Consider the following 57,671-nt stretch of genomic DNA (forward strand, 5'->3'; position numbering starts at 1 on the left):
CCCTGAGCAGGGTGGACGACGAAAATGGGGACAACAACCAGGCAGTTTCTCAGGGAGAGTATAGCTTCACCAACTGATCCGGATTCTATCCGCTTTCGGTTTTTCCGATCCTTTAGGTTCCGAAACCCGGGCAGGCAAGCTGCACCGGTAAGGATCCAGCGCGGTGAAACAGTCCTCCGCCTCGGTTGAAGAGATGGTGGCCTCCATCAAAAACATCTCCAGAATCAGTCAAGAGCGAACCCATCAAATTCGCGGCCTTTCACATTCGGCACCTGAAGGCTACACAGAAATGCAGCAGACCATGCAGGATATCAGACCGAGTCTGATTCTGAAATCAAAAAAAAACCGGGATAATTCTTCTGAATTCTCCCGGTAGTCTTATTTTGTTTATGTATATGTGGGGAAAGCTTAACTATCAGGTGATGGCGGGAGCTTCTGCAACCATTCGTTTTACTTCCTTGGCCAGTTCTTTTCCCCGCTCCTTGATCAGATCGATATCTTCTTTTCCCGGTGCACCCTTGAACTCAACAGTTTCCAGGAAATCCCATCCGGTTTTGTGCTTGGCCATCAACTCATCGAGTTCCTTCTGAGCACCCCCGGACCAGCCGTAACTGCCGAAACGGAATGCTTTGCGGTTTTTCACTTTCTTCTTTGCAAGTTCATCCAGGGCGGCAAACATGGGAGGGAACATCTTGTACTCATATGTGGGCATGCCCATCACAATACCTGTAGAGGTCCAGGCAGAGGTAAGTACATCCCCCAGGGGAGATTCGGGCAGTCTGTGTACATGCACCTTTACACCCTCGGATTCAATGGCTTCAACCAGAGGTTTCACCGCCTTTTCCGTCATACCATACATGGAACCCCAGAGCACCGTCACTTCTTCTTTAGCAGGATTCTTATCATAGCTGGCGTAGCGTTTGTAGTCGTTTACGATCTTCCAGGGATCCTTCCGCCACACAATTCCATGCCCCGGTGCAATAATCTTCACCGGAAGTTCCTCCACTGCCTTAATGGCCTTCTTCACAGGCAGACAAAACGCCGCTACGATATTGGAATAGTAACGAACGGCTTCATGTTCGAAAAAATCTATGTCTTCCTGGGAAAGCTGATCATCGTAAGGTGCATCGCTGATTGCTCCGAAGGAACCAAAGGCATCGCAGGGCATGAGCGTTCCGCTCTTTGTATCAAATGTTGCCATGGTTTCCGGCCAGTGAACGTTAGGAATATCCGCGAAGGCCAAGACCCGGCCGTTTCCCAGATCCAGACTGTCTCCGGTCTTTACAGTACGCACATCATTGCTTATCTCATAAAATGCCTCAAGAAGAGGCTCACCCTTTACACTGGTAATAATCTGGAAATCGTCCCGGATTTTTTTAAAGTCCTCCAGCCAGCCGCTGTGATCCGGCTCATGGTGATTCACAATCACATAATCGATATCTTCAGCTTTAATCCCCATCTGATCAAATTGCTCAAAGAGCGTTTCAGGGACACCGTCCCAACCGCAGACACCGTCCACAATGGCCACTTTCTCGCCCTTGACAATGTAGCTGTTCATGCTCACCCCGTTGGGGATCGGCCAAATTCCTTCAAAAAGAAGGGAGTTGGGTTCTGCATTGGCTGACAGCCGGTAAATTCCATCGGTAACTTCTGTAACATTCATTCCCATACGTAACTCCTCAGATTTTTACACAAAATCCCTCAACAGGCCGGTTCAAAAGGAAAATTTTAAACTGCCTCTCAGTATTTCGATAAATTTATAACCATACGCCATATTTTGCAAGGAAAATATGACTGTTTTTATGATATTTACCCATACCCCCCCGCAGACGAAGCGGTCAGGTATCTGAGGCAATTTCAAAAATAAGCGATTTTGGAAATTGCCAAGACCTTTAGAAATCATAGCTCCTTTCTTGTACGGAGATTTTGATTAAGGCCCGCTATTCAGCATCTTTCCAAATCTAATTTTGAAAGATGCTCAGCTTTTCAGCAGCCGGGTGAGCTCCCGGTCGAAGGCGGAAGCAAAGGCCTGAATTTCCCTGGCGGAAAAACTCCGGTCTTTCATGCTTTCAAGCCCCATTGCCCGAAGTTCTGCCATGAAATTCCGCTCGCTCAAGCGTGTGCGGATATTTTCCGGGGTGAACTGCGTCCCCCTGTCGTTGAGAACCGTGAGCCCCTGTTCCACCAGTTCGGCAGCCAGGGGAATATCCCGGGTAATCACCATATCTCCGGGCTCGGCCATGTTCTGAATCTCTATGTCCGCCGCATCCTGTCCCGGTTCAACCACGATCAGCTCAATCCATGGTGACGATTTAATGGGGATGCTTCGTGCAGCCACAAATCTCGCCTTCACCCGGCGGTTGCCCGCCGCCTTGGAGATGATTTCCCTGATCCTCACAGGACATGAGTCAGCATCCACATAAATGATCATGCCTCTTCCCCGGAATTGACACTTGCCAATGCAAATGCGGCTGAATCTCCCTCCGCTTTCACAGCAATAGGAGTAATATCACCATCAGACTGCCGTTCAGCGGGAATAAACACCGCCTCACCCCTGCTTAGGGTGAGAATCTCTTCCCCGTGCTCCACACGCAGCGGGCTCTCTTCCGCAAGCAAAATAGCCGGAGCCGTTCCAAGATCCATCTCCCTGCGCAGCTCTGCTTCCCCCTCTCCGCTGTGAATACGTACCCTGGCTATACGGAATTCGGGAACCGGAGATTTGTACCATCCGTGACTGTCGGGGGTGAGAGTATCGGGGTAAAAAGGTGTAAAATTCAGAACAGAGATCAGTTCGGGTACGTCAACATGTTTGGAGGTGCAACCACCCCGAAGTACATTATCGGAATTGGCCATCAGCTCGATTCCCGTGCCCCGCAGATACGCGTGAAGGATTCCGGCATGCATAAACAGTCCCTCACCGGGGTTCAGTTTGATAATATTCAGATAAAGGGGAGCCAAAGTCCCCGGATCTCCGGGAAACTGTGACTCAAGTTCCAGCACCCAGTACCAAATCCGCTGATCCTGCTGGTCCAGGTTATTCCGGTCAGTGCCGGAAATGTAATGCCGTGCAGCCTTCTGACTTTGTTCCAGGAGCGTCTTCACATCCTCCCGATCGGCGTTCATTAAGGCGGTATAAAAGTCCCGGAGAGTATTTTCCCCCGTAGCATCCTCCAAAATGGCTGCCAGTTTGGAAATCAGTTCCGCCTGGCACCCCGCCGCCTCAAGCCGCCGGAGATTGGTCAGAATCTCTTCCGGGGGGCGAAATCCGCTGAGCGCCCAGAATTCGCTTACCGCAACAATACATTCCGGCTTATGGTTATCGTCGCGGTAATTCCGTTCAGGAGCGTCAATATCTATGCCCTGCTCTTCCTCACGGGAAAACCCTTCCTCCGCTTGAACCTTGCTTGGGTGAGCCTGAATGGACAATCCTTTCCCGGCAGATAGTATCTTCAATAGAAAGGGAAACTCACCCCCAAAGCGTCGGTACAGCTCCTTTCCCAGAATATCCTCACCATGGGATACCAGCAGATCTCTAAGACTGAACTCTCCCTCGTCAGCAATTCTGGCAGGGGCTTTTCTATGAGCTCCAAACCAAAGCTCAGCAAGAGCTTTCCCCGGGGGATTGGGAATTCCAAAATATTTTTCAACTTCCCCGTGGCTTCCCCAATCGTAGCTCATCACCGCCGGAATAATTCTATACATAGACTCCCCTCTTCAGATATTTCTGTGAATAATTCGCACTTCAATGGCATTTATTTTATAGTAAGTATAAGAATATTGGCCATGCTTTGTCGATAATGGAGAATTCCATGCGTTTCAGCGAATGTAAACAGATAACCTCCTCCGCAGGGTTTCCCAACCGTATACTTACCGGACTGGGGATTCACAAGGAGCTACTCTCGAACGACGAACTTTCAAAGCTCCCTCTTCCCTACCGGGAACTTTGCACGGAAGGTGAGCAATTTCTCGCCCTCAGGGACGATGACCAGGTATATGTATACAGCTGCCCCGGAAGAATAACCTATGCCGGCAGCCACGCGGAATCCTGGAATGGGAGAACCCTTGCCGCTGCAGTTAATCCTGACATTAGGGCAATCGTACGCCCCCGCAGCGACAGACAGGTGGTAATGTACTCCCAGGGCTATGAACACCCCTTCCATGTTGATATTGATAATCACCAGGCCCTTGATGAGGAACGGGGCACTTCCTCGGCTCTGATTCGGGGAGCAGCAGCGATACTTGCCGCAGCCGGTATCAAAACCGGCGGTTTCGATGCCTATCTCAATGCATCGCTCCTTCCCGGCAGCGGCCTGAACGCGTCGGCATCCTTCACGGTTCTCTGCCTTTCCATTCTGGCGGACGGAGGCAACGGATTTCGAACTGACAGCGGAAAACAGCTGGAACAGATAAACCTGAGCCAAAACGTAAAGGCAATAGAGGAACGCTATTTCTCCGAAACCGGGGATTTAGGAAGTGCGGCAGTGATTTTTGCCGGAGGCCTTCACTACATAGACCTCAGTCCGGAATTCTCCATCCAGAGAATCAATCAGAATCAGGCGCTATTTGAAAAAAGGCAATATATCGTTGACAGCCTCTCGGCAAATGCCGGATCGGAGACCGCATACGCCCATCTCCATGAAGAGCTGGAAAAAATTATTGCCTTAAAAGGGGAAAGCATTCTGGACGCGGAGGTTTTCACCGGGTACAGCCAGGAAGATATCGTACTTCTTCACTTTTTCTACAGCGAAAATTTCCGAATTCAGCAGCTAATTCATTGTTTGCGCAACGGTAATCACTCCCGCCTGTATCATCTATTTCAGGAATATCTTCATGAATACCGCCATATTTTAAACCTCATAAACAAAAAAAGTGCCAACTACAACGACCAGCTGGAACTTCTTCACAGCATTCTTTCGATTTTCCGAATTGAGGAAGATGTGGAAATTGTGCACGGCCCTTTCGGACCGGGGCTGGACTCCAAAGCTTTTTTTCTTCTGCCCCCGGCCTATGGCGCTGAATTTGAGATCCTGATCCGGAAATTTTTTACAAGAATCGATATACAGCCCCTGTATCCCAGAGAAAAGGGCTGCGTCAGGCTACTCTAGACCGCACTTGCAGTCCATGCTGCAGCTGAGGATTTTTCCACACTCTTTGGGGCATTCTCTAATGGTTGTATACATCTTTAGATTTATCTGAAACTGTCGCCAGCTTCTCCAACAAACCCTTCTGGGCTTCACAAAGCCGGTTCAGATTATACAGAATCACCAGGCTTTTTTCCGGATAACTCAGGGTTGAAGGAAGGTGAGCCCCGGCTTCAGAAATAATATTATCAAGATCACACATGTAGCTTTCCCGAAGATCATCCATGAACCGCTTCATTTCCTGCTGCAGCTCGAAAATTTCATGAAAGGTGAAATTCCGGTCTTCCACAAATTGTTTCAGATCGCCGGTATTCCAGGGATCCAGTATAAGAGGATAAAACACCTCCCTCACGTGATTCCGCTTCAGAGCCTGGGTGAGCCGTTCCCGATATACGCCCCCGAATGCATGGTGCAGTTCTTCCAGCCCCGGAGCCTTCTTTTCCAATTCATTAATTGTCGCCAACAGCTGTTCCACATTTTCCTCCAGTTGGTTTGGGTGTAACTCTGCCTTCCGGTCTTATACTACCGCCCCATAGTGCAGAATATTTTCATTGTTTCCCTACAGCGTTTATTCTTTCCAGTTTACTTCAATCGTTTCTTCGGGAATCTTCTCTGCAACAATACTCATCAGCCTGAGAATTTCTTCCTTGCAGCAATTAATATCCTTGTTCACTTCCAGCCGCTCTGTCAGTTCCCGGGCAAAGTCCTCCACACTGATCACTTTCTTCCACATTGAATCCTCCTCAAACATCTCTTCACGGTATGGCCACTTGAAAAACAAAGAGTTTAAAGTGCCTCCGGAATACCATTATAAAACCAGAAGCTTCTGTCTGCGAGGGAAAACCGGAAAGATGGGTGGATTAACCCGTTTTTAAACTCAATCCTATCCGTTTCCGGGCCGGATCTACAGAGAGAACCCTGACCGTTATCTGCTGTCCCAACGACAGAATCTCACCCGGGTCCCGGACAAAGCGGTCGGCCATTTCACTGATGTGAATAAGGCCGTCCTGATGAACACCGATATCTACAAATGCTCCGAATTTGGTAATGTTGGTCACCACACCGGGCAGTTTCATTCCTTCATTCAAATCATGAATGTTCTCAACACCTTCGGCAAACTGAAAGGCCTGAAAACCCTCCCGGGGATCCCGGCCCGGCTTCTGCAGTTCGGCCATAATATCTGTAAAACTGGCCATATTCAGATCCGGCCCAAGATATTTTTCCGGATCTATTGTGGAAATCAGTCCCCCATTTCCCGGTAATTGCTCCAGGGAAACGCCCAGGTCACGGGCCATTTGCTCTACCAGGGGGTAGCGTTCCGGATGAACGGCGGTTTTATCCAGCGGATGTTCCCCGTCATGAATCCGTAAAAAACCTGCTGCCTGTTCAAAGATTTTCGGCCCCAAGCCGCTTACCTTCTGTAATTCCTTCCGGCTCCGGAATTTCCCCATTGCGCTGCGCTGTTCCACCACAGCCCTTCCCATGCCCGGACTCAGGCCGGAAACATAGGAAAGCAGTCTTGCGCTTGCGGTGTTCAGCTCAACACCTACGGCATTCACGCAGCTGATGACTGTATCGTCCAACCCCTGCTGAAGACGCTTCTGATCCACATCATGCTGATACTGGCCCACGCCGATTGAACGGGGATCGATTTTAATGAGCTCCGCCAGGGGATCCATCAGACGGCGGCCGATGGACACCGCTCCCCGGACCGTCAGGTCAAGATCGGGAAATTCCTCCCTGGCCAGGGAGGATGCGGAGTACACGGAGGCACCGCTTTCATTCACCATAGTCACGGTCACCTTTCTGTCCAGGTCAAGGGAATTAATGAAACTGAGAGTTTCCCGACCTCCTGTTCCGTTGCCTACGGCAATTGCCTGAATATCGTGTTCGTTCACAAGCTTGCGCAAAAGACTCCCGGCTCCCTGACTGTCCTGCCTGGGCGGAAGGGGATACATTACATAATGAGAGAGTAAATTTCCGCTGGAATCCAGAACCGCCAGTTTGCATCCGGTGCGCAGTCCGGGGTCCACACCCAAAACCCGGGCCTCCCCCAAAGGAGGGGCAAGGAGGAGCTGACGAAGATTTTCAGTAAACACGTCAATGGCTTCCCCATCCGCCTGCTCCTTGCGGGCTTTCCGCATTTCATTTTCCAGCGAAGGCTGGATAAGACGCTGATAGGCGTCGGATCCTGCCGATGAGATCAGCTCACGTTCTCCCGGTGAGGCCCCCGATTTGAGGTAGCGGCGGTGAATCAGATCCACCCCCGTCTGCTGTGGCAGTTCAATTTTCATCCGCACAAATCCCGCATCCACCGCTCTGAGCATGGCGAGAAATCGGTGTCCAGGAATTCGCTTCAGCTGTTCCTGATGATCAAAATAATCCCGGTATACCTGGGCTTCCTCGCTGGTTGCGTGTTTTTTCACCGCCTGTGAACTGACCACCCCGGTATTAATAAAAAGCTGCCGAAGTTCCCCCCGGACAGGAGGATCATCGCTGATAATTTCCGCGATAATATCGCAGGCGCCGTCCAACGCCCCTTTCACATCCGCCACCTGGTTTTCTCCGCCCACAAACTGTCTGGCGGCCTCATCTGGTCGGCCCCCTTTTTGAGCAAGAATTCTGAGAGCAAGTTCTTCCAGATCCTTTTCCCGGGCTATTTGACCGCGGGTTCTCCGTTTCGGTTTGAAGGGCAAATAGATATCTTCAAGTTCGGTAAGCCGATCGACGGCCCGGATTTTTGTCTCAAGCTCCGGGCTGAGCTTCTCCTGCTTGCGAATTACCGAGATGATGTATTCCCTGCGCTTTTCCAGCTCACGAAGCCTGGCTGCGGTATCCCGCACAGCGGTAATCTGGGTTTCATCCAAATTCCCGGTGGCCTCTTTCCGGTAGCGGGCGATAAACGGAACGGTGGCACCGTCTTCCAAAAGTTCCAATGTTTTCTGTATTGATACAGACGGCAGCCCCAACTGGGATGCGATCTGGGCTATAGATATGTTCATAACAGGGCAAGTATGACTTCCCCCGCCGGATTATGCAATCGGATTATGCTATTGGATTATGCTAATGGATTACCGGCCTTTCGGCATCCAGACAACTCGGGCGGGAGAACCTGCAGCAATATTTAGAATGGGCCGGATATCCTCTTCCGAATTCCCTCCGGGAATTCCGGCACTTCCTCCAGCCGGGTCGAAGGGGAATATGCTGATTTCATGGGAATCCTGGTTCCCCACCGCCAGGAACTCTCCCCCGGGGGAAAAGCTCATATCCCTGGGCGTACGTCCCCCGCAGGAAAATGTCCGCTGAATACGGGGCCTCAGGACATCCCCGCCGGCTTCCCGCTCCAAAGACAGAACAATAATCTCGTCGGCAAAGCGGTTGGACAATGCCAGCGTACGCCCCGAGGGGTGCAGCTGGATGGCCGAGGGTGCCTGGAGATCCGCCGAAGAGGAAATATCAATATCATGAATCAGTGTAAGCCCCCCCTGCTCCCTCCGGAATACCAGACACCTGGGTTTGAGTTCACACAGGGCATAGATATGAACCCCGTCGGAGTCAAATTCCAGATGACGGGGTCCATAACCCCAGGGCAGCTGGGTGTAGCCCAGATTCGGTGTTTCCCCGGCTCCATAGTTCCTGATAATCCAAATTCGGTCGCTTCCAAGATCGGCGCAGTAGATCTTCCCGTCCTGGGGATGAACTGCGGCAAAATGGATATGAGGGGACTCCTGCCGCTCGTGGTTCCGTCCGTCTGGGGGCGTCTGGGCGGAAGGGAGGTGCATCTGTACACGATGTATCTCTTTGGGGTGCGCCGGGTTGCCCACATCCACCACATGAAGAATGCCGGATCCATAGGAAGACGCCAGAATTAGGGGCCCGCCATAGGAACCGCCATAGGAACCACCAGATTCACCGACGGCGGAATATGCCTGAGAAGGATCGTGCTGCCCGGTGGCGGGATCTATGAGACTCAAATGACAGAGCCCGTCGGAGAGCTGAACTGCGCCCAGGGGTTCCTGCTCCCGGGATGCATTCAATGATTCCATGGAATACACATAGAGACCGCTCTGGCTTCCGGATACCTCAGTGGCCACGTAGATCAGTCCCCGGTTTTTATCGGGATTAATCCAGCTGGGGTTGGGAATCCGGCTGATGCTCCTGGAGTGAACCGCGGGAAGCCCGGCCCCTGGAACGGCATTCTGCGCCCCGGTCCGATGTATGAGTTCGTCATCCATTTCAACAGAGTGATACACCACAGATTCACCCCTGGGGTCGGGAACATGGCCCTCCCTGAGAGTATACGATCCGCTGAGAAGAGAAAAACGGATCATGCGAAAGCTCCCAGATGATGAATGATCGAGCGGTATTGCATGGCAAAGTGCACTCCCGCACCGGCGAGTATGAAAAGATGAAATATCTCATGAAACCCCAGCTTGCTTCCGGGAATATTCGGCCGTTTCAGGGCATAGATCAAGGCACCGACGGTGTACAACACCCCTCCCAGGATCATTTCCAGAAATACCGGTCCGGTCATGGCATTGTAGAGGGGAACGATGGCGCCCAGGGCAACCCATCCCATGGCAACATAGATGGCGGGGGCGATCCAACGAGGAGGATGGGGAACAAATATTTTGTAGACCAGACCGACGAGGGTAAGACCCCACTGGAGACTGATTATGAGCCAGCTCCAGGGCTCCTCGTACCACATATATGCAATGGGGGTGTAAGATCCGGCGATCATCACGAAAATGGCGATATGATCTAATTTCCGCCGGATGGACTGTTCGTTTTCGGCGGATTTATGAAAATGGTAGTTGGCGCTGGAAAAGAAAAGAAACATTGCGGAAAGACCGTACACCAACGATACGATCATCAGATCGGCTGCTCCCCGCGCGGTAAAGACCAGCCAAAGGGTAAGGGGAATCCAGATAATGAATCCTGCGGCATGGGTAAAAAAATTCACCCGCTCTGAAGCTAAGGTAATTCTGGGCATAGGGCATCCTTCCTGTAATCGTTTAATGAACCCTGAATTTCTCCAGGCTCCGGATACGAGAAAACGGTACTGACGATTTCAAAATTCTTTGCCGTTTTGAAATCACCTCACCCTACACCATTTTTTTTGACTATCCAATCATGTTACCCGGAGGATTGGATCCTCCGGGTGGGATCCGCTCAGACTCAGCCTTTACTCGGCCAGCTCTTTGCTGATGCTGATGGCCGCAATGGTGCCGTCGCTTACCGCCGTGGTGATCTGCCGGTACATCTTGGATACGATATCCCCCGCAGCATACACTCCGTCAATATTGGTCCGCATTTCACTATCAGTTTTGATATGCCCCCACTGATCAAGATCCAGACCTTCAAGTCCTTCCAGGTTGGCAACGAAGCCGATAAACACGAATACGCCGTGGGCGCGGACCTCTTTGGTTTTACCCGTTTTCAGATCTTCCACCACCACGCCCATATCCATGGTTCCGTACTTCTTGAACTCCCGGGGTTCATGGCTGAACATAAAGGAAACCTTCTCATCGGCCCGTATCTTTTCCTGTGCCTGTTTATTAGCCTGGAGATCATCAAACTGGTGAACGATGGTAATTGAGCGGGCGAATTTGGAGATAAATAATGCCTCTTCTATGGCCGAGTTCCCACCGCCGATCACAATTACATCTTTATCGTCAAAATATTTGGCATCGCAGGTGGCGCAGTACGAGATACCGTCTCCCCGGTACTCCATTTCACCTGGAATTCCAAGGGGGCGGGGACTTGAACCGGTGGCAACAACCAGCTTCTTTCCGCTGATAGTCTCAACACCGTCAATGGACACCTCTTTTTTTTCCAGATCCACCTCATTTACTTCCACGGCAGCCCGGAATTCCACACCGTTTTCCTTTGCCTGTTCGCTCATAAAATGGCTGAGCATCATACCCGGCTGGGGCTCTATGAATCCGGGATAGTTTGAAACCTGATGAGTGGTCGCCACGTATCCCCCGGGGAGAGCCACATCCACCAACACAGTCTTCATCCGGGCCTGGGCAAGATACAACCCTGCGGTGAGCCCTGCCGGACCTCCTCCCAGAACAACCACATCCGCATCTGTGGAACTGTGAGTAATTGCTCCATGGAGCTCTTCAGCCCGCTGCTCTCCCACCAACGCATCCAGATTCTTCATAATATCAGAGCGCTTGATTCCTCCGGTGAGTTTATCGCCGGTAATTTTGCCGTTACGGTAAAAAAGAAGGGTTGGACTTCCGGTGACATCCAGTTCGGTTGCAAGTTCACGGTTTCCCTGGCGGAAAATTTTTACAAAATTCACGTCCTCCCCGTAAATCTCGCTGAGAGCCTGATATTTACTGGCCAATGCCTCACAGGGTGGACATTCGGTGGAATAAAAATCCAGTACCGCCAGTGGTTTATCAAGAACTTCCTCCTGATACTGATCTGCGTCGATTTCTGTAATTTTGCCTGCCATGTTTTACTCCTGATTATGTATGCTGTCTGTTTCGATATTTCCAAAAAGCTGATCAAAATCCACATTCTTATAGAGTTCCACTCCCATGGAAATAAGGCCGTCAACCGGACGGCAATCGGGAGCATGGAGTTTGCCTTCCCGGTTGTATGCTACCGAAGCGCAGCCGCCGCCGCAGGCCAGTTGGAGAGAACAGTCCCTGCAGGCGGAAATGGAGAGAACATCCCGGTCTTCCCACTGGGATATCATGTCATCATTCAAGACTGATTCGGGATAAAAACTGCCCAGCTCTTCCCCCTCCTTGCCCACAGTGGCGGTGCAGGAATATATTTTTCCGGTATAATCAAACGCCCATTCGGTTTTCGTCCCAGGGCAACTGTCAAAGAGAGGAACCGGTAATTCCCCGTTTTCAAAGAGGAAGCGGGAAATACTGTATGCGGGGGAATGAAATTCCAGGATTTGAGGATGTCGGCGAATCTCTTCAAACAGATCCTCATACATTTCCAGACGGCTATAAAGGCGGCTTTGCTGATCCTGACAGTAATGGAGTTCGTAATTCCTACCCAGCTGGGTTTTAAACAGGGGGTGTTTTGTCCATCCACGGCTGATGGCAAAATCTGCGAGCTCATACAGCCGGGGTAGATTCTCCCTGTCCAGAACGGAACGGAGGTTAATCTCAAGCCCCGCTTCAAGTGCGTCATCAATGCCCTTCACCACTTTTTCAAAATTCCGGTATTCACCGCCGTTCACCCGCCCCTGCTTCAAAGGCCGCCGACGGTCATGAACTTCACCGACACCGTCCAGGGTCACCTGGATTTCCCGGATTTTAGCTGTCGAGAGCAGATCGATATATTCGCTGAGATAATATCCGTTGGTAACCAGGGCAATGTCCACATGTGCCGCATTGGCACCTTCGATAAGCTGAGCGAGGATCTTCCGTTGACCGTTGCCCGGTAAAAGCGGTTCCCCGCCGAAAATTGTCAAATACCATGATCTTCCCGCCAGCTGTTCCCCCACATGGGCAAAGAAGGCTTGAATAACCTCCTGCTGGGCCTGGTGGGAATCATGAATATAGCCATCCTGATAGCAGTATTCGCAGGCGAAATTGCAGGCGTAGCCGGGAACATAAAACACCTGCACTTCTCCGGCGTCTCTGTCTTTCATAAACTCGGCATACGCCAGGCGGTATGAGGAAGTTTCCCGTTGGGGATCGATAATGTACCCTTTTTCCGCCAATTCCCGGTAATCCTCCGAATCCCTTTGCTCGAGAATGCTGGAGTCCAGGATCTTCTCTGCCAATTCGGGGTCAATAATGTCTGCCTGCTGATGCAGAAGATTCACAAGGATCCAATCATTCTGCCGGTATATCTGTTTCAAAATGTTATGTTTTGAGAGTGTTTTATTCATCTTCATATATCCTGATGCTCTAGCGGATTCAAATACCCTGACCCAAGAAATAGCTCCGGGAGGAATGTCCCCCCGGAGCCCCCGAAATACCACCCGCCATTCTGCCAGCGGGCCCGGGATGACCGGGACGTTTCAGTCCTCAGTCGTGACAGCCCGCCACGACAGGTGAAACCTTGGCACAGCACTGCGCCTGGTTTTTATCGTTTTTGGGCTGTTTGCGAATCAGAGACTTCATGGATTTCTTCATAAAGATCCCTCCTTACGTTTGAGCTTCACCCCTCACACAACGGTGAGGGAGAAACCCCATCTATTTACTGCAGCAGGATGATCCGCCGGACTTATAGCCCAGGATCGTCCAACTGCATACTTCTACTTTTCCCTTATCGTAGGGTTCGCTTTCTTCCAGAATTTGGACATCCCGAAACCCGGCGTCTGCAAGCTGAGAGATGTACTCCTCCCGGGTCACCGATCCTGCCCAGCATTCTGCAACAGCCTGGGGATCCCGGGCATACTCAGCGGGAACACTCTGGAGAGAATAAATGTCGCTTACCACAAAACGGCCGCCGTCCTTGAGAATACGGTGAATTTCTTTCCATACCCGGGACTTATCTGCAGCATGGTTTATGGTGCAATTAGAGATGAGAAGATCGATCGAATTGCATTTCAGGGGGATATTTTCAAGCTTGCTGTGATGCAGCTCGATCCTGTCCTCCAGATCCATTTTTGAGACGGTTCTCCGGGCTTTGGACAGCATTCCTTCGCTGATATCAACACCGTGAACCCGTCCGGACGGGCCGACGGCTTCGGCAAGTTTAACCAGGTCGTTTCCCCGGCCGCTGCCAAGATCTACACACACTTCGCCTTCCCGGGCCTCTGATTTATCGATGGCACCGCCGCAGGACAGACAACAGCTGGTCTCCGCCAAATCGCTGTAGCGCAAATCTATGGCACTTAATACACTTCCATCGGACATATATTGCTCCTATATGACAGGTCGGTAACTGGTGGCGGCAATTTACGCATCATGCTGTCTATAATATCATGGTGTACACATTGCCACGGCCGTGAAATCAGTTTCCTATGAACGGTACAGCTGGGGACTGATTTCCGCCTCATGCTGAGACACATTCAAGATTGATTATTTGATGCATCCCGATACATTTCACATATTTTATTGGTACGTATATACTTCCATTTTAATCTCTGGTTCATAAAACACAAGGATTGTTTTAAGTATATTTTTATCTATATATGATTTTTCATACCCTGTCAACACGACCCAGGGGATTTTCCACGATCCAGAATCCCTTCACAGGCGAAACAAATTCCGGTACACTTGCTATCTCAATCCCCCATAACACATAAAGGAGTTTCCATGGAAATCTCATCCCTACAGAAAGCCCGTTACGAATATCAGCCCAAGCTTCCCGCGGCCCTTGGCTCGGCTATTTCGAATATTCAAGTAGACCTGGGAGAACCCACTGAATCAGTGGCGGATCAGGATCAGGTAAAAAACCTCTTCCCCCACAGTTACGGCGCCCCCATTGCGGTATTCAAATCCGGAAAGGGCGAAACCTCTCAGAAACCGCTCCGGGTAGGCGTAATTCTCTCCGGCGGCCAGGCCCCCGGAGGACATAACGTTATCACCGGAATTTACGACGGACTGAAAAACGCCAATCCCCAAAGTGATCTTATTGGATTTCTCGGCGGCCCCAGCGGTCTCATGGAGAATGATTTCATTGTTTTCGATGACGGGAAAATCGATGCCTACCGCAACACCGGCGGTTTCGATATTATCGGTTCGGGACGCACAAAAATCGAAACCCCTGAACAGTTCGCCTCAGCCCTGAATACCGCGAAGGAACAGAAACTTGATGCGGTGGTGGTTATCGGTGGTGATGATTCCAACACCAACGCCGCACTCCTGGCTGAATACTTCAAGGACAACGGCACAGATATTCAGGTTATCGGTGTTCCCAAAACAATAGACGGGGATCTGAAAAACGAGTACATCGAAACATCCTTCGGATTCGATACCGCGGTAAAGACCTACTCCGAACTGATCGGAAATATTATGAGAGATGCCAACTCGGCAAAAAAATACTGGCATTTCATTAAGCTTATGGGGCGTTCCGCAAGTCATATCGCATTGGAAGCCGCGTTACAGACCCATCCCAATGTGGCAATTATCAGCGAAGAGGTTGCGGAGAAGAAAAAGAGCCTGAACCAGATAGTGGAAGAGATTGCGGAAGTAGTCCGCCACCGCTCGGGAAACAATGAGAACTTCGGCATTGCGCTGATCCCCGAGGGTCTGATCGAATTTATCCCCGAAATGAAAACGCTCATTTCTGAGCTTAACGATCTGCTGGCCCACAACGAAGAATATTTCGCCACCTTGAGAAGCTTTGAAGATCAGGCGGAATTCGCAGTGAGCAAGCTCAACGACCACAGTGCGAAGGTGTTTTCTTCCCTCCCCAGGGGTATCCGCCAGCAGCTGCTTCTTGACCGGGATCCCCACGGCAACGTACAGGTGAGCCTCATCGACACAGAAAAACTTCTTATTGAGATGGTGGGCGAACTGCTGGACCAGTGGAAAACTCAGGGAAACTTCTCCGGCTCCTTCAAAGCCCTGGCCCATTTCTTCGGATACGAAGGCCGCTGTGCCTTCCCCTCCAATTTCGATGCCGACTACACCTACAGTCTTGGGTATACCGCATTTCTGCTCATTGCCAACGGACTCACCGGTTACCTTTCAAGCGTGCGCAACCTGGACAAACCCGCATCTGAGTGGATTGCCGGTGGCATTCCTCTGACGATGATGATGAACATGGAACAGCGCCACGGCAAAATGAAGCCGGTAATTCGTAAGGCCCTGGTGGAACTTGACGGGGCGCCATTCACGGAGTTTTCATCCAAACGGGATGACTGGGCAAGCAATACCCGCTACTTCTTTCCCGGTGCCATACAGTACTATGGACCGACTGAGGTCTGTGACCAGCCGACCATCACGCTGAAACTGGAGCGGTCCGGGAAGTAATTTCCGAAACCGCGCTCCAACAGCTCAGCATCAGATTTTTCAGGCCATCCGGGACAGGTTCTCCGGATGGCCGTTTTTAAAGCAAGGGCCCGTGCTTTACTCACTGACTCCATTCGTACAATAATCAGATTAATGGAAACCTCGGCACGAACCAGGCTCATCGAAAACATTCGCAAAATCCTGACCCCTGTGATCATCTTCACCTTTTTATTGAGCATCATATCCCTTTTTCTGGAACAGGCGGAGATTCAAGCTCCCTTTATCGGGATATTCACCAATGCTATCGATTTTACTCTGGCGTTTTTCATCCTGCTGGAACTGATCTTTGAAATTGTCAGTGCTCCGTATAAGATCATTTGGTTGAAAAACAATCTGGCCTCCACCCTCTTTTCCCTGGTATTTCTACTTCTCTTCGGGTACAACAAATACGCTGAATTCATCCTCCAACCCGAAGCGGGAGCCGGCTTCCAGATCGCAGGACTCATTGTGGTCCGCAACTTCTTCATGCTGTTCAAGGTGTTCGGCCGTATCCGCCGTATATCCGCACTGCTGAATAACCTGACCATTCACCCTGCCCAAACTCTGGTGTTGAGTTTTCTCATGGTAATACTGGTGGGCAGCTTCTTTCTCATGCTTCCGGTAACTACCGTCGACGGACAGGGCCTGGGCTTCATAGACGCCCTGTTTACCACCACCTCCGCGGTCTGCGTCACCGGTCTAATTGTGGTGGATACCGCAACCCACTTCACACTCATCGGCCAGATAGGCATTTTGATACTCATTCAGATCGGGGGATTGGGCATAATGATCCTCAGTTATTCCGCGGCCTGGGCACTGCGACGCTCCTTCAGCCTTCAGGATAAACTCCTCATTTCATATATGACCAACGAGGAGGATTTAAACCGGGTAAGCCGATCCCTTCTTCAGATTGTGACCCTCACCTTCACCATCGAAATTCTGGGTGCGCTGTGGCTGTTTTTCTCCTTCTCTTCAGCGGGAATGGCACCCGGAAGATCCGCCTGGTTCGCCCTCTTCCACTCCATTTCAGCGTTTTGTAACGCTGGCTTCGCCTTATTCAGCAACAGTCTTGAAGGATTCGCCGCAAATGTCTCCGTCAATCTGGGTGTTGCGTTTCTGATTATTACCGGGGGGCTGAGTTTTGCGGTAATGATGGATGTACTGAAAGCATCAGGAACTCTGGGAAGACGCTTGACCACGAGGGCCAAATCCGGAAAACGGGGAATACAGCTCCAGCTGAATACCAGGGTGGTGCTTCTGGCGAACCTTATTCTCCTGAGTGCGGGGATGCTGATTTTCTACGGCCTTGAGTATAGACACAGCCTTGCATCGGAACCTGTGGGAAAACAGTATCTTCTTGCATTCTTTCAAACCGTTACCCTGCGCACCGCCGGATTCAATACTATGAATTTTGCAGCCCTGGGATCGACGGCACTCATGCTCTCCCTGCTGATGATGCTCATCGGCGGCGCTTCCGGATCCACCGCCGGAGGGATGAAAGTGAATACCGTGGCTGTGGTCTTCAGCTACCTGAAATCCCGGCTTAGCGGAAGAGACAGGGTACGCATCTTCGAATATACGCTCACACGGAACACCGCGAGCAATGCTCTGGTACTCTTTATTTTTGCCGTCTCCGTGGTATTCGCCGGTGTATTTTTCCTGAGTATCAGCGAAGAGGCCCCCTTCCAGGACATTCTGTTCGAAGTGGTGTCAGCCTTCGCAACAGTGGGGGTTAGCCGGGGGATCACATCCGATCTCAGCACATCCGGCAGGCTGATCATCTCTCTGCTGATGTTCATGGGGAGGATCGGTCCCCTTACGTTACTTACCGCTCTGGCGGGAAGAAGGCTCAATGACGGAGTGTATTATCCGGAAACTGATATTCTGATAGGATAAATCCTCCAGACCCTTTGCTCAGCGAAGGCCTGGTATGAAACAGAGGATATGGTATGGCAAAAAAGAAAGAACAGGTATTTACTGTAATCGGGCTGGGCGCTTTCGGCAGCCAGGTCTGCAGGGTCCTTGCAGACAGCGGAGCCAAGGTTGTCGCCGTAGACAGTTTGACAGACCGCATAGACCGGGTGAAAAATTCCGTCACCCAGGCGGTGATTATGGATGCAACATCCGAGGAAGGCTTCAGCAAACTGCCTCTGGAAGACACCGACATTGCAGTGGTTGCCATCGGAGATAACATGGAGGCAAGTATCCTCAGCACCGCCCTTCTGAAAAAAGCGGGTGTACGCTACATCATAGCCCGGGCAATCAGTGCAATCCACCGACAGGTACTCAGACAGGTGGGCGCAGATGAGATCATCAATATAGAAGAAGATGAAGGAGAGCAGCTTGCAATGCGCCTCATTGCCCCCCAGATTCTGGACCGCATTCCCATATCCAAGGATATCAGCATAGCCGAGGTGTACACTCCCGGCGACTTCGGCGGACAAACACTGATCGATTTGGATCTTCGCAGCAGAATGAGGGTAAATGTAATCGCTATCAAGAAAAACGCCGTGGAACTTGATGAACAGGGCAACCCCCACTCCAACGAAGAAATTCTCTTCCCGGACGGAGATTACCGACTGGATGAGGATGATATTATGCTCATTGTGGGCAGGAATCAGGACATTGAGGCATTCAACAATCTCTGACATGGCACAAGAATTCACCCGGCCCGCTTGGGGGAGCGATAGCTTATGATAATACTACGAAAATACTTGGTGTACGTATTTTGGAGCCTGGCATGCTTTTCCATTATCTTGCTTGGGGTGTACGCCTTTGTTCAGCTCAGTCCAGACACTTCAGAGGCCTCCGCCGTTCAATTGAACAACGAGCTGAAGGGAATCAGGGAAGGTATCCTCTACATCTCACTGATACTGGCAATCCTTCAATCAGCCGCTTTGCTGGTCATTCTTTCCAGCTCCCGCAAAACCAAGCGCCGGGCGGAGAATCTCATGCAACGCAAACTTTGGCTCAGTTCCGAGGGCGATCGCTGGTATAAGGTCCTCGGCGAGTTGGGGCAGAGCTTTCATACCATGAATTCCGAACTGCTCCAAACCAACGAAGCCCGGGGTATTAAAATACAGGCGCTGAATCGCCTGACTGAATTTTTGGTGCAGAATCACGGTCAGCCCCTTTGCATAACGAATATTAAGGGGGAAATTCTGTATGCCAGCCCCTCCTTTCTGGAAAAAACCGACGCCCAGCGTTCCCAGCTAATCAATTCCTATATATCCCAGGAATTTCCCGGAATACATCAGGGCCATATTATCACCGCTTTCCAAAAAGACCACGGCGTCTACAGGGCTGAAAGCGCCCGGGGTAACTTCTCTGTATATCCCGTTCGTGACCATCGGCAGGAAATTACATATCTGGTTTTCACCTCCGGAAACAAAAACTATAACCCTCCCAAACAGGATGGGGGACGAACCACCGTCACTGAAGCTGAGAAAAACCCGGGAGGAGGCCAGGTTTGGCTTCGCAAAGCTTTTGAGAAGGTATTGAAACGGGGCGGCAATCGGGTGTAGTATCCCGTTATTACTTTGTAATACCCCGTTTCATCGAAGGTCCTCAGCCGGTACTCAATCCGCCGGGCGTTTGGAAAATACGGGGAAAGCGAGGATTATGAGCTTTTTTTCCCGGCTTCAATACGGCGGACAATGCGATCTTCCTGCCGTTCCACAAACCGATGCCCTTGAACTCTCGAATGTCAGCTTTCGATACCCGAACTCGGAGAAGCGAGCCCTGGAACATGTGAGCCTTCATATCCAACCGGGGGAACGTCTTGCCCTTGTAGGTCCCAACGGAGCGGGGAAATCCACTCTGCTTCAGCTCATTCTTGGAATGAAAAAGGAACAGCAGGGGAAAATCAGGGTATATGGAAACCCCGCTCACCACTGCCGTCATCGTGTGGCGATTGTCCCCCAGCGCTCTTCCGTGGACTGGAACTTTCCGCTCACTGTCCGGCAGGTTGTAACCATGGGACGTTACGTGCACCTGGGCTGGATGCGTCGCCCCGGCGCCCGGGATCGGGAAATGGTGGACCAGGCCATGGAAACCATGGGAATCTCGGATCTCAGCGCCCGCCAAATTTCTGAGCTATCCGGAGGACAGCAGCAACGCGTCATGCTCGCCCGTACTCTGGCCCACGACGCGGACCTTCTGCTTTTGGATGAACCGCTAAACCACGTGGATATCAAAACCCAGGAACTCATATTCCATACCATCGAACGCTTAAGCAAGGCAGGGAAAACCGCCATTGTGAGCACCCATGATCTGGGGGTTCTCACGGTACATTTTAACCGAGCAGTATTCCTGGACCGACGGGTAATCGCTGACGGTCCCGTGGATGAAGTCATAACCCCCCGGACAATCGCCAAAGCCTATGGCTTTGAGTTTCACAAGGACTACCATAATGATTGAGCTCATACTCGAACCCCTTCAATACAGTTTTATTCTCAGAGGACTGGCTGCCGGGCTTCTGGCAGGCATTTCCTGCGCGCTTCTCAGCTCCTTCGTCGTCTGGAGAGGAATGGCCTTCATGGGCGATGCCATGGCTCATGCGATTCTCCCCGGGATCGTGGCTGCCTACGCCTGGGGTTTCAGTCTCATTCTCGGCGCGCTGGGGGCTGCGCTCATCGCCGTTCTGGGCATCGGTCTGATAAGCAGCCGAAGCTCATTGAAGGAAGACAGTGCAATAGGTATTGTGTTCGCCGGGTTCTTCGCCCTGGGCATACTGCTTCTCAGCAGAATCGCCAGCTACCAGGATCTCAGTCATATCCTCTTCGGGAATATTCTGGGAGTTTCTAAAACAGACCTCATTACCATGTCCTTGGTTGCCCTTGGGGTTCTGGCAGTACTGGCAAGCAGTTTTAAGGAGCTACTCGTAGCCTCTTTTGACCCAACCCACGCAGTTGCCATCGGAATTTCCCCCTCATTCATCCGCTATTTGCTGCTTATTCTCCTCGCGTTTACAACGGTCATTGCAATTCAGTCGGTGGGAGTGGTGCTGGTACTCGCCCTGCTGGTTACCCCCGGTGCCACCGCATCGGTTCTCACCAATAAACTGGGCCGGATGATGGGAATTTCGGTGCTCACCGCCGTCGTATCCACGGTGCTGGGCTTTTACGCATCATATTACTGGAACGCAGCCTCGGGCCCCACCATCGTGCTGGTTCTGATCAGCTTCTTTGCTCTGGCAATGCTTTTTTCATTCCTCCGCAGTACACTGATGAAAGCTGCTGACAGCGGCGATTCACCGGCTGTCCCGGAAAAATGACCCGGACTTTTCAGGGATATCACCGCCCAAAACCGGCATGTCGGCAGCTGGGCGACACCGCAGCTGGGCAGGTCGGCAACTTGGCAACTGGGCAGGTCGGCAACCCGGTAACCCGGCAACTGGGCAGCTCGAAAGCCGTTTCCACACTCTTTGGGGCAGTCCCTGAAATTTACGTTTACATAGCCGGGCTTTGGGCATAATGTAAGAAGTATGAAGATACTAATTGCCGACAAACTGTCAGATAATGCCGTCAAGGCTCTGGAAAACATGGGTGCTTCGGTTAGACTGGAGCCGGATGCCGGACCGGGGGACCTCCCGGGAATTATTGACGATGCGGAAATTCTCATCGTCCGTTCTACTAAGGTGAACAGGGCCTCCATGGACTCGGGCAGCAGCCTGAGCCTCATTATCCGGGCGGGAGCAGGGGTGAACACCATCGACCTGGAACACGCGTCCGCCCTTGGAATCCACGTGGCCAACTGTCCCGGCAAGAATGCAGATGCAGTTGCTGAACTTACCATCGGACACATGATTGCTCTTGACCGCAATATTGTGGACAACAGCGTTGATCTGCGACGGGGTGTATGGAATAAAAAAGGCTACAGCAAAGCCCGGGGGCTGAAAGGCAGAACACTGGGAATCCTCGGCATGGGGTCCATCGGTACCAAAGTGGCCGCCGTGGCCCAGGTGATGGGACTTAATGTACAAGCCTGGTCCCGAAGCCTTACTGAACAGCAAGCTAAAACCATGGGTGTGGGGTTCTGTGCAAGCCCCATGGACCTGGCCCGGAGCTCAGATATTGTCACCATTCATCTTGCCGCCAATAGTGACACCAGGCATCTGGTGGATCGAAGTTTTCTTGAAGCCATGAAGGACTCGGCGTTTCTGATAAACACCTCCAGGGGTGAAATTATGGATACCAGAGCGCTTATGGAAATTCGCGCCTCAAAATCCCTGAAGGTTGCCCTCGATGTATATGAAGATGAGCCCGGAGCATCGGAAAAAACCTTTCCCCATACTGATCTGGCACAAGTCATTACCGGAACCCACCATATTGGCGCTTCCACCCAGCAGGCTGCAGATGCCATCGCAGATGAAGTGGTGAAGATTGTCGAACGTTACCGAAGTTCCGGTAAACCCCTGCATCCGGTGAACGCCAGAGATAAAAGCAGTGCCCAGTTTAATCTGGTGGTGCGACATTTCAACAAGGTGGGCGTGCTGGCTGCAGTGCTCGATGCCCTGCGCAACGGGAATATCAACGTGGAGGAAATGGAAAATTCCATCTTTTCCGGCGGTGAGGCTGCGGTCTGCACCCTGAAGCTGGATGATAGACCTTCGGATGTAGTTTTAAATGAGATCTCATCCATGGAGAATATTATCAAGGCTTCACTGAAATGATCACGCCGTTGATCTCCGGGGACCGGCTTTCCGGCTTGTCCCCATTTTATGTATCGTTTATTCTATATTAATGAAACTGGAAACGTATTTTTCCCAATTCCGGGAAAAGACCATTGGCTGGAATCATTCGATTCATACGCCCTTTGGTATTAAGCCTCTCATTTACGCAGACTGGATCGCAAGCGGCCGGCTCTATGGGGATATTGAAGATAAAATCCGGTATGAGATCGGTCCCATGGTAGCTAACACCCACAGTGAAGCCAGTTCCACAGGAAAAGCCATGACCCGGGCCTACCACAGGGCCGGCGATATCATCAAAAAACATGTGAATGCAGGCCCGGAAGATGTTCTTATTTCCGCCGGCAGCGGCATGACTGCTGTGGTGAATAAACTGCAGAGAATTCTGGGACTCCGCCCGCCGGCAGAACGTGATGAAGATACGGATTTCACAGAGGGACTGCCGGCGAGAAAAGCTTCCAAACGCTGCAATACGGTTGTGTTTGTCACTCACATGGAGCATCACTCCAACCATATCAGCTGGCTGGAAAGCTGTGCGGAAGTTGTGGTTCTTGAGCCCGATGAAAACCTCAATGTAAACCCACAGAATCTGGAGCAAAAACTCGAGGAATATCACGATAGGGCATTGAAAATCGGCAGCTTTTCCGCCGCAAGCAATGTCACAGGTTTTATCCCCCCCTATCGGGAGCTTGCACGGATTATGCACCGCCACGGAGGGTATGCCCTGGTAGATTTTGCCGCGTCGGCTCCCTATGTGCACATGGATATGCACCCGGAACATGACCCCTTGGGATACCTCGACGGCGTTCTTTTCTCTCCCCACAAGTTTCTTGGAGGACCGGGAAGTGCCGGAGTGCTGGTGTTCAACGGAGGGTTATATCATAACCGGGTACCCGACCACCCCGGGGGCGGAACGGTGAATTGGACCAACCGCTGGGGCGAACGCAGCTATGTAACCGATATTGAGGCCAGAGAGGACGGAGGAACGCCTCCGTTTCTCCAAACCATTCGTACGGCCCTGGCAATCAGACTCAAGGAACAGATGGGGATTGAAAACATAGCAGCCCGGGAAAAAGAATTAATGAAGCGTGCCGTAGAGGGGCTTTCAACCGTGCCGGGACTGGGTATTCTGGGGGCTGACAACGATTTTCCCCGGGGAGAGCAACTGGGAGTTATCTCGTTTTATATACAGGATATTCATCACAACCTCATTGTAGCGCTGCTCAATGACCGCTTCGGCATTCAAGTGCGGGGAGGCTGTTCCTGTGCGGGAACATACGGACACTGGCTGCTTCATGTATCCAGGGAAGAATCCCGGCGGATTGCCCGGGAAATTGATCATGGAAATCTCAGTGAGAAACCCGGCTGGGTACGAATCAGCCTCCATCCCACCATGAGCAGCGACGAGCTGGAGACCATTATAGATGGGGTAAAACAGATCGCTTCCGCAGCCGCCGAATGGGGTAAAGACTACCGCTTTAATCCCGGAAGCGGAGAATTTGACTACACGCTGCCAGGAGCCACTGCAGATCAGGACAGTATCACCGGCGCGGCGTCTCCGGATGCCGGCGGGTCCCCGGGGGAAGAGACGGCCTGGTTTACCCTCTGAGAACCTGCAGGCCGTCCCGTTAAATACAGTTTTCCCCCCGGCCCATTCAGCCGGGAGGTAACAGATCTCCCAGCCTGGAAGCGGACCACCATTGAAATACTCTGAGCATAATTGAATAGAGACCGCTCCAAAGAACCACAATGATCACAACCTGCAGTATTAAGCCGGGAAGAGGCCGGATGGCGGAAGCGGGGGAAGCAGGGGAAGCTGGCCGGTCCCATGCTTTCGAGTGCTTGCTGTAAGACTTCCTGCTTCCGGTCTCAATTGACTGACCGCCGCCCAACGCATCCCTCCATGCTGACTTTCGCCGTTTTCCCCAGGGCAGCAGGTAGATAAGCGCAAAGATCAGCCCCAGGAATGTACCGGCAATACCTCCAGGCGCGTAGAGAAGCATAATCGGTGCAGCCATAATATCTTCAAACTGTGTAAACAACGGGGTAAGCTTCCAGACCAGCAAGAAGATCATTAAAGCGTTACCAAGAAGTCCAAGGAGCGCCGAAGTGCGCCCTATTTGAAGCCGCCGTTCAATGGGCCGTATTTTCCCCGCCGTTTCAAGAAGAGACAGGGATAGCACAGCTGATAGCACCAGAAGAACGATCTGTTCCAGGGAGTTGACAAAAAAGTGGATCATGCATGTAATATTCACAATTTTGAATATAAAGTAAAGAGCTGGATGACCAGCTTGCCCCCGGAAGACAACACTGATACAGTATGAGACATGATGAACTGGTCTGAATTCGGAAAAAAGCTCACCAGCCGCAGCGGAATCCTGGAACTTATGGACGATCTTGGAAAGGCCATGCAGTCCGGAGGTGAGAAATATATGCTGGGCGGGGGAAACCCGGGCAGTATTCCAGAACTGAACCGTGTATGGCGCCGACGGATGCAGGAGATCCTTTCCAACGGCGATGAGTTTGAACGGGGAATCGGCAACTATGACACCCCCCAGGGCAAGGGCAGCTATTTGCAGAATATTGCGGATATGCTGCGATCCGAGTATGGATGGAATCTGGGTCCGGAAAATATAGCAGTTACCAACGGCAGTCAGTCCGCCTTTTTCATGCTGTTCAATCTGCTTTCAGGTGAACTGGACAGCAGTCGGGGCGAAGGTGCCGGAACCATTCCCCACAGCCGCAAAGAAGAGAAACCCCGGCAGGCACCGGGTTCCGGATCCTCTCTCACCGATTCGAATGGACGGGCTGTGCGGCAAATTCTCCTCCCGCTTATGCCCGAATACATCGGCTATGCCGACCAGGGTATCGGACATGAGCATTTCCGGGCCTATAAACCCGATATAGAGCTTATAGATGAACACTATTTTAAGTATCACGTGGACTTCGACAGCATTGTCCTGGGACCAAACGATGCGGCTATTTGCGTGTCCCGTCCCACCAATCCCACGGGCAACGTGCTAAGCGATGAAGAAGTTCGCCGGCTGGATCAGCTGGCAAGGGAACATGATGTACCCCTTCTTTTAGATAACGCATATGGTACGCCTTTTCCCAATATGATTTTTACCCAGGCGCGTCCTATCTGGAATGAAAACATTGTACTGGGTATGAGCCTTTCAAAAATCGGGCTCCCATCCACCCGGACGGGCATCATTATCGCCAGAGAAGAAATTGTCCAGGCTATATCTGCAGTAAATGCAATCATGAGTCTGGCAAATAATACCCTGGGACAGATGATTACCGGACCGCTGATTGAATCGGGAGAGATTCTTCGTCTGAGCAACGAGGTGGTGCGTCCCTTCTACCGGGACAAGTCACTGAAAGCTCAGGATGCGGTGCTTAAGCATATGCAGGGACTTCCCTGCAGAATCCATCTCAGCGAAGGGGCTCTTTTTCTCTGGCTCTGGTTTGATCATCCGGATATAGACACCGCAATCCTTTATGAGAGACTGAAAGAACGGCAGGTAATTATTGTCCCGGGAAAATACTTTTTTTACGGCATCGATGAGGACTGGGAGCACAGAAATCAGTGTATTAGAATCAATTTTGCCCAAAGCGACGATGTGGTAGATGAAGGAATTCGGAGAATTGCCCTGGAAGTGCGGGAAATGATCGGAGCCTGATCTCTCCCATATCGGATCCACGGGGCAGACCGGTTTTACGAGGGCAGACCGGTTTTACGAGGGCAGACGGATGTTCCGTTTCGCCGGATCCCTGGCTGGACGGTAGATGGTGAGAATATTTCCGATAATGCTTACGCTCTCAGCGTCCAGGTTGCTGCAAAGTTCATCGGCAATTGCCTGTTTGGCATCCTTATAATCCTGAAATTTCACTTTTATCAGCTCATGGGATTCAATAGCCTGTTCGGCAGCCTTCATCACCTGCTCGTTCAGCCCGTTTTGACCGATCATCACCACCGGCTTCAGACTGTGTGCAGCCTTCTTTAGGAAATTTCTTTGTGCGTTATTCAATTCATTCCATCCTTTATGCCGCCGCACTATACTGATATTATGGTATTTCGTCTATACCGGGAGGGCCCTCGCGAACAACCATATGTTAGGGGGGCATCGGCATTTATCAAAATACGAGGGAATCATTATGCTAGAACTTGAGTCACCATTCGATCTTCTCCAATCCAAATCCATGGCAGTGGAGGACCAATCAACCGCAGGATCCCTTGAAGAAATCGGACGGGCCCATTCTCCCACTCCCCGTCCGGGACACGCCCTGGTGAGAGTGCGCCGGGCCGGTGTCGCCTTCGGTGATATTATCAGATCCACAGATTCGATTCTCAGGATCAAAGAATTCCCCTGGACACCCGGGTACGATATATCTGGGGATATTGTAAGTATCTCCCCAGGGAAGAATAATACGAATTTTCCCCCGGAATTCCGGGAGAACATAGAAAAGACCCTGCAACCGGGAACAGCTGTGGCGGCGTTTTGCTCAGAGGGAGGATATTCCCAGTACGTAGAATTACCACTGGAACTTCTTGTTCCTATTCCGGATAATCTGGGCTACGACAAATCCTGCGCGCTGGTTTTGAACTATCTGACTGCCTGGCAAATGATGTTCCGAGTGGCACAACTTCCGCGGCTGCAGCTTGCAGGCCGGGAGAGACCTTCGATCTTCGTTCAGTCGGCTGCTGGAGGGGTGGGAACGGCGGTTCTTCAACTGGCTCAAGCCTTCAATATCCGGGCGTATGGAACCGCATCCCCGGAAAAGCATGATCTGGTACGTAGCCTTGGGGGAATTCCCTTTAATTATAATGACCGGGATATGGTATCCCGCATCTATTCCCAGGTACCGGAGGGTCTTGATGCGGTATTTGAAACCCGCGGCTTTGACAGCGCTGAAGATAGCCGGAAGCTGCTAAAACGAAGAGGGAAAATTGTGCTTTTCGGTTTTCTGGAACATCATTCCAACCAGGACATTTACCATAGAATCCGTTTCAGCCTGAAGGGGCTCCGGTTTTTCCTCCCGTTTTACAACGGAAGGGCTGCAATGTACCTGATTAATCCCCGGCGAAACATTGTACACTACCGGGAAGATCTGGAACGGCTGCTTCACCTGGGCAATGACGGCATTATTAATCCGGTTATTTCCGCCGTGTATCCCCTGGAAGATGCCCAGGAAGCGTGGAACCTGATGAAATCCCGGAAAAGCCGGGGGAAATTTCTCCTTGATCCGTTTTTCTCTGAAAATTCCTGAACGCCCTTCAATTATTATTTGTCCCAAACCTGACTTTCATGCTATTATACGTATTACTACACGGATCCTTACATGAATAAACATCTTTCTTCCGGATCCGTGGTAACGTAAATCTAATATGTGGTGGTGTGTTCATGAGTAAAAATATTACCCAGACTTTTGCAGAAGTGGCAGGCAGGCTGCCTTCCCAACCGGCACAGTACAGCAAAGATGAAACAGGAGAATTCCACCCGGTCAGTTTCTCTCAGCTCTATTCTGAAGTTGAGAAAATGGCCGCCGGACTTGCATCCATGGGTATCGGACGCAATGATCTTCTGGGCCTGATTTCCGAGAACCGGAAGGAATGGCTGGTAGCGGACCTGGCTGTGCTCAGCCTTGGGGCAGCGGATGTTCCCCGGGGCAATGACTCTATGCCTGAGGAGATCGCATTTATTCTGGGCTTCACCGAAGTTCATACCAGTTTTGCAGAAAATGCTGCCCAGGTGGATAAGATCATATCAGTTCACAAGGATATCCCCGAACTGAAACGGATCGTAGTTCTGGATCAGGATTTTCAGCTTAAGGAATTAAAATCCAAGGCCGCAGACAGGAAATCTCTGGAAATACTGAAATATCATGAAGTGATCCAGGCAGGTGAAAAGTTTCTTCAAAATGATCCTGACTATGTGAAGAAAGAAGTTGAAAAGGGAACCCGGGAAGATCTTGCCACCATCATTTTTACATCAGGAACAACCGGTGAACCCAAAGGCGTCCAGCTGACCCATGCCAATTATATGGCCCAGGTGGATCTTATCGATACCAAAATCCGGATCGGCGCCGGCGATATTTGGCTTGCGGTCCTCCCGGTTTGGCATTCGTTTGAACGGGTTATGCAGTACATCGCGATTCTTTACGGATGCTCGCTTGCCTATTCAAAACCTGTGGGAAAGATTATGCTCGAGGATTTCCAGAAGGTGAACCCCACATGGATGGCATCGGTTCCCCGAATTTGGGAAGCTGTCCGCCTTGGAGTAATCAAGAGTGTAAATGCTGGCAGCAAAGTGAAAAAATCCCTCTTTTTCTTTTTCCTGGGAGTGGGAAAGCTCTACCGCTATTTCCATAACATGGTGTTCAGCAGACTGCCCAGTTTTTCACGGCGTTCCCGAATTCTTGATGCCCTGATCGGATTCATTCCCATGCTCTTTTTTCTCCCCGGCTATCTACTGGGAAATCTTCTGGTCTTCAGAAAAATTAAAGCCAAGCTTGGAACCCGCTTTGTAGCCGGTATATCGGGAGGAGGGGCACTTCCCAGCGGAGTTGATAAGTTCTTTTCCGCCGTGGGTATTTTGCTTCTTGAAGGATACGGTCTTACAGAAACGGCACCGGTTGTATCGGTACGGACCCAATGGCATCCTGTCACCGGCTCTATCGGTACCAAACTGGAATGCTGCGAAATCCAAGTACGGGATGAAGCCGGCAACGTGCTGAAACCGGGAAAGAAAGGCGTACTGTATGTGAAAGGCCTGAATGTGATGAAGGGATACTACAAGCGGGATGAATTTACCCGCAATGCGATTGATGAAGACGGCTGGTTCAATACCGGAGACCTGTCAATGATTGCACACCGGGGTGAGATCCGGATCTTGGGGCGGGCAAAGGATACCATCGTGCTTCTCGGAGGGGAAAATGTTGAACCCCTGCCCATGGAAGATAAGATGCGGGAAAGCATGTATGTATCGCAGGTTGTGGCTCTGGGACAGGATCAGAAATTTCTGGGCGCACTCATCGTTCCCGACGAAGAGAATATCCGCCAATGGGCCAAAGAACAGGGCCATCAGGTTGGGGATTATCAGAAATTTATTCGGGGTCCGGAAGTTCACGAGCTGATAAAATCCGAAATCGCAGAATCGGTGAGCACCAAGAATGGATTTAAAACCTGGGAGCGGATAGCACGTTTTGGAATAGTACCCGGACCCTTTGAAGTTGGTAAGGAACTTTCCGGCAAACAGGAAATCAAGCGTCATGTGATCTACGAAATGTACAACAAGGAAATTAACAGGATATTTGCCTGATACGCTGATCCTAAGGTTCTCACTGGGTCTGAAACATGGATGCTATGTGAATTGACAACGGGGTGAGAGCTCAATGCTACAATCAGCGAATACCGGGGATGTCTGGGAAAGAATACCAGACATCCTTTTTTTTGATTTGGGAGACGGAATCTTACCCGACAATCACCCGGCGCAATAGAGCATTCACAACATAGGCAAGACCATAGGTGTCCGTATCGCAGTATGATTCCACTTCCCGGTAAAAGCGCCCTGGATTTTCCCGGACATATTGTGCGTAGGAATCCCAGTCCGTAGGTACCGGGAGCTCAGGATGCATGAGATAATAATACCCGATAAAGGCATCACTTCCGCTAGAAACTTTGTCATCTTCATAGCCGTGATTAGTGAGCACTGGAAGCACCGTTTTCAGACTGATCTTCCCGTCCTGGCCGGGATGATAGAAACTGAAATCACCAAAAGGTTTTTGGAGATCCACAAGACGCCTGATAATTGCCTCCAGCTCTTCCCGGCGGGAATCCGGCAGTGCCGCGAGACGGCGGAGCACCGCCTTCTCAAAATGAATTCCGTATACAAGGATGGATCCCTGATCTCCCAGATCTCGAATCAGGGCATCGACAAGCTCTCCCCTTTTATCCGCTCCCGGCTCAATTAGGAAGGAACCGACTTTTCTCGGGCTGCCGGAATTCTGGCCGTTATCCCGGTTGTCGTTTTCCCGGTTGTCATCCCGGCTGTCGTTTTCCCGGTTGTCATCCCGGCTGGCGTCATCCCGGTTGTCATCCCGGCTGGCAGAATGTGGTGTATCGGGCTCATCCATACGGTACACCGAATACAGGAACGGGACATGCTCCCATATGCCCACAGCGTTCCAGCGGGGAAGAGCTTCAAGATAGCATTCAAAATCCAGGAAATACAAAGGCCATTGGAGTCCCGAAAAGAAATCCGTCAGAGCAGCGCTGTTCAGCTGCTCTTCACCCTCCACTTCTGCACGGTGCTGGATCCAATGGTAGGGTTTTATTTTTTGCTTTAAGGGCGGCTGAACTAAATGAAGCTCCTGCACACGGTTGATCCCCTGTGCTCTCAGTTTTGTAGCAAGCCCCCCGGACCTGTGAAGCCGGGAGATATCTCCAGGGAGAGGAGACGGATTCTCGTGAGCACAATACGGACAGCTTGAACGCTTGCAGCCAGGTATCGCTTCCAGGCGATACGGAGCTAGTCCCAGTTTAGCTTCCACACGCCGGATTTCTTGAGAAATATCAGCCTTCATGAATTTGTGGCCTTTCTTCTGGCGTTGACTGTTGAAAAGTTCATTGCTGTTTCGGGGATAGTTTTTGTTCAGATAGAGAATATTGACTTCATCCACCTGATACCCCGCTGCCTCAAGACCCTGAGCCAACCAGGCTGCTTCCCGAACATAGCCGTCCTTCACCTTAGATGCGGCTTTCAATAGACTGATATTCAGCCCGCCGTAGTCCCCTGGTCTGATCAGATCCAAAAACAGGATGCGCCCCTGACAGATTAACACCCCATTAAGAATCCCGGTGACGGGAGTTACAGAAGATTCCTGGTTTAGCCCCACCCCATCCAAGGGATGACGTTCAGGGATATTCTGCAAGTTTGAAAGGGCTTCAAGAGTTCGTGTTTCCAGGCGGTCAAGCCTGCGATCGGAGGCGGGGTCAGGGTCCTGAGACCCGCCGGCAGCGGATTCAAGCAGATCCTGATAGGGACCGGGATACATCTCCACTATACCGGGATAGCGTTCATGCAAGGCCGTTCGAAATTCTGTAAGCACCCGTGTCTTTTCAAGAAATTGATGGGTGGATCCGGCACCGGAGGGTTCTTCTAGAAATACGCCAGGAGATGCCTGATGCCAGGCTTCACCGGGATATTCTTCCTCCCGTTTTCTGAGCCGTTCCGCCAGCTGACGCGGACAGCGCCAGCCGGTGAAAAGATCATCTATGCAGCGTATGCCGGGATAGCTATCTGATGACATCAGAGCCTAGGCAAAGATCAGTTCATGGGTGTCTGTGGCAATCTGAAGTTCTTCGTTCGTGGGAACAACAAGAATTGTCACAGGAGAATAATCGGCGGAAATGATTCCCAGACCGGGACCATTATTCCGGTTTTTTTCTATATCGATAATAATTCCCAGGTTTTCAAGTCTGCGGCAGATACGCTCACGGACATCAATATCGTACTGCCCCACTCCACCGGTGAACACCAAAAGATCGACCTTTACCAGTTCGGCCATATACGCACCGATGTATCGGCGCACCCTGTGGGCGAACACTTCCAGGGTTTCTTCGGCATTCTTGTCACCGTTTTCCACGGCCTTCTGAATATCCCGAAAATCATTGGAAATGCCTGAAAGTCCGTACACACCGCTCTTTTTATTCAGCAGGGTGTTCACTTCTTCAGGAGTATATCCACGTTCAAGAAGGTAGAAAATAATCGCCGGGTCAATATCGCCGCTGCGGGTACCCATCACCAAGCCTTCCAGAGGTGTAAACCCCATGGATGTGTCTATGGATTTTCCCCCGCCGATGGCGGTGATGGAAGCCCCATTACCCAGGTGACAGCTGATCACATTGGTATTCTCAACGGAGCGTTTCACATGCTCCACAGCTACCCGGTTTACATACCGATGACTGGTGCCGTGAAAACCATAACGTCTGATTTTAAACCGTTCGTAGAGCTCACGGGGGAGGCCGTACATATACGCAGAGGGCTGAATACTCTGATGAAATGCGGTATCGAAAACGGCAACCTGTTGAACCCCGGGGAACAGCTTAATGGATTCCTGAATACCGGTGAGATTGGCAGGATTATGCAATGGAGCTAACTCAATATTATTCTCAATGGCGGCAATTACATCATCATCAATAACAACAGATTCGGAATAGCTCTCACCGCCGTGTACAACCCGGTGTCCCACACCGCTGATTTTGGAAAGATCGTTGATTAATCCCTTATCCGGGTCAGTAAGAGCTTTTTGAACAAGCGCCATGGCAGCACCATGGTCCGGTATTTCCTGTTCAAGATAATACTCCTGATCCGAGGGATCTTCCTGGGTAATCATACCGGTACCCATACCGATTCGCTCAACCGTACCTTTTCCCAGACTGGTTCCAGCGGGCATCTCATATACTTCGTATTTTAATGATGAGCTGCCGCAGTTAATCACAAGAATGGCCTGTCCGTCCAAAACGTCCTCCGAATTTTCGTCCCATTTCTTACAAGCATGTCAATTTCGAAATTAAATTTCTGAAATATCCTCAAGTATAAGACATCTAAAGTTTTTTCTATTGGGCCTGCTGCAAATAAATTTTGCATGAGGCATTCACAGGAAAGAAGCACAGTTCATGATCTTCTTACCGTGCAGAGAGCTGTTTCCCGCGGGATATCCCGGGCATATACAGCGCAGGAGCATCCAATGGCAGATTGTAGCATTGCCCTTTTATTATGTACAGACAGATATTACATTTACACCCATGCCTGCACACATTAGTCACAGTATACTGGCAGAAGACCTGTTAGTGAACCACCTCTCACTTTTTTCAGTAAGAGATCTATATGAGGATCAGGAAAGATCAGCCTCGTTGCTTCTCGGAGCCCAGGGACCGGATATTTTCTATCACAATCAGCGTACCATGCCCTCCGGTTTACTCATCGGCTCTCTTCTCCACAGAAGAGGCTACGGATCGGTAAGCGCCGCCATGCTGGAATATCTCCTGCTTGAAGAATCCAGCTGGGACAGTCCTGAGGCCATCTATCTCTACGGATTTATCAGTCACGGTATAATGGACAGGATCATGCACCCCTTCATCAACTACTTTTCCGGATGGGTCAATGATGATGATACAACCCGTTCATACCGTGATTGCCACCCCTTTTTCGAACGGATTATCGACAGTGCACTTGCGGTTGCCGTACCCCTCCAACCGGGCTCTGAGGAGCAGATGTGGCGGATTCGGGGAAATATCCCCCGTCACCACAGGGGATCCAGTTTCTCCCGGATATTCGACCGGGGTGATTCTATGCACACGGGAATTCACAGAATGCTGCAGCACGGACTGGGCACAGCATTTTCCCGGCTGAGAACCGATGAAAAACTTGAAAGGCGACTTGAGAATGCCTACATGGACAGCCGGGGATTTTACCGCTTTTGCGAGTCGGTACAGGAATCCCCCCCTGAGCCCTACAAACAGGGGTGGGAGAACCCCCAGGCGTCCCGGCGCTGGAAGGCCCTGAGTCATCCCGACCGTCTGCCGGATGGTCCCGACTACGCAAACCTGGAGAGGAGCACCTGGTACGACCCCTGCAACGGTGAGCAGCCCCGAAATGAGGGGATCGGAGAACTCTACACCCAGTCAGTCAGGGAAGCCCGGAGGGTTCTTGGACCAATTGTGAATATTTTAAAGGGTGATGATCCTCCGCCAGATTATCCCGGTGTGCCCGGGAGTGTGGGAGATCACGGGCTGCGAAGCCCTCTGAGCAGCGAAACCCCCTGCACCATGTTTCACATGGACCCTCTGCCTCTGTACACAATGTTGGATCCCGGCCAGGATCTTCCGGGGAGCAGCAGAGATGTAACAGAACTGTTTGCCCCGCTGGGGAAACGGATAACCTGACAGCTGTTGAAAAGGATATAAGCTTTGAGAAATCACGGGCTTAGAGAAATCATGTGCTTTGAGAAACCATGGGCTTGGATAATCTAATGATGCCGGTGAAAGAGGTCGTTAATATGGTCTCCCAGGGTATTGAGACTGTACACTGCAAGAGCCAGTGCAATACCCGGCGGGAAGGCCAGCCATGGGGCGGAGATCAGATAGTCCCGTGCATTATCCAGCATGATTCCCCAACTGGCTCCCGGGGGCTGTATGCCGATTCCCAGAAAACTGAGGCTGGCCTCGATTGTAATAGCCGCCGCAAAGAGACTGGTAAGCTGTACCAAGAGTGGAGGAAATACTTGGGGAAGAATTGCGGTAAAAAAGATTTCAGGACCCGGTCTGTTTACCAGAATCTCCGCTTCAACAAAATCTTGACCGGCCGCTTTCCGGAATTCCGCCCTCATCAAACGGGCGATAAGGGGAGAAAAAACAATCCCCATTGCCAGCATCACCTGAACAAGTCCGTATCCGAATACCGCCACAATGGCTACAGCCATGAGAATGGTGGGCATGGCCAACAGACCGTCCATTAGCAGCATAAACAGTGAATCCAACCATCCGGGACCGTAGGAGGCGAGAATTCCCACAGTTGCACCTATGACCAATGCGATTCCGGTGCTGACCAGCCCCACAGTGAAGGCAGAACGTCCACCGTACATCAGCCGGGAAAGAACGTCCCTGCCCAGACTGTCGGTTCCCAGCAGGTGGCCGGGTGTGAACGGTTTTTGAAACCTGGCTTCCAGATCCTGCTCATAGGGGGGATGGGGAGCCAATACCGGTGCAAACAGGGCAAGGATAATCAGAAGAGCGAGAGATAGCGCGGCAAAGACCAGTATCCCCGGTTGTCTCACCTGTCTGTGAAAACGTTTATGTATTGACCTGTCCTGCAGGCTGCCCGGTTTCATCATCGACGGCCCCGTCCCCCGGGGGACCTACTCTCCTGTACTTCGTGAGATACTGCGGAAATCGAAGGTATCCAGATTCGGGGTCATCCTGAACCCGGAAATTCCGCTGCTGTATGCAATACGTCGTAAGGAGCTTCCCACAAATACGAATGGAACCTGTTCGGCGAAGATTTGTTGAACCTGAGTATAGATCTCCTGCCGTCGGGAAAATTCCAGTGTCCGGCGCCCCTGGGTTATCAGCTCTTCCAGACGTTCATTCGGATACCGCACATACATATTCCCAGACCCATACCCGATAAAGCGTCCGTCAGGATCCAGTTTTCCGGTATGACCGATCACCGTCAGATCATAGTTGGCATTGCCGTAAACGTCGGAAATCCAGGTGGGCCAATCCACCATGCGGATCCGGGCCTGAATTCCGGCTTCTCTCAGCATCTCCTGGTACAGTTCACCGGCTGTCACATGGGGAGCAAAATTCTGGGGTAACACTAAATCAAACACCCGTTCATCGCTATAGCCCGCCTCTTGAGCCAGTTCACGGGCCTTTTCCGGGTTATAGGGATACATCCCGGTGAAATCCGCATAAAAAGGATTGGATGCATCGTTGAAGGTTCCAACGGGAGTTCCTCCCCCGTACGCCACATTGAGGGCGGTTTGCTTATCTATGGCATGATTCAGTGCACGGCGCATTTCCACTTCACCGAGAACATCCCTGCCTGTGTTGATGGCCATCACCATAACCAGGGAGGTGGTATCGGTTTCAAGCACAATGTCGTCCCGGGATTCCAGAACGGGCACATCTTCCTCACTCACTATATAGAGGATATCCACCTGTCCGCTCATCAGGGCCTGGGTCTGCACCGAGGGCTCGGGGATAATCTGAAGACTCACCTCTTCAACCTGGATTTCTTCTTCCATCCAGTACTGGTTGTTTTTTTTCAGAGTGATACGCTCGTCAGCCACCCACTGTTCAAGGGAGAACGGACCCGTTCCCACCGGTTCCCTGGCAAAATTATGTCCGGACTGAATTTTTTCCGAAGGAAGTATGGCCGACCAGCCGCTTGCAAGCGTATAGAGCAGCGGAGCGTTGGGTTCGGAAAGGATCAGACGAAGGGTGAAGTCATCAACCACCTGCACATCCTGGATTACCGAGTACTCTCCGGCACTGGGAGATGCAAAATCCGGAGAGCGTAAGCGCTCTATGGATGCCGCAGCATCCCGGGCATCAAATCCAGTTCCGTCATGAAAGTTCACATCCCTGCGCAGCTCAAAGGTGATCTCTGTCTGAGAATCTGAGACGGACCAGGACCGGGCCAGAGCGGGGATCAGTTCACCGTCATCGTCGGGCTCAAGCAGTGTATCATATAAACTCTTTGTCACCTGAAAGGTGAGTGTTTCGGTGGTGGAATGGGGATCCAAAGTGGAAGGATTCCCGGAAAGGGCCAGACTGACTTCAAGGGGAGTATCTTCTCCCCTGCCCTGGCATGAAACGGGCAGTAGCAATATAAAAATGGATATAAACAACAAAGATGCACTCAGAAATTTGGCGCTTTTCGCAGCTATATGACGATTCACGGGATTCCTCCTTCAGGATATAAATGAATCCAGCCAGTTTTGCTTCTTCAAGCCGGCATCCAGCAGGGTTCGGGTAACCTCTTCTTTTGGATGTTTCACAATCTCTTCCACCGGACCGGATTCAAGAATTCTTGAATTATGAATAATTGCCATACGGTCGCTTATATACTCGGCAATGTCAAGATCGTGGGTAATAAATACATAGCTCAACCCGTACTGCCGTCTGAGATCCAGCAGAGTATTCAGTAGCCTGGCCTGAATGGAAACATCCAGACTGGAAACCGGCTCATCAAAAATAATAAGGCGGGGCTCCATGGCCAAAGCCCGGGCAATCAGGACCCTCTGGCGCTGTCCACCGCTCAATTCACCGGGATACCGCTGAAGAAAAGAAGGGCTGAGACCGCAAAGCTCCATTAGATCTTCTTTCGCCCTTCGTATGTCGCTGCCTGCCTGGTAGGTATGCCGAAGCATATGGTTCAGCAATTGATCCACCCGGAGCCAGGGATTCAGGCTGTTTTGGGTGGCCTGGGGAACCAGCTGAATTTTCCTATAAAGCTCCCGGGATCGTAAGGTTCTCACCGGACCCAGAGGGGGTTCAGATTCATGGTCCGGCCGGGAGAATTGATCTTTCCCCGCATGTTGAATGGTTCCCCAGAGGCTTTCTATCCGGCCGGTTTGAATTGCTTCCCGTTGAAGAATACATCGTGCCAACGTGGTTTTCCCCGAGCCCGATTCCCCAATGATGCTCAGTACTTCACCGGGGTACACATCCAGATTAATATCCTTCAGGGCATATAACGACCGGGAGCCGATTCCGCCGTAGCCTCCGCTTCTGTACTGTTTGGAGATCCAGCGGATGCGCAAAAGGGGAAGCACATCCCTCTGTTCTTCCTCTACGCTATTCATGACTCACCTCTTCAGGAGCAGCATCGTCATTTGGCCCCGCCGCAGAACCTTTTCCCCGGCGGTTGCTTTCGGGATAGGGAAAGTGACAGCGCACCGCGCCGCTGGAATCGGGAATCAGCTCCGGGAGGACTTCCCGACAGATTGGCTGTACCCGGGGGCAGCGGGGGTGAAACGGACAGCCTGCAGGCGGATCCGCTGGAGAGGCAGCTTCCCCAGGAATGATTTTCAGAGCTCTTCCCCTGTCCCGAAGCGCAGGATGGCTCTCCATGAGCATTCTGCTATAGGGATGCCTGGGTGTGGAGAAAAATTCTGTACTCTTGCGGTACTCCACGGTATATCCTGCATAGAACACCGCTACGTTCGAGGCTATTCGCTCTACGGTTTTCAGATCGTGGGAAATATATACCACCGCTTTTCCCATATTACCTGCGATATCCCGAAACAGATCCAAAACCTGGGCCGCTGTCCCGCTGTCCAGGGCCGTAATTGCTTCATCGGCTATGAGTACATCATTTTCTCCGGCAACAACACAGGCTATGACCAGCCTTTGCTGCATCCCTCCGGATAATTCATGGGGAAAGGAACGGAAAAATCTCTGACTTGTGGGCAGATCAACCCTCTTCAGGATTTCCCGGGCACGTTGGGTTCTCCGGGAATGGGAGTCCCTGGCGCCAAATCCCTGCGCATAGCGGAGCACCTCTGTCACATGCTGCCCCGCACGAAGACCGGGATTGAGTACACGCTTGGGATCCTGAAAAATCATGGCAAATTTGGGAAGCGATTGGTTTGGGGCAACCCCAGGAACCAACGGACGGCCCCTATACAGAAGATCACCGGATAGGGAAAACTCACTGCCCCCGGGAAGCAGACCGGAAATGCTGCGCATACTCATGGTCTTGCCGGAACCGCTTTCCCCCACTATTGCAGTAACCTCCGCTGATAATATGGGCAGGCTGATATCGTGGAGGACCGGGATCTCCCCGGAAGGGTGTTTTGCGGACAATCCCAGTCCTCGAATTTCAAGATACGGCTCATCGTCCCGGGCTATTTCGCTCATCTGACCTCCCTATCCTGGACTCTCCTGGAGGAATCATACATTATCGGCACGCAGCATCCATATCCCCGGGTCTTTTACTGCCCGTGTATTTTGGAGAAACCATACAATATCGGCACACAGAATCCTTCATCAGCAGCTTAATCCGAATCCACCCCTAAATTCTGCTTCGGGGATCCGCCAAAATTACCAGAAAATCTGCAATGAAGTTCACAACGGTAAAAATGACTGCAAACATAATAACCGTTCCCTGTATGAGGGGAAAATCTCTCATTTGTATGGCCTGGAGGAGCAAGCGTCCTGTTCCCCCCATGCCGAATACCTGTTCTATAATAATTGCCCCCCCTAAAAGGTAGCCGAACTGTATTGCCGCCGGAATTGCAATGGGAATCATGGCGTTGGGCAGAATATGGCGGAACAGTACACGTCCACGGGGCACTTCAAGCTGAGTTAAAAACTGTACATAATCCCGGGAAAACTCGCGCAATACCGATGTTCGGACCAGCCTTGCCAGAAAAGCCGCACGACCGAGACCTAAAGCCAGTGCGGGAAGCATAAAGTGCAGAAAACTGGATGAACCAAAAAGTGGAAACACCGGAATATACACACCGAAAAACAACAGAAGCACAATACCCAGCCAGAATTCGGGAATGGCCAGCAGAATATGGGAACTGCCCATGATCAGGTGATCGGTTGTTTTCCGGCGATTTGATGCACTAATGATTCCCGCAGGTACGGAAATTATCAGAGCGATACCCATCCCCAGAGTGGCAATGCCCAGTGTAACAGGTAAGCGCTCCGCCAACAAATTGAGGACCGGAACATCAGACTGATACGATCTCCCGAAGTCTCCGGAAAAACTTCCTCCAATCCATTGGAGATACTGAAGTATGAGCGGCTGGTCCAGACCGAGACGGGCTCTGATCTGTTCAAGAACCTGGGCATTTTTTGCCCCTTCAACGCCCGCAATTATTCTGGCAGGATCCCCGGGAATCACTCTGAGAAGGAAGAATACTGCCGTGCTTGCAATAAAAATGGTAAGGACAAGTCGGGAAAAGCGTCGAAGTACGACTTTCAGAATATTCACTGCTTTCTGCAGAAATCAGTCCATCAGTATTTAGAGGCTACTGATTAAGACTGTTAACAATGCGTTCCAGTACTTTCGCCCGGTCCAGAGGCTTCACAATATAATTCTTGGCACCCTTCATCAGACTGTTCTTCACGAGGTCGTTTTTACCCAGGGCGGAAATCATTACAACCACCGCCTCCTTATCGAACTCAATAATCTTTTCCAGGGAGGTAACCCCATCCATTTTGGGCATAGTAATATCCATGGTCACCAGATCAATGCCCGGATGCAATTCTTTGTACTTCTCCAGACCCTCTTCCCCATCTCCGGCTGTGGCAACAACATCAAACCCTGCAGATGTGAGAATCTGGTTCAGCTGCTTGGCAATGAACATCGAGTCATCGACGATCAGTACTTTGTAAGGGGTCCCATCGGGCTTCAGTCCTTCGGGGTCTTTTTCATTGATGCTGGGAAAATCACCTTTACTTCTCATTGAAACTCCTCGATCCGTCCTCAATATATTAATGTAACCGATTTCAGCCTTTTTTGCCATACACTTATGGGGCAATTTAAAAAATCATGCCCATTCAGCGGGCTGAATCCCTTTGCTGCGCTGTTCGCGTTAGTCCAGGCTGAATTGCTGCTTCCAACGGCTGAGAGTGGATTGTGAAACATCCAGAAGCTTGGCAGCCCTGCTTTGGTTTCCCAGAGAACGTTCAAGAGCCTTCTCATAGAGAAACTCCTCCGCATCCTTCATCGTCGGCATTTGTGCTTTGGACAGAAGCATTCCGGCAGGACCCCTGTCAAATTTTTCATCGCCTTTAAACTCTGTGGGCTCATCTTCCAAGCTCTCATTAGTACCTCCGGTGTTCATCTGGATATAGTTCCGGATTACGGTAATGTCAAGGGTTCCGGGTGAACTTGCCGTAACGAGATCATACATCAGCCCCTGAAGTTCCCGGATATTTCCCGGAAACGGATATGGTTTCAGCAGAGAGTAGAGTCCCTGAGGAGCCTTCAGTTCTGTACGTCCCATGTTTTCTAGAGCTTCTGCAAGGAACGCATCCAGTAACAATGAAATATCCTCCGGCCTCTCCCGCAGAGGCGGTAATTCAATATGATGGGCAATGAGTCGATAATATAGATCTCTGCGGAACTCGCCTGATTCCAATTTCTTCTTTAGATTCGCATTGGTTGCGGCAACGATTCTTGCATGACAGGGGACCGGTGTATCGGATCCCTGAGGATAGAATTCCCCTTCTTGAAGCATCCGCAAAAGTTTGATCTGGCTGCTCATCCCCAGATCACCGATTTCGTCCAAAAACAGGGTACCCCGGCCCGCCTGCTCAATAAGTCCATAACGATTGGCATCTCCACCGGCTCTCTCCCCCGGGCGATGGCCGAAAAGAGAATCACTGAAGACTGAATCATCCAAACCGGACACATTGACGGCCACAAATTTCCCCCCGGAATTTGCCAGCTCATGGAATGACCGGGCTATGAGCTCCTTACCGGTTCCACTCTCCCCGGTAATGAGCAGCGGTTTGGGGTTTGGAACGATGGCCTCCATGTAGGTGAAAATCTTTTTCATTTTCGGACTTTGGGTGAGAATTGCAGAAAATGCCCCTGGATTGGAGAGTTCACGGTCCGGACGGTCGGTGGAAAGGATATTCACCTCTTCCTTCAGCTCACGAATGGTGAATGCATGCTCCACTGCCGTAAGAAGTCTTTCGGGATCCAAAGGTTTGGTAATAAAGTCGAAGGCCCCGATCTTCATGCATTCAACTGCGGTTTCCACCTTATCCTGGGCGGTGAGGATAATAACGGGAATATCTGGATGCTCTTCGTTAATCTTCAGAAGCAGATCATATCCGTCGATCACGGGCATCATCAGGTCGCTGAGAACCAGCTCGATATTATGACTCCAGATAAGACCGGCTGCTTTTCGGCTGTCTTCACATGTTACCACCTGTGGATATCCGTTCTCCCTGAGAATCATAGAGTATAATTCTGCACTGCTGTGCTCGTCATCCACCACCAGAATGTTCCGGGCCATTACTGTTGCTCCTCTCATCCGTTTCGGGGAATGAAGGTATGGAAGGCCATGCCAAAGCCACCGCATCTCCCCGCCTAATCTTCAGAATATGCAGAGTTCATGATTATTTCAACTTAAACTTGCGTGTTCGAGCATAGCTTATTAGCTTAGAGAGATGAATATACCTCCATTTCAAGCGCGCATCGAGGATTTCCCTTCAGGTAACCGCCGGGATTCCGGCTCCAGCATCGTATACTGGATGCAGTCAGCCCAGCGATTTCGGGATAACATGGCATTGAATTACGCAGCAAAGGAAGCTTCCCGCAGCAAGCTTCCCCTTCACGTAATTTTTTGTCTGGATACATCCTACCCCGAGGCTTCAGCCCGCCATTTCTGGTTTATGATACAGGGACTGCAGGAAATTGCCACAGACTGCCGTGAAGCAGGGGTGAATTTCAGTATTTTGCCCGGCACCCCCGGGGAAGTATTTTCCAGGGAGGATCTTCATCAACACCTGGGCGGAATTCGACTTCTGGTCACCGAACGCTCCTACCTGCGGCATCTAAGACTCTGGAGAAAGAATGTTGCCGCTGAAATCAACTCCCGGGGAGGCGAATTCATTCAGCTGGACTCAGAGGTGCTGGTTCCCCATAATCTGGTCAGCAGCAAAAAGGAATACGCCGCAGCAACCATCAGGAAAAAGATAACGTCTCAGTGGCTTCCATACCTCTACGGAGAAGACCGGGAACGGGAGTTTTATATGGGTCCTGTAGCAGAGTATCTTACCCAGCCCATTCAGGATCGCAATGCCGCGATACACGCTCCTTCGCCGGATATTCCCGACAGTCTGAATTTGGAAGAGCTCCTACAGCTCTCCACATACAATGATTTGGCTGCATACATCCGGAACTCAGGCATGGACGTTCCCGCTGCCGTTCCCGGACCGGTACATGGTTTCACAGGAGGAAGCGCCGCCGCCCATGAACACTTGGAACGCTTTCTCAATGAGGATTTTCCGGAGTACGCAGAAACCCGGAACGATCCGGCAAAACCGGTCCAAAGCAACCTCAGCCCCTACCTTCATTTCGGGATGATTTCCGTTCTAAGGGTTGCCTGGAGCACCGTGGAGGCTGCCGAACAATTACGGCAGTATCCCAAACGGAATCCCGAAGCTGTACCCAAGGAGAGTCTGGAGGCATTTTTAGAAGAATTAGTGGTTCGTCGTGAACTGGCGAAAAACTTCGTACGATTCGAAACCCGGTATGACAGCTATGACGGAATACCCCAGTGGGCGGCCCAAAGCCTGGAAAACCATTCACAGGATCCCCGGGAATATACATACAGCCTGGATGAACTGGAAGAGGGGAGAACATATGATCCCTACTGGAATGCCTGTCAGCTTGAAATGGTTAAAACCGGTAAAATGCATGGATATATGCGGATGTACTGGGGGAAAAAAGTCTTGGAGTGGAGTCCATCCCCCCGGGAGGCGTTTGAGCGCCTGCTGTACCTGAACAACCGCTGGGAGCTGGACGGCCGGGATGAAAACGGCTATGCCGGAGTTTCCTGGTGTTTCGGAACCCATGACCGGGGCTGGAAAGAGCGTCCCATTTTCGGCAAAATCCGCTATATGAACGACAGAGGCCTTGAACGAAAATTCGATATCAAGACCTATGCGCAGAAATGGCTGGACTGAGGTTTACCCCGCCGCTTCCCCGGCGGACTCACACGCCCGTGTACACCGGGCGTGTGAGAAATTCAAACACCGCCGAAAGGCAGAAGAGATTAAATCATTACCCGCTGATGACCGTGCCACATTTCGTCCCGAATAGTCCTCACCCGCTCGTCTTTCAGGTAATCCTCGAAGGGCATCGTACGGTCTATAACCCCTGCAGGGGTGAACTCGATAATTCTGTTTGCAATTGAGGAAATAAACTGATGGTCATGGGAATTAAAGATTAGCACCTCTTCAAACGCCGCAAGGCCGTTATTCAAACTGGTAATCGACTCCAAATCCAGATGGTTGGTAGGCTCATTGAACATCAGAACATTGGCCCCGCTGAGCATCATTTTACTCAGCATACAGCGAACCTTCTCACCCCCGGAGAGTACATTCACCGGTTTCAAGGCATCCTCGCCGGAGAACAGCATCCGACCGAGAAAGCCCCGGACATAGGCCTCGTCCTGATCGGGGCTATATTGCTGTAGCCACTCAAAAATACTCTCGTTACCGGTGAAATAACTGCCGTTGTCCTTGGGAAAATAGCTGCTGGTAATGGTGCTTCCCCACTCCACCGATCCAGCTTCAGGCTCTATAACTCCCGCAAGCAGGTCGAAGAACATGCTCTTATGCGGATTTAAAGGTCCCACCAAGGCGACTTTATCTCCCCGATGAATGGAAATATCGAGATTGTTGATTTCATTGTCACTATCTATCCGTTTGCTCAGGCCTCTGGCATGAACAACTTCTTTTCCGCATTCCCGTTCCGCTTTAAAGGCAACATAGGGGAAACGACGGCTGGTGGCAGGAAGATCCTCTAGGTTGAGTTTCTCCAGCATCTTCTTTCTGCTTGTGGCCTGCTTCGCTTTGCTTGCATTGGAACTGAAGCGCTGGATAAAATCTTTCAACTCTGCTGCCTTGTCTTCTGCCCGCCGTTTCTCATCCTTCTTTTGTTTGGCCACCAATTGACTTGCCTGATACCAAAAATCGTAGTTACCCACATACATCCTGATATGGCTGAAATCGATATCACAAATGTGGGTACATACCTGATTCAGAAAGTGGCGGTCATGGCTGACAACAATTACGGTATTTTCAAATTTGCTGAGAAAATCTTCCAGCCAGTTAATCGATTCCAGGTCAAGATGGTTGGTGGGCTCATCCAGTAAAAGCACATCGGGATTGCCAAAGAGTGCCTGTGCAAGCAGTACCCGAACTTTGCTGGGGCCGTCCAAATCTTTCATATCGCTGAAGTGGAGATTTGTATCGATTCCCAGACCGGAAAGAAGAATTCCTGCTTCAGACTCGGCTTCATATCCGCCCATTTCGCCGAAAACACCTTCAAGCTCGGCAACCCGCATCCCCTCATCCTCTGTCATATCTGCTTTGGAATAGAGATCTTCCCGTTCGATCATTACATCGTACAACGGGCGATTCCCCATAATCACGGTGTTTATGACCGAATAATCGTCATAGGCGAACTGGTCCTGTTTCAACACAGAAATTCGGGCCTTTTTATCGATGCTGAGTTCACCGCTGTAATTTTCAATTTCTCCGCTGAGAATTTTCAGAAATGTGGATTTTCCGGCCCCATTTGCGCCGATCACACCGTAACAGTTACCGGGTGTGAATTTAAGGTTCACCTCTTTAAACAGGGGCTTGGTTCCAAAACTCAATGAAAGATCAGATACTTGTATCAATTGTTTCTCCAGATATCAATTTTTCGCCCTGTTACCCGCTGTTACACCGTGGCTTGAAAGGTCTGCTGGGATTCTTAAGGCGTTTGTATAAGCTATTGTATGAAAAGGGATTGTTTATTGCCCCTCTTTGTAGTGGAACTGGGGAGGAATGTCAATATGAGGTTTATAGAAGGGATTTCAGGAGAATTTTATATATGACAAATTGCCTAATCAATAAAAACACTGTATATTTTGCCCATGATATTCAAGAAAAAAGATTCCAAAAATGAACCGATTATCGAAACTAAACAGGCGCTTCTTGACGTGGATGGTGCAACCTGTACCAGCTGTGTATACACCATCGAACATGTGGGCAGGAAAATGAAGGGCGTAAAAGAATGTTACGTTGACAGAAACACGTCACAAATCCAATTGGAATATGACGGAAACCAGTCCACTCTGGACGATATTATTCAGCTGGTGGACAAGATCGGCTATACTGCAGTGGTCAACCAGGCGGATCTTTCTAAACTCGATTCAGACGCATAAGCATTCAGACACATAAACAACGAAGTTTGTGCATCAATTCATGCAAAAGATGATATGTGCTCCGCAGCAGCTCCCAAAAACAGCGCGGACATAGGGATCAGCTTATCCGCTGATCCCGCTTATATCATCCATTTCTTCTGCAACTTCCACAATTTCTGCTTCCGTCCCGGACTCTCCGGCATCGGATTCAGCCTGATTTGGTTTGGTGGAAGTTTTAATTTTCGCCACATAATCATTCAGACGGTCTAAACGAACCGCCAGCAGCCTGGCGAGGAGAATTCCGTAGTGTGGCTGCGCCTTAATGGAGTTAACAAAACTGTTTTTACTGATCTTGATCAGACGGGCTTCTCCGTGTGCTCGGACAGTGGCCGACCGGGTATCTGAAAGGAGAAACGACATTTCACCAAGGAAAAGATCGTCCTGATTCAGCCGGGATACCAGGGTTTCATCCCGATAGATGTTCAGTTGCCCGGAAACAATATAGTACATGAAATTAGAGGCTTCACCTTCCCGGAATATTTCATCTCCATCCTGAAAAATCAGTTCATCCTGATCCTGAAAAATTGAGGGAATCATGTTTACCGATTTCTTGTTATGTTCAACCTCGAAACTGACCTCATTACCCAAATCATTGTAGCTCAGGTTGTCAGTATAAATACCGGCCATCATAATTCCCCGTCCGTGGAGGGCCATTTCGTCATGCTTTCTGGACATATGGCTGCGCCAGTCAAAGCCCTTACCCTCATCCCGGATGATATATCTGGAATTTTCCGGCGTTATGGTGTAGGAAAAATGCACCCGGCGGTTTTTCACCCGCTCATCCTGGTTTTTATTACGGATCAGCTCGATAATATCACCGTGATCCTCAAGCCATGTAGATTTCTCATTAAAGCTGATGCTGCAGTTCCCATGTTCAACTGCGTTCATGAGCATTTCGAACAGAGCTACATGAAGTTTATCTTTGAGCTCTAAATCTATGTAACCGATGTTGTAGAGGTAATTGGGTATTAGGTTCGCATATGTGCCCACATTGAACGGATCATTATCCATGGTGAGAGACCCGGATATAGATTTCATAAGATACTTCTGGAGATCTCTTTGGAATAGAATCTGGCGATTCTGAACCAGAATTTTCAAAACCCGGAAGAACCCTTTGACAAATTCAGAGCGGGACATTGTTGCGACCACGTTCAAACTGGGGGTGACTTCAGTCATCTGACGCCGCTCCGCCCCCTTATGTACCAGAATAATTCCCCCGTAATGAAGCCAGGGGTCTTTCTTGATGGTCTCAAGTACCTCTCCGTGATCAATATTTTCATCCGAGTAGTTGAGAACATTGATCTCCGGTAATTCATACTTTAAAAATTCTATAGCTTCCTGCATTTCAGAAAAGAAATGGGGTTCAAAATAATTGTTAAACTTGCTGCAAATCTGTGAGATGCGGTCGTTCAGTTCATTGTCGGAACTGAGAACTGCCATTTTTTGCATATCGGCTCCTGCACATTTTCGAGACTTCTATCCTATCATAAGTGTCGGTCAAAATACACCGGAACCTGAAAGGAAAACATTACCGGAATACATATAAAAAAAACCGTCGATGGAATCCATCGACGGTTTCTTGCATGAAGCTTGCGATCGCTGAAAATCTTACTTTGAGTAAAACTCGACGATAAGCTGCTCTTCCGCAATAGTGGGGATCATATCCCTGGTTGGCAGGACGCTTACTGAGCCCTTAAGCTCATCTGCTTCCAGTGAAAGCCAGGGAGGTACGGGACGTCCGCTGTTTTCAGCCAGATTGTTCCGTACCAGCTCCTTGGAACTGTTCCGCTCTTTAATGGTAATAACATCACCGGGGCGAACCTGAGCAGAGGGTACATTCAAGCGACGTCCGTTTACATATACATGGCCGTGACCCACAAGCTGACGGGCCTGTGCCCGGCTTGCAGCCATTGTGAGGCGATATACAACGTTATCAAGACGACGTTCGAGAAGGATGAGCATATTGTGACCGGCTACACCCTTCATCCGCTTCGCTTTTTCAAAAATATTCCGGAACTGACGCTCCGAAAGCGCGTATGCGAACTTTACCTTTTGCTTCTCGGCTAGCTGCCGACCGAATTCAGACTGTCGCGGCCGGCTCTTTTTTGGCTCTCCCGGAGGAGCAGGCTTCTTCTTCAGAAGTCTGTCATATTTAGGATTTCCGTAAATATTAAGCCCGAACCGGCGTACGATTTTACCTCTGGCAGTGCTGTTTCTTGCCATACGTACGTACTCCTTTAGACACTACGAAATTTACTTCCGCAGGCCGGTTTAATGAGCTGCCAATGTAGCAGTCTCGTGTGATTGCGTCAAGATCATCGGCGAGTGAGCAATTATCCTGCCACTACTCTCCACGCCGGATAATTTTCTTTAGGAATCCGCCGATCCCTTTTCCTTTTCCGCTTTTTCCTTCCGGAGGAGCAGATTTTGAACTGCTCTTTTTTGGTCCGGAACCCTGATTTTGTTTGTTACCTGAAGAAGATGTCGGGGATTGGGCGTTTTCCTTGTGATCATTCCTGCTGCGGGACTTCTTCTTTTTCTGGGTTTTCCTGGCGGATTTTTTTCCCTTCATGGCGAAATCTTCGCCGTATTTCTTGGCGTAAAAATCCAGACGTTCCTGTTCGCTCATCTTAGCAGTGGGAGCCGGAGTTTGAACCGGCTTTTTCCCGCTTCGGTTTGAAGCTTTTGGAGGCTTCCGCTTTCCGCCGCTTTTCGCTTGGGAAACCTGCGGTTTGGTATCGGGACGTTTTTTCTGTCCTCCGTCGCTGCTTCCCCCAGGTTGATTGCTATGGGGCTTTGATCCGCCGCCGGAATTGGCGGCCTTGGGTCCGGGACTGTTTCGCCGGGTATCGTTCCGCGATGGGCGTCCGCTTCTGGACGATGTTCTTCCGCCGCTGCGGCTTCCACCACTGCGGCTTCCACCCCGTGTGGGTCCTTTTCCATAATCAGACCGGAATCGGGTACCCCGGCTGCGGTCTTCTGAAATAAGTTCTTCAGTGACATCTTCGGTGGGAATTTTCGTTCCCATGTAATGTTCTATGGAGGAAAGGTTATATACGCTGCGCTCATCGGCCAGACTGATGGCAAGGCCTGAATTTCCGGCCCGCGCGGTACGCCCGATTCTATGCACATAATTCTCTGAATCTTCAGGCAGATCGTAATTAAAGACCATGGCCAGATCATCAATATGAAGTCCCCGGGCTGCCACATCTGTGGCAACAAGGAATCTGATCTCCTTGTGTTTTACCGCATTGATTATTTGGAGCCGTTTTTTCTGGGGTAGGTCGCCCATAATAAACTCGGCGGTGAAATCATTTGCCCGGAGGCGGAACGATAGCTCTTCAGCCATTCGCTTGGTGTTGGTGAAAAAGATTGCACTTTCAGGCTGGTGTTTCCGAATGAGGCCCAGCAGCAATGACATCTTTTCATCCCGGCTCACATGATACAGAGTCTGTTTAACCGCATCCACGGTAATATGTTCAGGCTCAATTTCAATATCCACAGGATCATTCATATGTTCCCAGGCGATATTTAGTACCCGGGTTCCCAGAGTTGCAGAAAACAAGAGTGTGCGCCTATCCTGGGGAGACTTCATTCTTCGCAGTATCTTCTGGATATCTGGATAAAAACCCATATCAAACATCCGGTCCGCTTCATCGATAACCAAATACGCAAAGCGGCGGAAATCGATCTTTTTTTGCTGCATAAAATCGAGAAGACGACCTGGAGTACCCACAATAAAATCGGGATTATCCGCCAGTTCCCGTTCCTGTTGGTTATACCCAACTCCACCGTAAATGGTTGTAAATTTGAATTGAAGATGGGCGCCTAACAGTTGAGCTTCTTCATAAATCTGAACCACAAGTTCCCTGGTGGGTGCCAGGATAAGAACCTGTTCCTGCTCGGGGTCCTGGCCGTTGGCCTGGCTGGCCTGCCTGGATTCCATGAGTGTTTGAAAGATTGAAATTAAAAATGCTGCAGTTTTACCTGTGCCTGTCTGAGATTTAACCGTTACATCTCTTCCGTTGAAGACCGCCGAGAAGGTTTCTTCCTGTACCGGTGTACATTCTTGAAAACCCGCGGAATCAATTCCCTTTTGCAAATCGGGGTGTAAATTATATTCAGTAAATTTCTTCATATTCGATAGGAATATACAACAGAATGCATTATATGTATACAGTGGACTTCTCCCCCACAGGTTTGATGAAACAGTTCCCTGCATGTTGAGAATGAATCTGTTTTTATGAGGTCAGGAAGAAGTAGGTAATTACGTTAAGAAATGATTCCCAGGCTTTCCCTGGAAATGAATTCGGATTCAAAGTAGAGGTGTTTTTCCAGTTTCCGTTGATCCATTAGATCGAAAAGCATTTGGGTGGCAGCCATGCCTATTTGAAAGCCCGGTTGTGCCATGGTTGTAAGTTTTGGGTGAACCATTGACGCTTCGGGTATGTTATCGAATCCGGTTACAGAGATGTCTTTTGGCACGGTTATATTTCTGATTTCCAATTCATTCATCGCTCCTATGGCTGCAATATCGCTCATGAAAGCCATGGCTGTGGGACGGCTGGATAGGTTGGGTAAGGCCTCTAACGCACGCTTCACAGCATCCTGTCCTCCCTGTTCGCTGGATTCGCAATCGTACACGGGAATACTGTCAGGATCTATACCGTGGTCGGACAAAGCCTTTTGAAAACCTTCAAGTCGCCAGTCCCTGGCACCGGTATATACATGATCCTCGCTGGTTTTCGCGTGTTCCAGGGAAAAAATGGCGATCCTCCTGTGCCCCGCCCGGATAATTTCTTCCATCATGCGGTATGCTGCTTCTTGATCATAGGTGTTTACACCGGGAATATCCGCTGCCGGAGTACCGTCGATGGTCACGAAGGGAATATGCCGTTGTTTGATCAGCTGAACGAGCTTCATTTCTGGGTGCAGACCCAATGTTATAAACCCGTCCACGGCAGCTGAACGCACACCATCAAAAATTCGGCCTCTCAACGGGGGTACAACAGTGAGGGAATAATCCTTCTTCTGACACGCCTCACCGATCCCCAACAAAATCTGGTTCATATAGGGATTTAAAAATACCCTGCTGATCGCCTGAGGCACCAGGAATCCAATGGTTCCAATCTTTCGCATGGAAAGATTCCGTGCGACAGGATCGGGTACATAGCCCAGGCTTTCAGCGATATTCAGGATTTTACTTCGGGTTTGCTTACTGATCCTGCTGGGATCATTGAACGCGAAGGAGACAGAGGTCTTGGAAAAACCTGAGGCTTTAGCAATGTCGTTGATGGTAACCCGCATGGACGGACCTCTCTCTGTTTGGAGTCTTTTCGTTACTAAACCGGTTTGTATAGAGAACTAAAATAAGGAGGCTTCGCATCACGAAGCCCCCAAAAGTTTTATGATCCCGGGATCAGCCTTTTACAGACCCTACAGTAAGACCTGAGATCAGCCATCGGCTGGATGTAAGGAAAAGGATCATTACAGGCACAGAAACCATCAGCGCACCGGCGGAGAATTCCCCCCACTGGGTCTGAAACTGCCTCTGCATGCTTTGAAGTCCCAAAGGCCAGGTGTAGAGTTCCGCCTGCTGAAGCATAATCCGGGCGAGAAGGAAGTCATTCCATGCCTGGGTGAAGTTGAACAGAAAGGCAATAGCCAATGCGGGAGTACTCAACGGAAGAATAATTCGAAAGAACGCCTGCATCCGTGTAGCGCCGTCAACCATCGCCGACTGCTCCAATTCAACGGGTATTGAATCGTAATACCCCTTGAGAATCCAGATTGAAAACGGAACAGATGAGACTGAGTACGCCACAACCAGACCCCGCCAGGTGTTAATAAGTCCCAATTGTGCAGAGATGATGTAAATAGGAATCATCAGCATGGCAAAGGGAATCATCTGGGTTGCAAGAAGGAAGATCAATGCTGGCGAACGACCAGGAAAATTCCACCTTGAAAACGCATACGCCGATGTGGAGGCGATCATTACCCCGATACTGCTGGTTGCTGTTGTAATAATAAGGCTATTCCACAACCATTTAACAAAATCCCTGTTGAATAGAACGTTATAATAGTTCTGAAAGGTTGCATCTTGAGGAATGATCGCAAGAGATGTTGAGAGCAGACGGTTACCGGGTCGAAGAGAAACGGTAACAATCCGGAGCACCGGATATACTGCAATAAACACAACTATCAGCAATAAGATATGGATTAACAGTCGTTTAAAAGGCGAATCGCCCCGAGCGCGTTGAAAGAACCATCTACCGAACCCGTATTTCTTCATTAAATCCAGCTCAGTGGGAGCTTTCATAGTAGTAGTTTGATTACTCATATTATTCTCCTACCGCCTTGGCAGCCGCAAGCCGCTTCTTTTCCTGACCAGACTGGAGCTGAAATCCCGTCACCTTCATATAGAAAATGGTAAACAGAATCAGAATTATAAATATCACCAGTGCAAAGGCAGCAGCAAAACCGTACCTGCTGTATTCAAATGCAGCCCTGAACAATGCTGTCACTAGAATATCCGAGGATTCCAGTTCCTGTTGGTTGATAAAATAGGGAATATTGAACTGGTTAAATGTCCAGATTACCCCGAGAATAATGGCCGGCGTCATAACAGGCTGCATCAACGGAAGAGTAATATTCCGTAATTGCTGGAATTTCGTGGCGCCATCCATCTCCGCTGCTTCATAGTAGGACGAATCAATAGATTGCAGTCCACCTAGCAGTATGGCCGACATAAACGGAACCCCCAACCACCAGTTCGTGAGGTTGATTGCGAAAAAGTTCCATGCAGGGTCGGTCATCCAGTTAACAGGATTCAGCCCTATATTCCTTAGAATTATATTGAAGTATCCATATTCAAAGTTGAATTCACCTCTCCATGCCAGAACGGCAATTACCTGGGGTATGGCCCAGGGAAAGAGGATAAATGTCCGATATACGCCCCGCATTTTCATAGGACGGTTAAGAAGGGATGCAAGCATGAACCCTACCGTAACGTGAAACGAAACCTGAATGAATGTCCAGGCGATCGTACGGGCAAAGACAGGCCAGAAGGTCTGCTGCTGTAATATCGGTTTCGCAAAAACTGAAACGAGATTATCAAAAAACGGTTTAAAACCGTAGCTTACAGAACCGGGACGTGTGGGAAATCTCCCGGCAAAGAGGTTCGTATCGCTGAATGCAACAGCAAGATTATAAAAGATCGGATACACAACCAGCAATGCCAGACCAATTGCTGCGGGTGCAACCAGCATGAACGGCAACGCGTATTTGTAGTTTAAAACTTTGTACAAGAGATAATAGAGACTGATTTCCACGAGCACCATTAACGCTGCAATGGCAATAATCGTGGGAATAACGTCCCTAAGACTCATTAATAAGAAGGACCAAGTCATGTGCTAATACCCCCCAAAAAAAGGGCACCGATAGGTTAGCAATATCGGTGCCCGTACCTTTTAGCTTAGGACCAGATAATCCTTTCGGATTACTGCATACCCTCAATTGCATTTTCAGCAGCAGACTGCATGTTTTCAGCAGCCTCTTCAGGGCTTGTGGTTCCAGCAAGAACTGCGTTCATTTCAGGCTTCATTGCATCCCAGTTCGCCCGCATTTCAATTACAGAAGGCATCGGAGTACCGGTTGCCAGCTGTGCAGCAGAACCGCGAAGAATGGGGTCTGCGCTTACAGCGTCACTGTTAAGAGCTGAGAGAGAAGCAGGAAGGCGCTTGAACATGTCCAGGATTTCAAGAAGACTTTCGTCGCTGATCATGTAATCGATGAATCCCTGAATAGCTTCAAGTTTCACACCGTCTACGCCTTCAGCAACCATGAAGTATTTGCCGGAAGTGTAAGGACGGGGGAAATCGCCGCCGGGAAGCTGGGGAATACGAGATGCACCAAGGTCATCGCCGAGGATTGCTTCGTAATCACCGAGACTCCAGTCACCGTTGATGATATACGCGGCATTTCCTTCTTTGAAAAGCGTATCCATGGTTCCATAGTCAGCTTCTGCAGGAGTAATACCGTATTCGAATTCCAGGTCATAGAGGAACTGCAGTGTATCAACCATTTCAGGAGTATCCAGAGTGGGAGTTACACCGTCAGCTGCAAAAACAGTTCCGCCGTATCCGCCGAGGAAGGGTACCAACCAGAAGGGTTCTACTGCATTATATACCAGACCATAGTTTTGACCGTCAGTGTATTCCTGACCGAAATCGATAATTTCCTGGAAAGTTGCAGGAGCTTCTTCACCTACAATGCTCTTGTTGTAAAGAAGCATGAGGTGGTTACCACTTGTAATGGGTACTCCCCAAGTCTGACCGTCAAGGATTACAGATTCAACATATTCGTCTGCATCGTACAGACCGTCAACGGGCTGAATCAGGTTGGCAGCAGTAAACGGACCTGCATGGTCGCCAACAGTCCAGAGCAGCTCAGGAGCTGTACCTGCAAGAGAAGCAGTCTGGAAGTCTTCCCGAAGAGCTTCTGTGTCTTTCTGTACAACTTCAACGGTCACACCTTCAACCATTCCCATGTACTCTTCGGCACGCTCTACGATGTACTGATAAAAACCTTCGGATTCTCCTTCCTGAGTCCAAAGAGTGATGCTAACTTCACCGGCTGCACCAGCTTCTCCCTGACCTTCGGCAAATACCGCACCGAATGCCACGAAGAGTACAAGACCGAGTACTAGAAGTTTTTTCATGGTCTACCCCCTAAGTAGATTGCCCTTCTCCTGTAGAGAAGGAATTGCTTGTAATTTCACCGGTTGCATCCTCGTGTAAAACGATTTAGTAAACCGGTTAAGTTCTTCGATCATGCTAAATGCAGTAGGGGGAGCTGTCAACAAAAATTTTCACAAAAAAAACCGCTTTTTCACAAATACAGAAAAGTTCCGTGAAAAAGGAGGCAGAATCATGATTTCCGGCCTTCCCCGTCTCCTGCATCCGCATCCAACTCAAGACTGAGGGAATTAATACAGTAGCGCAGCCCCGTAGGACCTGGGCCGTCGGGAAAAACATGACCCAAATGGGCGTCGCAGGCTGAACAGCGCAGCTCGATTCTCCGCATACCAAGGCTTGAATCTTCAAGCTCCTTCACCGCATTCGGTGAAATGGGTGAATAAAAACTGGGCCAGCCGCTACCGCTGTGATATTTACTCTCACTGGAAAACAGCGGGGCACTGCAGTTGGAGCAGAGATATGTCCCATCCCGTTCATCGAGATAGTATGTTCCGGTGAACGGCGGTTCCGTCCCCCCTTCCCTGGTCACATGATACACGGCAGGGTCCAGGACTTTCTTCCAATCCCGGTTTACAGCCCCCCGGGAGGCGTCTGATTGATCTTGTTTGTCTTTCATACCCTGTAAAATCGTAATACTTTCCAACACTGTCCATATAAACAGGTTTGAAACTGGTAAACGGACCGGAATTTCAGTACATTTACACAAGAAGCCCTTTGTGAACGGCGTCTGTCAGTTCACCCTAAACATCCGGCAAATTATTCTGATTCAGATGGGAACGTTTTCATATGGGAAGAATAGAGAGGAGTCGCCAAATGGATTACAGCAAGCAGATTCAAACCAATGAACGGGAAATAATAATTAACAAAAGTATTATCGAACAGGAATACTGGCACATCGGTAACACTGCACGGGAAAACCCGCAGCTTCTGGAAACCCTCAATACGGAGCAAAAGAAAGCTTATACCCCCTTGGTTGAGAAAAGCAATGAACTAATCGAACAGAAAGCTGAACACAGCGAATATATAAAAGAGATCGAAGAGCTTCAGACACAAATTTCCGATCGGGAAAACCACATCGCCGGAAAGGAACAGGAAAAACTGGAGCTGGAACAAAATCTTGAGCAACAACGCATTCAGGCAGGCATGGAAGCATTTGAGATATATGCCGCATCACCCGAACTGTACACCCTGTATTCCGGTGCCTTCGGCAATCTGGATAACGTTTTTAAAGATAAGTACAATCTGGAAAATAAGGTTCAGTCTCTTGAGGAGCAAAACAGGACCGACCCGGTATTCAAGAGGCTGGTTAACCAAACCAAGCTTCAATTCCAGAAAAATCAATTGAAGAATCTTGAAAAGAAGGTCACCGGCGGTTTCTCCCAAGCGGGCTCGAAGCTTGCAGAGGAATGGAAAAACAATCCGGGAAGTGACAAACAGCTTGAAAAAATACTCTCCCCCCTGCTTAAACAGCAGCAAAAGATTCAGGAAGTAGAGAAGGCAATTTCCAGACAACGATCTGAAATTGATGAAATCCAGGAAAAACTCCGCCAACGCACCGGAAGTCAAAAACCAGGAGATCGAATTACCGACCTGCAGCTGCGTATATCCGAACTGGATGAGCAGCTGAGAGATAATCTGACCCGCGCCGGGGAGATCATCGCTGAATCCATGAAAGATGCACCTCCGGAACAACTCAAGGAGTTTATCAATAATCTGAGCAAGCTGAGAAAGGAAAACGATCACAAAGGGGAGATTATTCAGCGGCTGACGGCTGCGCAAAAGATTCAATCGCTGGAAGAGGAAAAAGACCGCTTTCAACTGAAAAAGGATAAACTCAGTCGTCAACTTGAAGATACCAGGGAACAGTTGAAAAAAGTGGATACCCAATTAAAGGATCTGGATAGCGAAATTCAAGCCCAGGGGAAAATCCGGGGAGATGAGAAGGATTTAAACAAACAAACCGGCTAATTATCGAACAGTACCCCAAAGAGTGTGGAATTCCGCAGGAGCGATAAAACCTTCAAAATCAGGAAATTTGGTATTTGCTGAATATGCAATTAATTATGCAACTTGATCATTATATCTCATGCAGGAAAAATCAGTGACCAAAAGTTCCCTGCATCAGGTAAAAAAGACATGGGTTCGAAGCCAGCTCAAGAGTCGGACATGGCGCTGAATTCTCCGCTTCAAAGCCCGGTCTGCATCTCCATGAGCTTTATAAAAACGGCTGATCGTATTACGAATCCCCAAAAGACGCATTTTCAACAATGGATCCACCCCCTGTTCCACTCTCAGTCCGATAAAATCGTAAGCTTCAAGCCACAACTCCAAATGGAACATCCATGTTTCGGGAAAATCAAGCTCCTCTTGCTGGGGGGAACGGAGCAGGGAGACTGCCTTTGGAAGGAAGCCTTTCAAAAGTAAAAGTCCCGGATAGGAGGCTGCACTCCCCCCTGAGGGCCCGCCATGCTCCTCCAGTTCTTCCATGAGCCAGATGAATTCATGCAGCTGTATATCGATGGTATCCTGATGCCTTCCGGTTGCAAGGAGTACAGCCTGGGCAATTTCCCGGAAAAATTTCCCCTGGTGTATGAGCCTGCACCCGGCCTTCCGCCTGGATACAAATCCCTGTTCT

General features: G+C 50.2%; 49 protein-coding genes (1 of these 49 running past the window's edge). 17 read left to right on the forward strand and 32 right to left on the reverse strand.

Translation table 11 applies throughout. The features are described 5' to 3' along the window. Positions 1 to 163 precede the first annotated feature (163 nt). The gene (locus AC52PS_RS12455; protein WP_495563399.1) at positions 164 to 376 is read left to right on the forward strand and encodes a hypothetical protein; all 213 of its coding nucleotides are present in this window, start codon (positions 164 to 166) and stop codon (positions 374 to 376) included. A 39-nt stretch (positions 377 to 415) separates the two neighbouring features. On the opposite strand, the gene AC52PS_RS12460 is transcribed toward AC52PS_RS12455, so the two are convergent. From AC52PS_RS12460 to manA, 3 genes are all read right to left on the reverse strand, one after another. Then, the gene (locus AC52PS_RS12460; RefSeq protein WP_495563400.1) at positions 416 to 1,669 is read right to left on the reverse strand and encodes an FprA family A-type flavoprotein; all 1,254 of its coding nucleotides are present in this window, start codon (positions 1,667 to 1,669) and stop codon (positions 416 to 418) included. 309 nt (positions 1,670 to 1,978) lie between these two features. Further along, on the reverse strand, positions 1,979 to 2,431 hold the full coding sequence (locus AC52PS_RS12465) for a YaiI/YqxD family protein (protein WP_495563401.1): 453 nt from the start codon (positions 2,429 to 2,431) through the stop codon (positions 1,979 to 1,981). Beyond that, a complete protein-coding gene (gene manA, locus AC52PS_RS12470) occupies positions 2,428 to 3,702 on the reverse strand; it encodes a mannose-6-phosphate isomerase, class I (protein WP_495563402.1) in 1,275 nt (424 codons plus the stop codon). Before manA ends, AC52PS_RS12465 begins: the two co-directional genes overlap by 4 nt. Before the next feature lie 107 nt (positions 3,703 to 3,809). Between manA and AC52PS_RS12475 the strand changes: the two genes are divergently transcribed. Continuing rightward, the gene (locus AC52PS_RS12475) at positions 3,810 to 5,105 is read left to right on the forward strand and encodes a hypothetical protein (protein ID WP_495563403.1); all 1,296 of its coding nucleotides are present in this window, start codon (positions 3,810 to 3,812) and stop codon (positions 5,103 to 5,105) included. A gap of 58 nt (positions 5,106 to 5,163) precedes the next feature. Here AC52PS_RS12475 and AC52PS_RS12480 read toward each other — a convergent pair whose 3' ends face one another. From AC52PS_RS12480 to AC52PS_RS12515, 8 genes are all read right to left on the reverse strand, one after another. Then, on the reverse strand, positions 5,164 to 5,616 hold the full coding sequence (locus AC52PS_RS12480) for a hypothetical protein (RefSeq protein WP_495563404.1): 453 nt from the start codon (positions 5,614 to 5,616) through the stop codon (positions 5,164 to 5,166). A gap of 93 nt (positions 5,617 to 5,709) precedes the next feature. Beyond that, the gene (locus tag AC52PS_RS12485) at positions 5,710 to 5,874 is read right to left on the reverse strand and encodes a hypothetical protein (protein WP_495563405.1); all 165 of its coding nucleotides are present in this window, start codon (positions 5,872 to 5,874) and stop codon (positions 5,710 to 5,712) included. A 127-nt stretch (positions 5,875 to 6,001) separates the two neighbouring features. Beyond that, positions 6,002 to 8,143, reverse strand: coding sequence for a Tex family protein (locus tag AC52PS_RS12490; RefSeq protein WP_495563406.1), 2,142 nt, complete (start codon positions 8,141 to 8,143; stop codon positions 6,002 to 6,004). Between the two features lie 69 nt (positions 8,144 to 8,212). Further along, on the reverse strand, positions 8,213 to 9,472 hold the full coding sequence (locus AC52PS_RS12495) for a lactonase family protein (RefSeq protein ID WP_495563407.1): 1,260 nt from the start codon (positions 9,470 to 9,472) through the stop codon (positions 8,213 to 8,215). Then, positions 9,469 to 10,134: a PAQR family membrane homeostasis protein TrhA gene (gene trhA / locus AC52PS_RS12500; RefSeq protein ID WP_495563408.1), complete on the reverse strand. Its 666-nt coding sequence runs from the start codon at positions 10,132 to 10,134 to the stop codon at positions 9,469 to 9,471. Before trhA ends, AC52PS_RS12495 begins: the two co-directional genes overlap by 4 nt. Positions 10,135 to 10,326: 192 nt before the next feature. Next, complete coding sequence (locus AC52PS_RS12505) at positions 10,327 to 11,610, reverse strand: FAD-dependent oxidoreductase (RefSeq protein ID WP_495563409.1); 1,284 nt, start codon at positions 11,608 to 11,610, stop codon at positions 10,327 to 10,329. A 3-nt stretch (positions 11,611 to 11,613) separates the two neighbouring features. Next, positions 11,614 to 13,014: a radical SAM protein gene (locus tag AC52PS_RS12510; protein WP_495563410.1), complete on the reverse strand. Its 1,401-nt coding sequence runs from the start codon at positions 13,012 to 13,014 to the stop codon at positions 11,614 to 11,616. A 307-nt stretch (positions 13,015 to 13,321) separates the two neighbouring features. Then, positions 13,322 to 13,987, reverse strand: a complete 666-nt coding sequence (locus tag AC52PS_RS12515) for a methyltransferase domain-containing protein (RefSeq protein ID WP_495563411.1) — start codon at positions 13,985 to 13,987, stop codon at positions 13,322 to 13,324. Positions 13,988 to 14,389: 402 nt separating this feature from the next. Here AC52PS_RS12515 and AC52PS_RS12520 point away from each other — a divergent pair, with 402 nt between their 5' ends. From AC52PS_RS12520 to AC52PS_RS12555, 8 genes are all read left to right on the forward strand, one after another. After that, a complete protein-coding gene (locus AC52PS_RS12520; RefSeq protein WP_495563412.1) occupies positions 14,390 to 16,051 on the forward strand; it encodes a diphosphate--fructose-6-phosphate 1-phosphotransferase in 1,662 nt (553 codons plus the stop codon). Positions 16,052 to 16,183: 132 nt separating this feature from the next. Then, positions 16,184 to 17,965 carry a TrkH family potassium uptake protein gene (locus tag AC52PS_RS12525; protein ID WP_495563413.1) on the forward strand — a complete coding sequence of 594 codons (1,782 nt, stop codon included), beginning with the start codon at positions 16,184 to 16,186 and terminating at the stop codon, positions 17,963 to 17,965. A gap of 53 nt (positions 17,966 to 18,018) precedes the next feature. Beyond that, on the forward strand, positions 18,019 to 18,717 hold the full coding sequence (locus AC52PS_RS12530) for a potassium channel family protein (RefSeq protein ID WP_495563414.1): 699 nt from the start codon (positions 18,019 to 18,021) through the stop codon (positions 18,715 to 18,717). 45 nt (positions 18,718 to 18,762) lie between these two features. Next, positions 18,763 to 19,593 (forward strand): hypothetical protein, encoded by an 831-nt coding sequence (locus AC52PS_RS12535; protein WP_495563415.1) that lies wholly within the window; start codon positions 18,763 to 18,765, stop codon positions 19,591 to 19,593. 97 nt (positions 19,594 to 19,690) lie between these two features. Next, positions 19,691 to 20,488 carry a metal ABC transporter ATP-binding protein gene (locus tag AC52PS_RS12540; RefSeq protein ID WP_495563416.1) on the forward strand — a complete coding sequence of 266 codons (798 nt, stop codon included), beginning with the start codon at positions 19,691 to 19,693 and terminating at the stop codon, positions 20,486 to 20,488. Then, a complete protein-coding gene (locus AC52PS_RS12545) occupies positions 20,481 to 21,344 on the forward strand; it encodes a metal ABC transporter permease (RefSeq protein ID WP_495563417.1) in 864 nt (287 codons plus the stop codon). The genes AC52PS_RS12540 and AC52PS_RS12545 overlap by 8 nt, the downstream gene beginning before the upstream one ends. 210 nt (positions 21,345 to 21,554) lie before the next feature. Further along, entirely contained in the window at positions 21,555 to 22,742 is a 1,188-nt protein-coding gene (locus AC52PS_RS12550) for an NAD(P)-dependent oxidoreductase (RefSeq protein ID WP_495563418.1), read from the forward strand. A gap of 70 nt (positions 22,743 to 22,812) precedes the next feature. Continuing rightward, on the forward strand, positions 22,813 to 24,369 hold the full coding sequence (locus AC52PS_RS12555) for an aminotransferase class V-fold PLP-dependent enzyme (protein ID WP_495563419.1): 1,557 nt from the start codon (positions 22,813 to 22,815) through the stop codon (positions 24,367 to 24,369). Between the two features lie 46 nt (positions 24,370 to 24,415). Here the strand turns inward: AC52PS_RS12555 and AC52PS_RS12560 are convergent, their stop codons facing one another. Continuing rightward, entirely contained in the window at positions 24,416 to 25,015 is a 600-nt protein-coding gene (locus AC52PS_RS12560; RefSeq protein WP_495563420.1) for a hypothetical protein, read from the reverse strand. Positions 25,016 to 25,087: 72 nt separating this feature from the next. Here AC52PS_RS12560 and AC52PS_RS12565 point away from each other — a divergent pair, with 72 nt between their 5' ends. Next, a complete protein-coding gene (locus tag AC52PS_RS12565) occupies positions 25,088 to 26,443 on the forward strand; it encodes a pyridoxal phosphate-dependent aminotransferase (protein WP_495563421.1) in 1,356 nt (451 codons plus the stop codon). A 54-nt stretch (positions 26,444 to 26,497) separates the two neighbouring features. Here AC52PS_RS12565 and yhbY read toward each other — a convergent pair whose 3' ends face one another. Beyond that, positions 26,498 to 26,791, reverse strand: coding sequence for a ribosome assembly RNA-binding protein YhbY (yhbY, locus tag AC52PS_RS12570; protein WP_495563422.1), 294 nt, complete (start codon positions 26,789 to 26,791; stop codon positions 26,498 to 26,500). Positions 26,792 to 26,918: 127 nt separating this feature from the next. Between yhbY and AC52PS_RS12575 the strand changes: the two genes are divergently transcribed. Continuing rightward, the gene (locus AC52PS_RS12575; RefSeq protein ID WP_495563423.1) at positions 26,919 to 28,031 is read left to right on the forward strand and encodes a quinone oxidoreductase family protein; all 1,113 of its coding nucleotides are present in this window, start codon (positions 26,919 to 26,921) and stop codon (positions 28,029 to 28,031) included. Positions 28,032 to 28,165: 134 nt separating this feature from the next. Then, positions 28,166 to 30,082 (forward strand): AMP-dependent synthetase/ligase, encoded by a 1,917-nt coding sequence (locus AC52PS_RS12580; protein ID WP_495563424.1) that lies wholly within the window; start codon positions 28,166 to 28,168, stop codon positions 30,080 to 30,082. Between the two features lie 151 nt (positions 30,083 to 30,233). On the opposite strand, the gene AC52PS_RS12585 is transcribed toward AC52PS_RS12580, so the two are convergent. Together AC52PS_RS12585 and AC52PS_RS12590 are read right to left on the reverse strand one after the other, a co-directional pair. Further along, positions 30,234 to 32,072 (reverse strand): DUF2779 domain-containing protein, encoded by a 1,839-nt coding sequence (locus AC52PS_RS12585; protein ID WP_495563425.1) that lies wholly within the window; start codon positions 32,070 to 32,072, stop codon positions 30,234 to 30,236. Between the two features lie 6 nt (positions 32,073 to 32,078). Further along, positions 32,079 to 33,284 (reverse strand): acetate/propionate family kinase, encoded by a 1,206-nt coding sequence (locus tag AC52PS_RS12590; protein ID WP_495563426.1) that lies wholly within the window; start codon positions 33,282 to 33,284, stop codon positions 32,079 to 32,081. A gap of 286 nt (positions 33,285 to 33,570) precedes the next feature. Here AC52PS_RS12590 and AC52PS_RS12595 point away from each other — a divergent pair, with 286 nt between their 5' ends. After that, on the forward strand, positions 33,571 to 34,710 hold the full coding sequence (locus AC52PS_RS12595) for a hypothetical protein (RefSeq protein WP_495563427.1): 1,140 nt from the start codon (positions 33,571 to 33,573) through the stop codon (positions 34,708 to 34,710). An 83-nt stretch (positions 34,711 to 34,793) separates the two neighbouring features. On the opposite strand, the gene AC52PS_RS12600 is transcribed toward AC52PS_RS12595, so the two are convergent. From AC52PS_RS12600 to AC52PS_RS12630, 7 genes are all read right to left on the reverse strand, one after another. After that, positions 34,794 to 35,657 (reverse strand): ABC transporter permease, encoded by an 864-nt coding sequence (locus AC52PS_RS12600; RefSeq protein WP_495563428.1) that lies wholly within the window; start codon positions 35,655 to 35,657, stop codon positions 34,794 to 34,796. 24 nt (positions 35,658 to 35,681) lie between these two features. Further along, positions 35,682 to 37,229, reverse strand: a complete 1,548-nt coding sequence (locus AC52PS_RS12605; protein ID WP_495563429.1) for an ABC transporter substrate-binding protein — start codon at positions 37,227 to 37,229, stop codon at positions 35,682 to 35,684. 12 nt (positions 37,230 to 37,241) lie between these two features. Continuing rightward, on the reverse strand, positions 37,242 to 38,135 hold the full coding sequence (locus AC52PS_RS12610) for an ABC transporter ATP-binding protein (protein WP_495563430.1): 894 nt from the start codon (positions 38,133 to 38,135) through the stop codon (positions 37,242 to 37,244). Next, positions 38,128 to 39,192, reverse strand: coding sequence for an ABC transporter ATP-binding protein (locus AC52PS_RS12615; RefSeq protein ID WP_495563431.1), 1,065 nt, complete (start codon positions 39,190 to 39,192; stop codon positions 38,128 to 38,130). Before AC52PS_RS12615 ends, AC52PS_RS12610 begins: the two co-directional genes overlap by 8 nt. 154 nt (positions 39,193 to 39,346) lie before the next feature. Then, positions 39,347 to 40,276, reverse strand: a complete 930-nt coding sequence (locus AC52PS_RS12620; RefSeq protein ID WP_495563432.1) for an ABC transporter permease — start codon at positions 40,274 to 40,276, stop codon at positions 39,347 to 39,349. Between the two features lie 37 nt (positions 40,277 to 40,313). Beyond that, positions 40,314 to 40,751, reverse strand: a complete 438-nt coding sequence (locus AC52PS_RS12625) for a response regulator (protein WP_495563433.1) — start codon at positions 40,749 to 40,751, stop codon at positions 40,314 to 40,316. 129 nt (positions 40,752 to 40,880) lie between these two features. Further along, complete coding sequence (locus AC52PS_RS12630) at positions 40,881 to 42,314, reverse strand: sigma-54-dependent transcriptional regulator (protein WP_495563434.1); 1,434 nt, start codon at positions 42,312 to 42,314, stop codon at positions 40,881 to 40,883. Positions 42,315 to 42,468: 154 nt separating this feature from the next. Here AC52PS_RS12630 and AC52PS_RS12635 point away from each other — a divergent pair, with 154 nt between their 5' ends. Beyond that, positions 42,469 to 43,989, forward strand: a complete 1,521-nt coding sequence (locus AC52PS_RS12635; protein WP_495563435.1) for a deoxyribodipyrimidine photo-lyase — start codon at positions 42,469 to 42,471, stop codon at positions 43,987 to 43,989. An 89-nt stretch (positions 43,990 to 44,078) separates the two neighbouring features. On the opposite strand, the gene AC52PS_RS12640 is transcribed toward AC52PS_RS12635, so the two are convergent. Continuing rightward, positions 44,079 to 45,713 carry an ABC-F family ATP-binding cassette domain-containing protein gene (locus tag AC52PS_RS12640; protein WP_495563436.1) on the reverse strand — a complete coding sequence of 545 codons (1,635 nt, stop codon included), beginning with the start codon at positions 45,711 to 45,713 and terminating at the stop codon, positions 44,079 to 44,081. A gap of 237 nt (positions 45,714 to 45,950) precedes the next feature. Here AC52PS_RS12640 and AC52PS_RS12645 point away from each other — a divergent pair, with 237 nt between their 5' ends. Next, entirely contained in the window at positions 45,951 to 46,241 is a 291-nt protein-coding gene (locus AC52PS_RS12645) for a cation transporter (RefSeq protein ID WP_495563437.1), read from the forward strand. A 102-nt stretch (positions 46,242 to 46,343) separates the two neighbouring features. Here the strand turns inward: AC52PS_RS12645 and AC52PS_RS12650 are convergent, their stop codons facing one another. The 8 genes from AC52PS_RS12650 to msrB form a co-directional block, all read right to left on the reverse strand. Continuing rightward, positions 46,344 to 47,729 (reverse strand): cyclic nucleotide-binding domain-containing protein, encoded by a 1,386-nt coding sequence (locus AC52PS_RS12650; protein ID WP_495563438.1) that lies wholly within the window; start codon positions 47,727 to 47,729, stop codon positions 46,344 to 46,346. 159 nt (positions 47,730 to 47,888) lie between these two features. Continuing rightward, entirely contained in the window at positions 47,889 to 48,503 is a 615-nt protein-coding gene (rpsD, locus tag AC52PS_RS12655) for a 30S ribosomal protein S4 (RefSeq protein WP_024268742.1), read from the reverse strand. A 121-nt stretch (positions 48,504 to 48,624) separates the two neighbouring features. After that, the gene (locus tag AC52PS_RS12660; protein ID WP_495563439.1) at positions 48,625 to 50,418 is read right to left on the reverse strand and encodes a DEAD/DEAH box helicase; all 1,794 of its coding nucleotides are present in this window, start codon (positions 50,416 to 50,418) and stop codon (positions 48,625 to 48,627) included. Positions 50,419 to 50,552: 134 nt separating this feature from the next. Beyond that, the gene (locus tag AC52PS_RS12665; RefSeq protein ID WP_495563440.1) at positions 50,553 to 51,587 is read right to left on the reverse strand and encodes a LacI family DNA-binding transcriptional regulator; all 1,035 of its coding nucleotides are present in this window, start codon (positions 51,585 to 51,587) and stop codon (positions 50,553 to 50,555) included. 112 nt (positions 51,588 to 51,699) lie between these two features. Then, positions 51,700 to 52,620, reverse strand: coding sequence for a sugar ABC transporter permease (locus tag AC52PS_RS12670; protein WP_495563441.1), 921 nt, complete (start codon positions 52,618 to 52,620; stop codon positions 51,700 to 51,702). A gap of 1 nt (position 52,621) precedes the next feature. After that, positions 52,622 to 53,689 carry a carbohydrate ABC transporter permease gene (locus AC52PS_RS12675; RefSeq protein WP_495563442.1) on the reverse strand — a complete coding sequence of 356 codons (1,068 nt, stop codon included), beginning with the start codon at positions 53,687 to 53,689 and terminating at the stop codon, positions 52,622 to 52,624. Between the two features lie 89 nt (positions 53,690 to 53,778). Further along, entirely contained in the window at positions 53,779 to 54,999 is a 1,221-nt protein-coding gene (locus AC52PS_RS12680; protein ID WP_495563443.1) for an extracellular solute-binding protein, read from the reverse strand. 209 nt (positions 55,000 to 55,208) lie between these two features. After that, a complete protein-coding gene (gene msrB / locus AC52PS_RS12685) occupies positions 55,209 to 55,652 on the reverse strand; it encodes a peptide-methionine (R)-S-oxide reductase MsrB (protein ID WP_495563444.1) in 444 nt (147 codons plus the stop codon). A 197-nt stretch (positions 55,653 to 55,849) separates the two neighbouring features. On the opposite strand from msrB, the gene AC52PS_RS12690 reads away from it, so the two are divergent. After that, on the forward strand, positions 55,850 to 57,004 hold the full coding sequence (locus tag AC52PS_RS12690) for a hypothetical protein (RefSeq protein ID WP_495563445.1): 1,155 nt from the start codon (positions 55,850 to 55,852) through the stop codon (positions 57,002 to 57,004). 153 nt (positions 57,005 to 57,157) lie between these two features. On the opposite strand, the gene AC52PS_RS12695 is transcribed toward AC52PS_RS12690, so the two are convergent. Further along, a protein-coding gene (locus AC52PS_RS12695; RefSeq protein WP_495563446.1) for a hypothetical protein crosses the window boundary here: on the reverse strand, positions 57,158 to 57,671 show its 3' end. 572 nt of this gene lie beyond the right edge of the window; only the last 514 of its 1,086 coding nucleotides appear in the window; the start codon falls outside the window, past its right edge; the stop codon is at positions 57,158 to 57,160.

The organism is Salinispira sp. (assembly GCF_059431795.1).

Coding starts and splice junctions, on each gene's coding strand:
- AC52PS_RS12460 (WP_495563400.1), bottom strand. CDS start 1,669: ATGGGAATGAATGTTACAGAAGTTACCGATGGAATTTACCGGCTGTCA.
- AC52PS_RS12465 (WP_495563401.1), bottom strand. CDS start 2,431: ATGATCATTTATGTGGATGCTGACTCATGTCCTGTGAGGATCAGGGAA.
- manA (WP_495563402.1), bottom strand. CDS start 3,702: ATGTATAGAATTATTCCGGCGGTGATGAGCTACGATTGGGGAAGCCAC.
- AC52PS_RS12475 (WP_495563403.1), top strand. CDS start 3,810: ATGCGTTTCAGCGAATGTAAACAGATAACCTCCTCCGCAGGGTTTCCC.
- AC52PS_RS12485 (WP_495563405.1), bottom strand. CDS start 5,874: ATGTGGAAGAAAGTGATCAGTGTGGAGGACTTTGCCCGGGAACTGACA.
- AC52PS_RS12490 (WP_495563406.1), bottom strand. CDS start 8,143: ATGAACATATCTATAGCCCAGATCGCATCCCAGTTGGGGCTGCCGTCT.
- AC52PS_RS12495 (WP_495563407.1), bottom strand. CDS start 9,472: ATGATCCGTTTTTCTCTTCTCAGCGGATCGTATACTCTCAGGGAGGGC.
- trhA (WP_495563408.1), bottom strand. CDS start 10,134: ATGCCCAGAATTACCTTAGCTTCAGAGCGGGTGAATTTTTTTACCCAT.
- AC52PS_RS12505 (WP_495563409.1), bottom strand. CDS start 11,610: ATGGCAGGCAAAATTACAGAAATCGACGCAGATCAGTATCAGGAGGAA.
- AC52PS_RS12510 (WP_495563410.1), bottom strand. CDS start 13,014: ATGAATAAAACACTCTCAAAACATAACATTTTGAAACAGATATACCGG.
- AC52PS_RS12515 (WP_495563411.1), bottom strand. CDS start 13,987: ATGTCCGATGGAAGTGTATTAAGTGCCATAGATTTGCGCTACAGCGAT.
- AC52PS_RS12520 (WP_495563412.1), top strand. CDS start 14,390: ATGGAAATCTCATCCCTACAGAAAGCCCGTTACGAATATCAGCCCAAG.
- AC52PS_RS12525 (WP_495563413.1), top strand. CDS start 16,184: ATGGAAACCTCGGCACGAACCAGGCTCATCGAAAACATTCGCAAAATC.
- AC52PS_RS12530 (WP_495563414.1), top strand. CDS start 18,019: ATGGCAAAAAAGAAAGAACAGGTATTTACTGTAATCGGGCTGGGCGCT.
- AC52PS_RS12535 (WP_495563415.1), top strand. CDS start 18,763: ATGATAATACTACGAAAATACTTGGTGTACGTATTTTGGAGCCTGGCA.
- AC52PS_RS12540 (WP_495563416.1), top strand. CDS start 19,691: ATGAGCTTTTTTTCCCGGCTTCAATACGGCGGACAATGCGATCTTCCT.
- AC52PS_RS12545 (WP_495563417.1), top strand. CDS start 20,481: ATGATTGAGCTCATACTCGAACCCCTTCAATACAGTTTTATTCTCAGA.
- AC52PS_RS12550 (WP_495563418.1), top strand. CDS start 21,555: ATGAAGATACTAATTGCCGACAAACTGTCAGATAATGCCGTCAAGGCT.
- AC52PS_RS12555 (WP_495563419.1), top strand. CDS start 22,813: ATGAAACTGGAAACGTATTTTTCCCAATTCCGGGAAAAGACCATTGGC.
- AC52PS_RS12565 (WP_495563421.1), top strand. CDS start 25,088: ATGATGAACTGGTCTGAATTCGGAAAAAAGCTCACCAGCCGCAGCGGA.
- AC52PS_RS12575 (WP_495563423.1), top strand. CDS start 26,919: ATGCTAGAACTTGAGTCACCATTCGATCTTCTCCAATCCAAATCCATG.
- AC52PS_RS12580 (WP_495563424.1), top strand. CDS start 28,166: ATGAGTAAAAATATTACCCAGACTTTTGCAGAAGTGGCAGGCAGGCTG.
- AC52PS_RS12585 (WP_495563425.1), bottom strand. CDS start 32,072: ATGTCATCAGATAGCTATCCCGGCATACGCTGCATAGATGATCTTTTC.
- AC52PS_RS12595 (WP_495563427.1), top strand. CDS start 33,571: ATGCCTGCACACATTAGTCACAGTATACTGGCAGAAGACCTGTTAGTG.
- AC52PS_RS12600 (WP_495563428.1), bottom strand. CDS start 35,657: ATGATGAAACCGGGCAGCCTGCAGGACAGGTCAATACATAAACGTTTT.
- AC52PS_RS12610 (WP_495563430.1), bottom strand. CDS start 38,135: ATGAATAGCGTAGAGGAAGAACAGAGGGATGTGCTTCCCCTTTTGCGC.
- AC52PS_RS12615 (WP_495563431.1), bottom strand. CDS start 39,192: ATGAGCGAAATAGCCCGGGACGATGAGCCGTATCTTGAAATTCGAGGA.
- AC52PS_RS12625 (WP_495563433.1), bottom strand. CDS start 40,751: ATGAGAAGTAAAGGTGATTTTCCCAGCATCAATGAAAAAGACCCCGAA.
- AC52PS_RS12630 (WP_495563434.1), bottom strand. CDS start 42,314: ATGGCCCGGAACATTCTGGTGGTGGATGACGAGCACAGCAGTGCAGAA.
- AC52PS_RS12635 (WP_495563435.1), top strand. CDS start 42,469: ATGAATATACCTCCATTTCAAGCGCGCATCGAGGATTTCCCTTCAGGT.
- AC52PS_RS12645 (WP_495563437.1), top strand. CDS start 45,951: ATGATATTCAAGAAAAAAGATTCCAAAAATGAACCGATTATCGAAACT.
- AC52PS_RS12650 (WP_495563438.1), bottom strand. CDS start 47,729: ATGCAAAAAATGGCAGTTCTCAGTTCCGACAATGAACTGAACGACCGC.
- rpsD (WP_024268742.1), bottom strand. CDS start 48,503: ATGGCAAGAAACAGCACTGCCAGAGGTAAAATCGTACGCCGGTTCGGG.
- AC52PS_RS12660 (WP_495563439.1), bottom strand. CDS start 50,418: ATGAAGAAATTTACTGAATATAATTTACACCCCGATTTGCAAAAGGGA.
- AC52PS_RS12665 (WP_495563440.1), bottom strand. CDS start 51,587: ATGCGGGTTACCATCAACGACATTGCTAAAGCCTCAGGTTTTTCCAAG.
- AC52PS_RS12670 (WP_495563441.1), bottom strand. CDS start 52,620: ATGAGTAATCAAACTACTACTATGAAAGCTCCCACTGAGCTGGATTTA.
- AC52PS_RS12675 (WP_495563442.1), bottom strand. CDS start 53,689: ATGACTTGGTCCTTCTTATTAATGAGTCTTAGGGACGTTATTCCCACG.
- AC52PS_RS12680 (WP_495563443.1), bottom strand. CDS start 54,999: ATGAAAAAACTTCTAGTACTCGGTCTTGTACTCTTCGTGGCATTCGGT.
- msrB (WP_495563444.1), bottom strand. CDS start 55,652: ATGAAAGACAAACAAGATCAATCAGACGCCTCCCGGGGGGCTGTAAAC.
- AC52PS_RS12690 (WP_495563445.1), top strand. CDS start 55,850: ATGGATTACAGCAAGCAGATTCAAACCAATGAACGGGAAATAATAATT.